The 57,025-nt window shown below is 63.9% G+C and carries 53 protein-coding genes and 2 pseudogenes (2 of these 55 cut by a window edge); 26 read left to right on the top strand and 29 right to left on the bottom strand.

The annotated features are described in order from the left end of the window. From QMK22_RS09160 to QMK22_RS09180, 5 genes are all read left to right on the top strand, one after another. Positions 1-223: the 3' end of a hypothetical protein gene (locus QMK22_RS09160; RefSeq protein WP_283497312.1), read on the top strand. 242 nt of this gene lie to the left of the window's left edge; only the last 223 of its 465 coding nucleotides appear in the window; its start codon lies off the left edge, out of view; the stop codon is at positions 221-223. Positions 224-1,047: 824 nt separating this feature from the next. Then, the gene (locus QMK22_RS09165) at positions 1,048-1,419 is read left to right on the top strand and encodes a GNAT family N-acetyltransferase (RefSeq protein ID WP_502857395.1); all 372 of its coding nucleotides are present in this window, start codon (positions 1,048-1,050) and stop codon (positions 1,417-1,419) included. Positions 1,420-1,460: 41 nt separating this feature from the next. Next, positions 1,461-1,808: a hypothetical protein gene (locus tag QMK22_RS09170; RefSeq protein WP_283497314.1), complete on the top strand. Its 348-nt coding sequence runs from the start codon at positions 1,461-1,463 to the stop codon at positions 1,806-1,808. A gap of 113 nt (positions 1,809-1,921) precedes the next feature. After that, positions 1,922-2,392: a prevent-host-death protein gene (locus QMK22_RS09175; protein ID WP_283497315.1), complete on the top strand. Its 471-nt coding sequence runs from the start codon at positions 1,922-1,924 to the stop codon at positions 2,390-2,392. Positions 2,393-2,734: 342 nt separating this feature from the next. After that, on the top strand, positions 2,735-3,049 hold the full coding sequence (locus QMK22_RS09180) for a transposase (RefSeq protein WP_283497316.1): 315 nt from the start codon (positions 2,735-2,737) through the stop codon (positions 3,047-3,049). Positions 3,050-3,539: 490 nt separating this feature from the next. Here QMK22_RS09180 and QMK22_RS09185 read toward each other — a convergent pair whose 3' ends face one another. The 5 genes from QMK22_RS09185 to QMK22_RS09205 all read right to left on the bottom strand — a co-directional run bounded on the left by QMK22_RS09185 (position 3,540) and on the right by QMK22_RS09205 (position 5,250). Beyond that, a complete protein-coding gene (locus QMK22_RS09185) occupies positions 3,540-3,917 on the bottom strand; it encodes a type II toxin-antitoxin system death-on-curing family toxin (protein ID WP_283497317.1) in 378 nt (125 codons plus the stop codon). After that, a complete protein-coding gene (locus tag QMK22_RS09190; RefSeq protein ID WP_283497318.1) occupies positions 3,914-4,117 on the bottom strand; it encodes a ribbon-helix-helix domain-containing protein in 204 nt (67 codons plus the stop codon). The genes QMK22_RS09185 and QMK22_RS09190 overlap by 4 nt, the downstream gene beginning before the upstream one ends. A gap of 71 nt (positions 4,118-4,188) precedes the next feature. Beyond that, positions 4,189-4,449 (bottom strand): Txe/YoeB family addiction module toxin, encoded by a 261-nt coding sequence (locus QMK22_RS09195; protein WP_283497319.1) that lies wholly within the window; start codon positions 4,447-4,449, stop codon positions 4,189-4,191. Continuing rightward, positions 4,446-4,688, bottom strand: a complete 243-nt coding sequence (locus tag QMK22_RS09200) for a type II toxin-antitoxin system Phd/YefM family antitoxin (RefSeq protein WP_502857399.1) — start codon at positions 4,686-4,688, stop codon at positions 4,446-4,448. The genes QMK22_RS09195 and QMK22_RS09200 overlap by 4 nt, the downstream gene beginning before the upstream one ends. Before the next feature lie 133 nt (positions 4,689-4,821). Then, complete coding sequence (locus QMK22_RS09205) at positions 4,822-5,250, bottom strand: GNAT family N-acetyltransferase (protein WP_283497321.1); 429 nt, start codon at positions 5,248-5,250, stop codon at positions 4,822-4,824. 275 nt (positions 5,251-5,525) lie between these two features. Here QMK22_RS09205 and QMK22_RS09210 point away from each other — a divergent pair, with 275 nt between their 5' ends. Together QMK22_RS09210 and QMK22_RS09215 are read left to right on the top strand one after the other, a co-directional pair. Continuing rightward, positions 5,526-5,945, top strand: a complete 420-nt coding sequence (locus QMK22_RS09210) for a hypothetical protein (RefSeq protein ID WP_283497322.1) — start codon at positions 5,526-5,528, stop codon at positions 5,943-5,945. Positions 5,946-6,129: 184 nt separating this feature from the next. After that, positions 6,130-6,387 carry a hypothetical protein gene (locus QMK22_RS09215; RefSeq protein WP_283497323.1) on the top strand — a complete coding sequence of 86 codons (258 nt, stop codon included), beginning with the start codon at positions 6,130-6,132 and terminating at the stop codon, positions 6,385-6,387. Between the two features lie 8 nt (positions 6,388-6,395). On the opposite strand, the pseudogene QMK22_RS17560 reads toward QMK22_RS09215, so the two are convergent. Both QMK22_RS17560 and QMK22_RS09225 read right to left on the bottom strand, forming a co-directional pair. Then, positions 6,396-6,578, bottom strand: a pseudogene (locus QMK22_RS17560) (site-specific integrase); the annotation flags it as partial. A 272-nt stretch (positions 6,579-6,850) separates the two neighbouring features. Next, a complete protein-coding gene (locus QMK22_RS09225; RefSeq protein ID WP_283497324.1) occupies positions 6,851-8,101 on the bottom strand; it encodes a PucR family transcriptional regulator in 1,251 nt (416 codons plus the stop codon). 168 nt (positions 8,102-8,269) lie between these two features. On the opposite strand from QMK22_RS09225, the gene QMK22_RS09230 reads away from it, so the two are divergent. The 4 genes from QMK22_RS09230 to QMK22_RS09245 all read left to right on the top strand — a co-directional run bounded on the left by QMK22_RS09230 (position 8,270) and on the right by QMK22_RS09245 (position 14,436). Then, the gene (locus tag QMK22_RS09230; RefSeq protein WP_283497325.1) at positions 8,270-10,021 is read left to right on the top strand and encodes an aldehyde dehydrogenase family protein; all 1,752 of its coding nucleotides are present in this window, start codon (positions 8,270-8,272) and stop codon (positions 10,019-10,021) included. A 59-nt stretch (positions 10,022-10,080) separates the two neighbouring features. Beyond that, a complete protein-coding gene (locus QMK22_RS09235) occupies positions 10,081-11,667 on the top strand; it encodes an AMP-binding protein (protein ID WP_283497326.1) in 1,587 nt (528 codons plus the stop codon). Beyond that, positions 11,664-13,292 carry a GMC family oxidoreductase gene (locus QMK22_RS09240; RefSeq protein ID WP_283497327.1) on the top strand — a complete coding sequence of 543 codons (1,629 nt, stop codon included), beginning with the start codon at positions 11,664-11,666 and terminating at the stop codon, positions 13,290-13,292. The genes QMK22_RS09235 and QMK22_RS09240 overlap by 4 nt, the downstream gene beginning before the upstream one ends. 133 nt (positions 13,293-13,425) lie before the next feature. Then, a complete protein-coding gene (locus QMK22_RS09245) occupies positions 13,426-14,436 on the top strand; it encodes an alpha/beta hydrolase (RefSeq protein ID WP_283497328.1) in 1,011 nt (336 codons plus the stop codon). 59 nt (positions 14,437-14,495) lie between these two features. Here the strand turns inward: QMK22_RS09245 and QMK22_RS09250 are convergent, their stop codons facing one another. Then, positions 14,496-15,905, bottom strand: a complete 1,410-nt coding sequence (locus QMK22_RS09250; protein WP_283497329.1) for an aminotransferase-like domain-containing protein — start codon at positions 15,903-15,905, stop codon at positions 14,496-14,498. Between QMK22_RS09250 and QMK22_RS09255 the strand changes: the two genes are divergently transcribed. Then, positions 15,904-16,857, top strand: a complete 954-nt coding sequence (locus tag QMK22_RS09255) for a DMT family transporter (RefSeq protein WP_283497330.1) — start codon at positions 15,904-15,906, stop codon at positions 16,855-16,857. The genes QMK22_RS09250 and QMK22_RS09255 overlap by 2 nt on opposite strands. Before the next feature lie 138 nt (positions 16,858-16,995). Further along, positions 16,996-18,012 carry an NYN domain-containing protein gene (locus tag QMK22_RS09260; RefSeq protein ID WP_283497331.1) on the top strand — a complete coding sequence of 339 codons (1,017 nt, stop codon included), beginning with the start codon at positions 16,996-16,998 and terminating at the stop codon, positions 18,010-18,012. Between the two features lie 135 nt (positions 18,013-18,147). Here the strand turns inward: QMK22_RS09260 and QMK22_RS09265 are convergent, their stop codons facing one another. Together QMK22_RS09265 and QMK22_RS09270 are read right to left on the bottom strand one after the other, a co-directional pair. Next, positions 18,148-19,764 (bottom strand): isocitrate lyase, encoded by a 1,617-nt coding sequence (locus QMK22_RS09265; RefSeq protein WP_283497332.1) that lies wholly within the window; start codon positions 19,762-19,764, stop codon positions 18,148-18,150. Between the two features lie 247 nt (positions 19,765-20,011). After that, positions 20,012-21,169, bottom strand: a complete 1,158-nt coding sequence (locus tag QMK22_RS09270; RefSeq protein ID WP_283497333.1) for a threonine synthase — start codon at positions 21,167-21,169, stop codon at positions 20,012-20,014. 257 nt (positions 21,170-21,426) lie between these two features. Between QMK22_RS09270 and QMK22_RS09275 the strand changes: the two genes are divergently transcribed. Both QMK22_RS09275 and QMK22_RS09280 read left to right on the top strand, forming a co-directional pair. Continuing rightward, positions 21,427-22,032 carry a gamma carbonic anhydrase family protein gene (locus QMK22_RS09275; RefSeq protein WP_283497334.1) on the top strand — a complete coding sequence of 202 codons (606 nt, stop codon included), beginning with the start codon at positions 21,427-21,429 and terminating at the stop codon, positions 22,030-22,032. A gap of 89 nt (positions 22,033-22,121) precedes the next feature. Beyond that, on the top strand, positions 22,122-22,589 hold the full coding sequence (locus QMK22_RS09280; RefSeq protein WP_283497335.1) for a hypothetical protein: 468 nt from the start codon (positions 22,122-22,124) through the stop codon (positions 22,587-22,589). A 36-nt stretch (positions 22,590-22,625) separates the two neighbouring features. On the opposite strand, the pseudogene QMK22_RS09285 reads toward QMK22_RS09280, so the two are convergent. After that, positions 22,626-22,810, bottom strand: a pseudogene (locus QMK22_RS09285) (DUF2277 domain-containing protein). An 86-nt stretch (positions 22,811-22,896) separates the two neighbouring features. Here QMK22_RS09285 and QMK22_RS09290 point away from each other — a divergent pair. From QMK22_RS09290 to QMK22_RS09300, 3 genes are all read left to right on the top strand, one after another. Continuing rightward, a complete protein-coding gene (locus QMK22_RS09290) occupies positions 22,897-23,715 on the top strand; it encodes a putative protein N(5)-glutamine methyltransferase (protein WP_283497336.1) in 819 nt (272 codons plus the stop codon). Between the two features lie 164 nt (positions 23,716-23,879). Then, a complete protein-coding gene (locus QMK22_RS09295; protein ID WP_283497337.1) occupies positions 23,880-26,024 on the top strand; it encodes a S9 family peptidase in 2,145 nt (714 codons plus the stop codon). Between the two features lie 4 nt (positions 26,025-26,028). Continuing rightward, positions 26,029-28,743: a DEAD/DEAH box helicase gene (locus QMK22_RS09300; RefSeq protein ID WP_283497338.1), complete on the top strand. Its 2,715-nt coding sequence runs from the start codon at positions 26,029-26,031 to the stop codon at positions 28,741-28,743. Here the strand turns inward: QMK22_RS09300 and mgrA are convergent. The 6 genes from mgrA to QMK22_RS09330 form a co-directional block, all read right to left on the bottom strand. After that, positions 28,740-29,765: an L-glyceraldehyde 3-phosphate reductase gene (gene mgrA, locus QMK22_RS09305; RefSeq protein ID WP_283497339.1), complete on the bottom strand. Its 1,026-nt coding sequence runs from the start codon at positions 29,763-29,765 to the stop codon at positions 28,740-28,742. The two genes, QMK22_RS09300 and mgrA, sit on opposite strands and share 4 nt — an antisense overlap. A 52-nt stretch (positions 29,766-29,817) precedes the next feature. Continuing rightward, positions 29,818-30,618: a glycosyltransferase family 2 protein gene (locus QMK22_RS09310; protein WP_283497340.1), complete on the bottom strand. Its 801-nt coding sequence runs from the start codon at positions 30,616-30,618 to the stop codon at positions 29,818-29,820. Then, on the bottom strand, positions 30,615-32,054 hold the full coding sequence (locus QMK22_RS09315) for a PIG-L family deacetylase (protein WP_283497341.1): 1,440 nt from the start codon (positions 32,052-32,054) through the stop codon (positions 30,615-30,617). The genes QMK22_RS09310 and QMK22_RS09315 overlap by 4 nt, the downstream gene beginning before the upstream one ends. Further along, a complete protein-coding gene (locus tag QMK22_RS09320) occupies positions 32,048-33,088 on the bottom strand; it encodes an acyl-CoA dehydrogenase family protein (protein WP_283497342.1) in 1,041 nt (346 codons plus the stop codon). Before QMK22_RS09320 ends, QMK22_RS09315 begins: the two co-directional genes overlap by 7 nt. A 43-nt stretch (positions 33,089-33,131) precedes the next feature. Further along, positions 33,132-33,620 (bottom strand): Dps family protein, encoded by a 489-nt coding sequence (locus QMK22_RS09325; protein ID WP_283497343.1) that lies wholly within the window; start codon positions 33,618-33,620, stop codon positions 33,132-33,134. Positions 33,621-33,802: 182 nt separating this feature from the next. Next, positions 33,803-34,081: a helix-turn-helix domain-containing protein gene (locus tag QMK22_RS09330; protein WP_283497344.1), complete on the bottom strand. Its 279-nt coding sequence runs from the start codon at positions 34,079-34,081 to the stop codon at positions 33,803-33,805. Positions 34,082-34,218: 137 nt separating this feature from the next. Here QMK22_RS09330 and QMK22_RS09335 point away from each other — a divergent pair, with 137 nt between their 5' ends. Beyond that, the gene (locus tag QMK22_RS09335; protein ID WP_283497345.1) at positions 34,219-34,776 is read left to right on the top strand and encodes an MOSC domain-containing protein; all 558 of its coding nucleotides are present in this window, start codon (positions 34,219-34,221) and stop codon (positions 34,774-34,776) included. Between the two features lie 155 nt (positions 34,777-34,931). Here the strand turns inward: QMK22_RS09335 and QMK22_RS09340 are convergent, their stop codons facing one another. After that, positions 34,932-35,762, bottom strand: coding sequence for a DarT ssDNA thymidine ADP-ribosyltransferase family protein (locus QMK22_RS09340; protein WP_283497347.1), 831 nt, complete (start codon positions 35,760-35,762; stop codon positions 34,932-34,934). A 343-nt stretch (positions 35,763-36,105) separates the two neighbouring features. Between QMK22_RS09340 and QMK22_RS09345 the strand changes: the two genes are divergently transcribed. Next, positions 36,106-36,849: a sulfite exporter TauE/SafE family protein gene (locus QMK22_RS09345; RefSeq protein WP_283497348.1), complete on the top strand. Its 744-nt coding sequence runs from the start codon at positions 36,106-36,108 to the stop codon at positions 36,847-36,849. 82 nt (positions 36,850-36,931) lie between these two features. Here the strand turns inward: QMK22_RS09345 and QMK22_RS09350 are convergent, their stop codons facing one another. After that, the gene (locus tag QMK22_RS09350; protein WP_283497349.1) at positions 36,932-37,693 is read right to left on the bottom strand and encodes an endonuclease/exonuclease/phosphatase family protein; all 762 of its coding nucleotides are present in this window, start codon (positions 37,691-37,693) and stop codon (positions 36,932-36,934) included. 132 nt (positions 37,694-37,825) lie between these two features. Further along, positions 37,826-39,193, bottom strand: a complete 1,368-nt coding sequence (locus QMK22_RS09355; protein ID WP_283497350.1) for a short-chain fatty acid transporter — start codon at positions 39,191-39,193, stop codon at positions 37,826-37,828. A 170-nt stretch (positions 39,194-39,363) separates the two neighbouring features. On the opposite strand from QMK22_RS09355, the gene QMK22_RS09360 reads away from it, so the two are divergent. Next, positions 39,364-39,963 carry a histidine phosphatase family protein gene (locus QMK22_RS09360; protein WP_283497351.1) on the top strand — a complete coding sequence of 200 codons (600 nt, stop codon included), beginning with the start codon at positions 39,364-39,366 and terminating at the stop codon, positions 39,961-39,963. Positions 39,964-40,020: 57 nt separating this feature from the next. On the opposite strand, the gene QMK22_RS09365 is transcribed toward QMK22_RS09360, so the two are convergent. Beyond that, the gene (locus tag QMK22_RS09365) at positions 40,021-40,311 is read right to left on the bottom strand and encodes a hypothetical protein (protein WP_283497352.1); all 291 of its coding nucleotides are present in this window, start codon (positions 40,309-40,311) and stop codon (positions 40,021-40,023) included. A gap of 62 nt (positions 40,312-40,373) precedes the next feature. Between QMK22_RS09365 and QMK22_RS09370 the strand changes: the two genes are divergently transcribed. The 3 genes from QMK22_RS09370 (at position 40,374) to QMK22_RS09380 (ending at position 41,387) form a co-directional block, all read left to right on the top strand. Then, on the top strand, positions 40,374-40,670 hold the full coding sequence (locus QMK22_RS09370; protein ID WP_283497353.1) for a hypothetical protein: 297 nt from the start codon (positions 40,374-40,376) through the stop codon (positions 40,668-40,670). A gap of 49 nt (positions 40,671-40,719) precedes the next feature. Beyond that, a complete protein-coding gene (locus QMK22_RS09375) occupies positions 40,720-40,992 on the top strand; it encodes a glutaredoxin family protein (RefSeq protein ID WP_283497354.1) in 273 nt (90 codons plus the stop codon). A 71-nt stretch (positions 40,993-41,063) separates the two neighbouring features. After that, positions 41,064-41,387, top strand: a complete 324-nt coding sequence (locus QMK22_RS09380) for a hypothetical protein (RefSeq protein ID WP_283497355.1) — start codon at positions 41,064-41,066, stop codon at positions 41,385-41,387. A gap of 8 nt (positions 41,388-41,395) precedes the next feature. Here QMK22_RS09380 and QMK22_RS09385 read toward each other — a convergent pair whose 3' ends face one another. From QMK22_RS09385 to QMK22_RS09395, 3 genes are all read right to left on the bottom strand, one after another. Next, on the bottom strand, positions 41,396-42,415 hold the full coding sequence (locus tag QMK22_RS09385) for an LLM class flavin-dependent oxidoreductase (protein WP_283497356.1): 1,020 nt from the start codon (positions 42,413-42,415) through the stop codon (positions 41,396-41,398). A gap of 143 nt (positions 42,416-42,558) precedes the next feature. Then, positions 42,559-47,400 carry an NAD-glutamate dehydrogenase gene (locus QMK22_RS09390; protein ID WP_283497357.1) on the bottom strand — a complete coding sequence of 1,614 codons (4,842 nt, stop codon included), beginning with the start codon at positions 47,398-47,400 and terminating at the stop codon, positions 42,559-42,561. Between the two features lie 340 nt (positions 47,401-47,740). Next, a complete protein-coding gene (locus QMK22_RS09395) occupies positions 47,741-48,547 on the bottom strand; it encodes an aggregation-promoting factor C-terminal-like domain-containing protein (RefSeq protein WP_283497358.1) in 807 nt (268 codons plus the stop codon). A 1,068-nt stretch (positions 48,548-49,615) separates the two neighbouring features. Between QMK22_RS09395 and QMK22_RS09400 the strand changes: the two genes are divergently transcribed. Both QMK22_RS09400 and QMK22_RS09405 read left to right on the top strand, forming a co-directional pair. Beyond that, a complete protein-coding gene (locus QMK22_RS09400) occupies positions 49,616-49,912 on the top strand; it encodes a DUF1905 domain-containing protein (RefSeq protein WP_283497359.1) in 297 nt (98 codons plus the stop codon). 133 nt (positions 49,913-50,045) lie between these two features. Next, positions 50,046-51,245, top strand: coding sequence for a GmrSD restriction endonuclease domain-containing protein (locus QMK22_RS09405; RefSeq protein WP_283497360.1), 1,200 nt, complete (start codon positions 50,046-50,048; stop codon positions 51,243-51,245). A gap of 35 nt (positions 51,246-51,280) precedes the next feature. On the opposite strand, the gene QMK22_RS09410 is transcribed toward QMK22_RS09405, so the two are convergent. The 5 genes from QMK22_RS09410 to QMK22_RS09430 all read right to left on the bottom strand — a co-directional run. After that, positions 51,281-52,987 carry an ABC1 kinase family protein gene (locus QMK22_RS09410; protein ID WP_283497361.1) on the bottom strand — a complete coding sequence of 569 codons (1,707 nt, stop codon included), beginning with the start codon at positions 52,985-52,987 and terminating at the stop codon, positions 51,281-51,283. Between the two features lie 3 nt (positions 52,988-52,990). Beyond that, the gene (locus QMK22_RS09415; protein ID WP_283497362.1) at positions 52,991-53,539 is read right to left on the bottom strand and encodes a PadR family transcriptional regulator; all 549 of its coding nucleotides are present in this window, start codon (positions 53,537-53,539) and stop codon (positions 52,991-52,993) included. Positions 53,540-53,686: 147 nt separating this feature from the next. Next, positions 53,687-54,388 carry a hemerythrin domain-containing protein gene (locus QMK22_RS09420; protein ID WP_283497363.1) on the bottom strand — a complete coding sequence of 234 codons (702 nt, stop codon included), beginning with the start codon at positions 54,386-54,388 and terminating at the stop codon, positions 53,687-53,689. Between the two features lie 320 nt (positions 54,389-54,708). Next, entirely contained in the window at positions 54,709-55,899 is a 1,191-nt protein-coding gene (locus QMK22_RS09425) for a Wadjet anti-phage system protein JetD domain-containing protein (protein ID WP_283497364.1), read from the bottom strand. After that, positions 55,899-57,025 carry the end of an ATP-binding protein gene (locus QMK22_RS09430; protein WP_283497365.1) on the bottom strand. Its footprint extends 2,221 nt past the window's final position, so 1,127 of the gene's 3,348 nt are visible here — the last part of the coding sequence; its start codon lies off the right edge, out of view; the stop codon is at positions 55,899-55,901. The genes QMK22_RS09425 and QMK22_RS09430 overlap by 1 nt, the downstream gene beginning before the upstream one ends.

A 57,025-nucleotide genomic window follows, 5' to 3' on the forward strand; every position in this document is an offset into this window, starting at 1 on the left:
CGCTGTAATGGTCGCCGTCGTAATTATTCTCCTAAACGTTACCGCTGAATGGATCAGCACCTCACTCGCCGACGTTAAGAATTACAGCGACCGCACTCCTGTCGTGATAGCACAGTGGCTCGGGAATCTGGGCGTCATTGTATGGTCGAGTGTCGCTGCTGCTGCTTTGGCCGGAATCGCGAACAATTCGAGCCGGGCATCTTCTCAGTCAGGATCCAAGTAAAAATGGTAGGTTCCGCCTCGGTCTCGACTCCTCTCTCACGCACATTGAGCGCATGAACACGAGGTAGTTCAGGGCGGTAGCGCCCGCACAGTCCGAGGTATTCCCGCGCCCTATCTCAACTCCTACCCTGAGTGCGAATCCGGCGTGTACGGAGTGGTGGGCGGCCAGTGGCACGACATGGCCAATCCGTCTTTCCAGGACGTCTCCCTTCAAGCGAGCCTGTTGAACCCCACCGAATGTTGTTGACGCCGACCAGAACGGGCGTCAGGCATCGGAAATTTTCACGCTTATGAATTTTGCTCCCGCCCGGGCTTGATGGGTATCTGACCATTGACCTCGCAGCACACTCAAACCCTTGGGTCTACGTCGTTGCTGTCGAGCCTACCGACCGCGTAGGTGAGGGCTGCGAATATGGTCACGTCCGCCGGGTGGTGACCGTAAAGCGCAGGATTCTCACATTGGCCGTGCCCACATTTTGCCCACAACCATAGAGAATTGATCCGCTCGAACGATGCTCGTCATGATTGAAATACCCCATTGATCAAGGGTTCCGCTAATTGAGGCAGGCAACACAAATTCGGTGGTTCGCCCTCCGGAGGCAGGGGCGGCAGTTCGAATCTGCCTGGGGGCACACTCTGGCGTGACAGTCCAGTTCGGACTATTGCCACCCACTTCGGACAATCCGGCTATCAAGTTCGTTGAAAGTCATGTCGTTTTCTTGAGCAGACGTAACCCGAACGCGGTCCTCAGCCTGTCGCAGTTGACGTGCCTTGGCAGGATTTCCTTACGCGACAGGTCAAACGGGACAAGTTCGCTCAGACGGCGTGCAGAGCTTCACCGCCAGTCAGCGGGCCAAGATGTGGACCCGGTTTCTGACAGGGAACTTCGGAGAGTTGTGGGTGGCGGAGCTTGAAGGGCGGATCGTCGGTTTCGCCTCTACTGGCCCTCCTCGCGAGCAGCCTCCGGTTAGCGATCTTGAGCTGGGCAGCATCTACCTGCTCGCCGCGCACCATGGGTCAGGGCTTGGCCAGGAGCTCCTCGATGTCGCCCTCGGCGACCGAGGGGCGTCGCTCTGGGTCTTGGACGACAATCCAAGAGCACACGCGTTCTATGCCCGCAATGGGTTTTCGCCGGACGGAGCCTACAAAATTGATGAGCACTTCGGCAATGTCCGTGAGATCAGAATGGTTCGTTGAAGGCCGCGGAGCAGAATGCGGTGCCGCGTAGGGTGTCAACAATGGACCCCGTGGAACTGATGGATCTCAACAACGACGTTCGAGAAGGCCGCGTCAGAATCTGGCATGGCGGAGCCCCCGACCTCGTTTACGTCACCACAGAGCGCGAACTCGCGCGGGCCATTGCCGCTCACTGGGCCAAGAGACGCAATAGCCAAGGTCGCGGCTGGCTATATCGCGTCTCGCTCGACGACGTCGATTTGGCACCAGACGACGACCTACCCCGCGGGCCCTTCATCAGCTTTCAGGCAGCCCGCGTACGAGTCGCGGCCGTTTTCGATCGCGGTGTCGACCCTGACAACCCGAGGCATGTGCGCGAACTCGAGAAGTTCGTCCGTTTGATCGGCTAAATGGAGCGCGATGACCGTTCGGCTCCGGGCGCTGGGACATGAACTCTGAGACGCACCCAGTCGTCCGACCGGCTGGCGTTGAATTCAGAACACATTCGGAATAGACTCGATTCATGGCGCCAATAACACTCACCCCTGCAGAGCGACGCGTTGTGCAATCGTCGGAACTGTCCCGTAATTCTGCAGCGGTCTTCGCTGCCGCTGAGGAAGCACCCGTCGAGGTCACTCGGCGCGATGGCGAAACGTTGGTTCTCACCACGAAACGTGAAACGGCTGCCCATGAACGGATCCTCGAGGTCGCCGCACAGCTGATCGCCGTGTCACTGGATGACAGAGGCACGCTAGAGGATCGCCTCGCACGACCGTTTCCCTGGATCAAGCTGCTCAGCGTTCAGGACCAGAGAACCTGCGCACAGGACATCATCGACACGGCTCGTGGCGCATTTGTTGTGAATCAGCCGGGGCGGATACTCACTGAGATCAAGGCGTGGCAGAACACCGCGGAGGCTGTTGCGGCCGGCTGGGGACAGGAAGAACCGGATTGGCTTCGTGAACCTGTGGCGGTCAAGAAGCCCCGCGCCTAATGGCACCGAAGAAGGGGATCGTCGCTCGCCCCCTCAAATCATCAGAATTCGCCATCGAGCATGTAACGAGTCAAGCCGTGACTGGATGGCGCGATATCGTCGCTACCCAGAAAAGCTCCGCCGCGGACGCCTGGGACCGGCTCACGAAGGCCCCGAACCAGTCGGACCCCAAATGCCACCAGCTCAAGGGCCAACTCGCAACTATTGTTCGTGACGGCGTCGAACACGATCAATGGCAGTACGAACTCGCTGGGGGCGCACGCATTTGGTTCTGCGTTGAGGGCAGAACAGTGAACCGTCCCTGATTTCCTGCCGCTTTCTTTCTGGTGAAAGGATTCGGTTATGCCCAAGAAATACCCAAATGAGGTTCGTGAGCGACCGGTTCGTATGACGCTTGATCGTGTGAAGGATTACCCTTCGATGCGGGTGGCGTGCCGCGACCTGGCCGCCAAGCTCAACTTCGGCGCTGAGACCCTGCGGAAGTGGGTCACGCAGGCGCAGGCCGATGCCGGCGAACGCACCGGCCCCACGAGCGAGGAACTCGAGGAGATCAAGCGGCTCAAGCGCGAAAACCGTGACCTGCGCGAGACGAATGACATCCTCAAAGCGGCAGCGTCTTTCTTCGCGAGGGAGCTCGACCCTCGCAGCCGTCCATAGTCGCTTTCGTCCTGGGGATGAAAGCGAACGGCCATGGAGTCGCGTTGACGTGTGACGTCCTGCGCGAGCAGGGCGTCGCTGTCAATTCACGGTCCTATCGTGCATGGAAGACGCGCGCCGCCGCCGCGCGAGTCCAGAGCGACGCGGTCCTCGTCGACCGGCTCCGGGCGTTGAAGGCTCGAGATTGCCAAGGCCGTTCGCGAGCCTCTGATTGTCCCTACATCCGAAAGGCCAACTCTTCCGCTACCAGACCCCGCACGCGCCTTAAGCGTCCATGCGGTTCTCGAGTGACACGGCATAGGTGCGCTCAGCTGGCGGTGGTCGGGCCCCAGATCCGTCGCGCTGGGGGTTCCTGTGCTGCACCCGGACGAGCCCGAGCCGCTCCCTTGTTTCGCCCCTGTCTCGCCCCTGGTGAGACTAATGGCCCGCAAGTCACGTGTCTTGCTCGTGAAGTCTTCACGACTCTCGAGCCGACCACGGCGCCTGCGCCTCAGCGCTCCTCGCTGCCTAGGTCAATGCGTTCCGCAATCTCGGAGACGTCGTCAAGGCGTCCGGAAGCAACGTCCATGATGAATTCATAGGCCTCATCATTGGACCAGCTCAGCCGTCTTCCATTCATACCGAGGAAAGCGATCAGCGCAGCGAGACTCAGCCTCTTGTTGCCGTCAATCAAGCCGTGGTTGCGGGCCAAGGAGTGCGTCAGCGCCGCGGCCTTCTCGTTGAGACTCCCGTAGGCATCCCTTCCAAATGCGCTCGCGCGCGGACGGGCCAGCGCCGACCCGAGCAACCCCTGGTCACGGACCGGCATGTCTCCTCCGAGGGCCCGCTGCCCGACGTAGAGGAGATCAGCGTAGGTGAGATAGATCACTTTCCCAGGCGTTCAAGCGCTTCAGCGTAGCGCGGGAGCTCCTCGTCAAGGACACTACTCAGAAGGTCCTGTCGGCTGTGGTTCTCGACGTATTCACGCACCGCCTGCTTGGCGATGTCCTGCATGGACCGCCTCTCGTACTCGGCACGGCGACGCAGGGCGTCCGCCTCATCATCGGTCAAGCGCAGGGTCATTGGCATGGACACACGGTATCACCAGTGACACCGTTCTCGATAGGGTTCCAATAGGGGGTTCCGCCTACGGGCCTGCGTTAGCGCCCGTAGTGGTATCGACATCCGGCGATACGGACTTCGTCGTTCTCGACCTTGTAGATCAGGCGATGTTCGTCTGTAATACGACGTGACCAATACCCGTGGAAGCCGTGCTTGAGGGGTTCGGGTTTTCCGATTCCTTCATTGCCGTTGCGCATAACGTCGGTCAGGAGCGTATTGATGCGTTTGAGGATCTTGCGGTCTTGCGTCTGCCACCAGCAGTAGTCGTCCCAGGCGTCCTCGTCCCAGAGCAACTTCATTCGTCAAGGTCGTGCTGCGTGCCCTGGCCCGCCTCGAGTCGCTCGATCGATCCGAGGAGGCGGCGCGCGTTCGCGGGGTTCTTCAGCAGATACGCGGTTTCCTTGAGCGACTCGTAGTCGTCGAGCGAGACGATGACCACGGGTTCGTGCCCTGCACGAGTGATAACGACTTCTTCTCGGTCATCCACCACTGCTGAGAGAGTCTCGGCGTACTTCGCCCGGGATTCTGAATATGTCATGGTTCGCATTGAGATCCTTTCACGTACAGAAAATTGTACATCTCCTTGGTTGCGACTACAAGATGCACCCACGGCTCCACCATCGTCGCGTAAGCCGTTCCACTTACGGGAACAGTCGGTAGTCGTCTCTCGGCTAAACGCCGGGGTTGACGATGCGCTCCATCCACGTCTCCGGGGCGATCAAGGTGGAGAACCCGAGATTGGAATACAGGCTGTGTGCATCGTTGGTCGAGAGGGCGATGCGCCTCAGTCCCAGGGGATCGCACTCCTCGAGAATCCCCGCGATGAGGGCTTTGCCAATGCCGTGACCGCGAACTGTGGGGTCGACGAAGACATCGCAGAGCCATGCAAACGTGACGCCGTCCGTGATGACGCGCGCGTAAGCGACCTGCCGATTAGAGACAGTGTCGTACATGCCGAAGTTGCGTGAGCCGTCAATGGCTGCGTCCTGCCGTGAGCGTGATCGCTCGGGCGCCCAATAGGACAGCTCGCTGATCCAGCGGTGCACCTGATCGCGGTCGATCTCAGCAAGGTCAGATGAGAACCGATAATTTGCATTCATCGTCCCATCTAATCGTGTTGACACAAGCCGTGCTGAGTTCGGTCAACTGGACCGACCGCCGAATCCATGTGCGATTGGCGAGGATCAAAACGAACGAGCGCCCCGTAGGGGGTTCGGCTTGCGGGCGTGAACAGCTATTGGGCCAATGCGCGCGGTGTGCACTTGACGTGAGTTCTTGGCCGAGGTGGCCATAGGAGGTGACACCGAGATATCATGTACATGACGTACTTAACGTACGTTTGCACGCGCGGGTTTACCAGCGCAGGAAGGTTGAAATGCCACTCGTCGCCGACTACAGCACCTTTACAGACGCGCGCTCACATCTCAAGGAAGTGTTCGATGCCACCGCGCGCGGGCGAACTGTAACCGTGCAGCGCGATGGTCAGCTCTCTGCGGTCATGCCGGTAGATCGGCTGCGTGCATACTTCTCTCGAACTGTATCGCCGCGCGTACGCGTCACTCGGGAAGACGACCACACTATTGCGTTGATGGATGGTCGCCCCTTCGTGTCTGAGGGTACGGATGTTGACGGCGCGCTCGCTGACCTCGCCCTTTCCCTTCGGGAGTACGCCGAAGACTGGAACGACCGGCTGGAGCATGCGCCGAATCACGCCGACAACTGGGCGCTTGTGCAGCTAATCAAACTTTCAACCGACGAGCAGCTCCTCGAATGGCTTGAGCGCGGCGGTGAGTAGGTACCCGGCCGCGACCCGCGAGGACCACGACGATTTCTGCGTCGCGGAGAAGTGGCAACTCGTACGCGGAGCATCAGGACAGCCTGTCCGGCATCACCGCACCTATGAGTTGGCGCTCTGGGACGGGCAAATCCTCCGAACTCGGATCTCCAGGCCGGTCGACAGGTCAACGTACTCTGCCGGGATGTGGACCCACATCCTGCGAACCCAGCTTGCCCTTGACGCTGAGGCGTTCTGGGCATGTGTTCGCGACAAGAAGTTGCCGGACCGCGGGGCCCCCGAAACTGTGACCCAGAAGGAGCCCTTGCCGCTGTATCTCGTTCGGGCGCTCAGCGAACTCGGCGTTGACGAAAGTGAGAGCCTGGCACTCACCGCGGCGGAAGCGGCGCAGCTGCTCAGCGAGAAGATGGCCGAGGTCTATGGTCATCAACGCGGTTCGTGAGCGATTCGTCATTTACTGGACCAACGATGCTTCCGGAATGGTCGCCGTGCCCGTGGCTCTATGGCCTGTTTGTGCTGCGCTGCAACGCTGTCAAGGCCAGCATGGAAGAGGTTACTGTACGTGTCGAGCGTCTCCTTGTCGGAGGCGTGTCCGAGCATCCGTTGAAGCGCTTTAACGTTGGCGCCGGCCGAGGCAAATCGAATCGCGTACTCGGTCTTCTTCGTGGGCCTGGCGACCAGGTCGTCTTTTACCACCGTCAGGACGCTCAACCAGTTCAGCGTCGTCGAGCCACTCGAGACTCTCGACCGGGTGGCTCGCCAGCCTAGCCGCGATCGCGGTTGCGGTCTCGCGCCAAGAGGTGAGCTCGGATCGAGCCCGTCCTGCTCCGATTTATCCTTTGGCGAATTCCTGAACAACGCTTTCGCTTCTGTTCTGTGGTTTGTACCGCGCGTGCTGAGTCCGCTCAAGCGCTCCGGGGAGCTGCCCGCAGGGGCGCCCGCACGGGGGTCGCCCACAAGCCGGCCAGTCGCACTGCTCGAAGTGCGGTGAAAAGTTCGGCCGCCTGCACGGGTTTGGCCACGGAACGCCCGGTCATCTCGCTTATCCGCCCCAGTCGGTGAAGCACCGTATTTCGGTGACAATGAAGCTGCTTGCCACACTCGGCAGTCGAACCGTCGGTGGCAAACCAGCATTCAAGCGTGTCCAGCAGTACGCGTGCATCATCTGGATCAAGGTCAGCCAGCCCGCCGAGAACGCCGTCGCGGAGTTCGACAGCGTATGCGGGTTGGGACACGAGCATGGTGTCGATCGGGGCCGCGCCGTAGGAATGCACTCCCACCGCGGCGGGGGCGATGCAACGCATGGCTAAAAGCGCTTGTCGCACCGCGGCAGGCGCGCGCTCGAGGCCCTGTAGCGGCAGGCTCGCCCCGATTCGTGAACTGACGGTTCCGGCCAGTGCGTGCGCGGCGGCGGAGGGGTGCGCACCCGCACCGCTTCCGAGCAGGCCCAGATACTCACCTTTCCACGGCGCCCAGGCGGAGCTGACCCCCATCCCTCGCAGCCGGTCGGTTATGGCGGGAATCGGGTCATCATCTGAGTGCCGCATTTCAACGGCAAGAACGACGAAGGTTGCCTGGTTGGGAAGGCCAAGAGCACGAACCGCTCGACCGGCATCGCCCGAGAACTCGCCTTCCAGAATCGAGAGCAGCATGACGTTTTTACTCTGCTGGTCTTTGCGTTCTCGTTCGTCGACGACCTCTCGGTACGTCTCCGCGGCGGCGTTCGAGTACCGGTCGATAATGCCCCATACTCCGGATGACGCGGTGAGCAGCGCGGTTGCGTGTTCCGGCGTCGTCGCCTTCGCCATCAACGCGTCCCACAGGTGTAGACCGGCAAGCCGGTATGCGTGCAGGAGGCTCGCCATGGGGATGCCGTGCTCCGCCTTCACCCGGCCGGCATGGCGGGGGGCAGCGAGCGAGTCATTGATGCCCAGCAGGCACTGCAGGATCGCCTCGAGGTTGTCATGCACGATGCCTTCGAGCACACCGGCACCGAGCACGCTCTCGGCGTAGTCGTGCTCGCCGTTGATGATCTGGGCAACGACGCTGTCTGACAGCTCGCCAACCGAGTCGATCATGCCCGAGAAGAGCTCGCGAGCGCCCTCCACTAATACATCCGGGGTCGGCATACTCTGCGGCGCTTCATTGCGTTCCATTCGCTCAGTGTAATCCGGTGCCTATTCCGTTTCGTTGTGCGGCCGCACAACGCACAGGACCAAAATAGCGGCGGCGGCCCATCGCTATCACCGACGGTGGAGTCGAGACTGGCCTGACACCGCGACCCGGAATTCGAGTCGCCGTCCGGTAACAATCAAGGGAGATTGATGACCACCACCGATCCGATGTCGAGGACACAGGCCATTCCGGCCCTCGACCAGCAGCAGCGCGATCAACTCGACGCCGCTATCATCGAGTTGGCCTCGGGTGCCGAGCGGTGGGCCAGCACCCCGCTTTCCGAACGCGCCGGACTATTGGGAGCTGTGCACGCAGCCATGACGGGGGCCGCCCAGGAATGGGCGGAGACCGCCGCTATGATCAAAGGACTGGCCCCGTCATCCCAGCTCGTGGGGGAAGAGTGGATCGCCGGCCCGTATGCCGGCCTTTCCGGCGCCGGCACCCTCGCTCAGTCCATCGCAGCCCTCGCTGCTGGGACGAGCCCGCTTGCCGGCAGCCGGTTCGGAACGGCGCCCGGCGGTCGCGTCACCATCCCGGTACTTCCGGCCAACGCGCACGAGTGGTTGCTGCTGCACGGATTCAGCGCTGAGATCTGGATGGCTCCTGGCCGCTCCCCCGAGGAGGTACGGGCAAGCGCTGGCCTCGGTGAGCTCACGCCCACAACGTCGGGCGGAGTGGGACTCGTGCTCGGTGCCGGCAATATCACGTCGATTCCGCCGCTCGATGTGCTGTACGAGATTGTCGCGAACAACCGGTCGGTGCTACTCAAGCTCAACCCGGTCATGGCCGGAATGAAATCGGTTTTCGACAGGGCCCTCGCCCCCCTGATCAACTTCGGAGTGCTGCGTATCGTGCAGGGCGCTGGCGACGTTGGTGCGTATCTCACGCAGCACGATGGCATCGCTCACGTGCATATCACCGGGAGTGCGGCAACGCACGATGCCATCGTCTGGGGAACGGGCGAGGAGGCGGCGAGCCGCAAAGCGACAGGCACCCCGCTACTGGCCAAACCGATCACGAGCGAACTCGGCGGAGTATCGCCCATCATTATCGTTCCGAGCGCATGGACGAAGCATGACCTGCGCTATCAGGCCGAGCACGTCGTTACTCAGCGCCTGCACAACGGCGGATACAACTGCATTGCCGGCCAAGTGGTTGTAGTCAGCAGCAACTGGCCTCAGAAGAAAGCGTTCCTCGCCGAACTCCGACGGGCACTGGCGGCAGCCCCGCAACGCCCAGCCTGGTACCCCGGCAGCGATGGGCGAATGCAAGCCGCCTCCGCCGCCTATCCGACCGCGGAGCGGATGGGCCAGAACGGCTGCCGCCTGCTGATCGATGTCAAAGCCGAAGACGACGCATCGAATGTGATCACCACCGAATATTTCTCCCCGGTGCTGGGTGTTGTCGAAGTACCGGGCACGGGGCAGGCCTTCCTCGACGCTGCCGTCACGCTCGCCAATGACGAGTTCGTCGGCACCCTCGGTGCGAATCTCATTGTCGAGCCGAAGGTCATCCGGCAGCTCGGAACCGGGTTCCTCGATTCCATTGCACGTCTGCGCTACGGCACGATCGCCATCAATGCTTGGACCGGCCTCGGATTTCTCACCGCAACCGCATCGTGGGGCGCTTATCCCGGTGCCACCATCGACAACGTGCAGAGCGGCATCGGAACCGTGCACAACGCGCTGCTCATCGATCGGCCCGAGCGCACAATCGTTCGCGGCCCGTTCCGGCCGTTTCCGCGATCGTTTGCACACGGAGAATTCGCTCTTTTCCCGAAGCCGCCGTGGTTCGTGCAGGCGCGTTCCGCCGCGACGACCGGACGTCGTCTAGCCGGTTTCGCGGCCAAACCGTCATGGCTGAAGATGCCCGCAATCTTCCTGGCGGCTTTCCGGGCCTGACCGTTTGGTCGTCCCGCACGCTCCCCCACCACTCATTCCCAGCCAGAAGGCGAGCCGCCGTGTTCACCAGTCCCTTTCCCGACGTCGAAATCCCCGATCTCAGCGTCTTCGACTATCTCTTCGGTTCGCTCGAACCCGCATCCGCCGACCGCATCGCCCTCACCGATGGGGCGACCCGTGAGACCACAACGTACGGCGAGCTAGTGCGCCAGATCGAAGCAGTTGCGGGGGCGCTCGCCGCTCGTGGCATCGGTGTGGGTAGCGTCGTGGCGCTGCACTCCCCGAACCGGCCCGCTTTCGCCGTGGCATTCCACGGCATTCTCCGCGCTGGTGCCACTGCGACGACGGTCAACGCGCTGTCGACGGCCGGTGAGATGGCAACGCAGCTGACCGACTCCAAAGCGGTAGCCATCATCGCAGCGGATGCGCTGTTCACCGTTTCTGCGCAAGCCGGCGATCTCGCCGGTGTGTCAGCTCACAACATCATGAGCATCGGGACGGTCGGCGGGAGCACCAGTCTTGCCGACCTGATCGGGGAGGCGCATCCCGCGCCCGAGGTGAGCTTCGATCCGGCAACGCACCTGGCCGTGCTGCCCTACAGTTCGGGCACGACAGGCAAGGCCAAGGGCGTCATGCTCACCCATCGCAATCTCGTGGCCAATGTTGCGCAGTCGGCACCCATCATCGGCGTGAGCGCCGATGATCGCGTTCTGGCTGTGCTGCCGTTCTTCCACATCTACGGCATGACGGTGTTGCTCAACATCTCTCTGGCACAACGAACCAACCTGGTGACCATGGCCAGATTCGATCTGACCGATTTCCTCAGTCTCATCCAGTCCGAACGCATCACCTACGTCTTCATCGCTCCTCCCATCGCGGTGGCGCTGGCGAAGCATCCGCTGGTTGGCGAATTTGACCTGTCGAGTCTGCGCACGGTGTTTTCGGGGGCGGCGCCCCTGGACGGCATCGTCGGCGGTGCTGTTGCCGAGCGGCTGAAGTGCGAGGTACTCCAGGGCTACGGAATGACCGAGATGAGTCCAGTCTCGCATGCCGCACCCCGAGGTCGAACCGATATTCCCCTGAACTCGGTCGGTCTCACCGTGCCCAACGTTCAGTGCCGCATCGTTAACCCGCTCACCGGCGATGACATCGAGATCCCGGCCGTGGGTGTGAGTGAGCCCGGCGAATTGCTGTGCCGCGGCCCGAACATCATGGTGGGTTACCTCGGAAACGATGAAGCAACCCGGGCGACTATTGACGCCGACGGTTTTCTGCACACCGGCGACATCGCGACGGTGAGCGCCGAGGGGTACGTGACTGTCGTTGACCGGCTCAAAGAGCTCATCAAATACAAGGGTTATCAGGTCGCGCCCGCGGAGCTTGAGGCGTTGTTACTGGGGCATCCCCAAATCGCCGACGCCGCGGTCATCGGCGTGATCGACGCGGATGGTGAAGAGGTGCCGAAAGCATTCCTGAGACTGCAGCCGGAGGCAACGCTCACCGGGGACGCCGTCATGATTTGGGTCGCCGATCGGGTAGCCCCGCATAAGAAGGTTCGACAGGTGGAAATGATCGACTTCATCCCGAAGTCGGCGTCAGGCAAGATCCTGCGCAAGGATCTGCGGTCAAAAGGAGCGCTCGTATGAGTAACAACACTGAAGAATTCGACTACATAGTCGTCGGTGCCGGATCGGCCGGAGCCGCTGTCGCAGCTCGACTCACCGAAGACGCGAGCATCTCCGTTCTGCTGCTCGAAGCCGGCGGCGTCGACGATATGCAGGAGATCGTGATCCCGGCAGCTTTCCCGAAACTGTTCAAATCCGACGCCGATTGGAATTACCAGACCGAGCCGCAGGATGAGCTGGAGGGGCGGTCGATCTACTGGCCCCGTGGCAAGGTACTCGGCGGCTCATCCTCCATGAACGCCATGATGTGGGTGCGCGGATTCGCTGCCGACTACGACAACTGGGCGAGGCTCGCCGGGGCCGACTGGTCGTACGAGGCGCTCCTGCCGTATTTCCGCAAAGCGGAGGCGGTGGAGGGCAACACCGATCCCGACCAGGGCACGGACGGCGCGAATTCGATCTCGCACCAACGCAGTCCACGATCGCACACCGCAACGTTTCTTGAGGCGGCCGTCGAAGCCGGAATGCCACGCGTAGCGCCGAACTCGGCAAACCCGGAAGGGGTCAGCCAGACAATGGTGAGCCAGCGCGGCGGCCTGCGGCACAGCACGTCGGCCGCCTACCTTGCGCCGGCAGCCGAGCGCTCCAACCTTGTCGTTCGCACCGGGGCACACGCCACTCGCGTGCTGTTCGAGGGAACCCGTGCTGTCGGTGTCGAGTACCTGAGCGCGGGCACCCCGGCCTCGGTCTTCGCGCGCCGGGAGATCGTGCTGAGTGGCGGAGCGGTGAATACACCGCAGTTGCTCATGCTGTCGGGCATCGGCGATGCGCCCCATCTCCGCTCCCTCGGAATCACCGTGCTCGTCGATGCTCCAGAGGTCGGCTCGAACATGCGCGACCACCTGTTCGCGGCGCTCGCGGTCGATACCGACGCTGACACCCTCTTCGGTGCCGAGACCGAGGAACAGCTCAACGATTTCGTCTCGCAGCAGCGCGGCATGCTCACCTCCAACGTTGCGGAGGCGTACGGTTTCGTCAAGACCGACCCGTCGCTCGCCTTCCCCGACATCGAGGTGCTCTTCGCCGCCGTGCCGTATATCGGTGAGGGACTCGTGGCCGCGCCGCGGCACGGCGTCAGTGTCGGTGCCATCCTGCTGCAGCCCAAGAGCCTCGGAACCGTGCGACTCGCCTCCGCCGATCCGCTCGCGAAACCGCTGATCGATCCGAATTATTTGGGCGATCCGAACGGAGAAGATCGTGACACACTGCTCGCGGGCCTCGGCGTGTGTGAGCGAATTCTTGCCGCCACGGCATTTGCTCCCACGCGAAGTGACGGCAAGTTCATCCAACCCGCCGGGTCGGATGCGCAGACCGTGGCCGAGCGTGATGCATTGGTGATCGATCAGTTCTCGCAGACCCTGTACCACCCGACGAGCACTGCTCGCATGGGATCGGATGCCGGATCGGTGGTGGACCCTGAGCTGCGTGTGCGCGGCGTGCAGGGGCTTCGCATCGCCGACGCGTCGATCATGCCGGAGATCATCCGGGGGCACACGAATGCTCCATCCATCATCATCGGCGAGAAGGCGGCTGATCTTCTGCGCGCATCGGTGTCGACCAGAGTGGAAGCGGCTTCGGTTCATTGAGGTGAGTCCGGCGGCGAGGATCACTCGGCAGCGCCGCCGGCCAATGTCCGGATGGTTGCCCCTGTAGCGATGTTCCCCGACGCGCTGGGCGCTTTCCCCGGGGAGGGGCGCCCCACGCCCGTAGTGTGGCCATGTGAACGAAACCGCGCCCCGGGCGCCGAAAAAGAATCGACCGCGGTACGCGGCGGGCCAGCCGTCGGCGCCAACAGCCTCGCCTCGGCTCGCCTGGATCGTGCGCGTGGTCGCTGCCGCCGGCGTTCTGGTCGTCGCTTGGGCGTGCCTGACCGGGTGGGGCGCGATCGTGCACGGCCACCCGCTCTACGCCGTGCTTCTCGTCGCGACGTTGCTCGCATCCGCTCTCGTCGGCTGGCGCACAGTTCGACCCCGGCCCGGGAGAACCACCTGGCGCCGCATTCTCCGCATCGCGCTGGTCGTCGTGTCGATCGCGTGGATCGCGCTGATGGCCTGGCTGCGCCCGTTCTCTGCGGACGAGCCGGCCGTGGCTGCGATGGACTCCGACACCAGCGTCACCGTCGCTGAGGACGCGACCCGGATCGTGCTGACCCCAACTGGAGTGGTCAGTACGACGGGGGTGTTCTTTCAGCCCGGCGCAAAGGTGGATGCCCGGGCATACGCCGCGGTCCTGCGCCCCCTGGCCGAATCCGGTTACACCGTCATCATCCCCAAGCAACCGCTCAGCATCGCCTTTCTGGCCATCACGACCTTCGACGCCGCCAGAAGCGACTTCCCCGGCATCACGCGGTGGGTCGTGGGCGGGCATTCCCTGGGTGGAACCGTTGCCGCAATTCAAGCGGATGCCGGCGACAGCAACCCTGTCGCACCCGTCGTGGGTCTGCTGCTCTATGCCTCGTATCCCGCGAACGACATCAGTACCTCGCTGACCACCCCCGTGCTGTCGATCTCGGCGACCAACGACGGGCTCGCCACACCGGAGAAGATCGAGGCGTCCAAACAGATTTTGCCCGCCGAATCCACGTTCACCGTGATCGACGGAGCCGTGCACGCCTTCTTCGGCGACTATGGACCGCAGCCCGGCGACGGAACCCCCGCGGTCAGTCATGACGACGCTCGCGGCCAGATTTCGCGCGACACCGTCGCCTTCGTCAGCAAACTCAGCGAGTGACAAATCTTCCGGGGGCCTAGTTCGCCGGCTCAGCACCGCCCGTACGTCTCGGATCGGATTTAGGTGTTGGAGGCGAGGGCCCGACCGATGATGCGGGCTCCGTCGGCAAAGGCTCCGGGGTTGGGCCCGGCATAGTTGAGCCGAATGAACGGGCCGGTCGGCTCGGCCGGAAACCAGTCAGTGCCCGCAGCGATCAAGACCCCCGCTGCTTCGCAGTCCGCGACCAAGCGGTCGAGATTGGTCCCGTGGGGCAGGCGCGCCCACAGGTTGAGCCCGCCAGCGGGAACATTGGCGATATGAGCATCGGGGGCGTGTTCGCGAAGGCTGGTGAGCAGGAGATCGCGGCGCGCGCCCAGTTGCTGACGCAGGTTTCGGAGGTGAGTCTGCCACCCGGGTTGCGTGACAACGTCGAGCGCTGCCGCCTGGAGTACGCCGCTGACGTACATCGATTCGGCGCCGCGATCGGCGAGGATACGTTCTCGGGCCGGCCCGCGAGCGATGAGGGCTGCGATGCGGATGGACGGCGAGACACTCTTGGTGAGCGAGCGAATATATACGACGTGACCAGCGTCATCCTGAGCTGCTACGGGGTGCGAAGTCGTGCTGATGCCGAAATCATGGGCCCAGTCATCTTCAACGAGGAAGGCTCCGTGCGCACGGACAACGTCGAGAACCTGGCTGCGGAGAGCGGCCGACCACTGGGTGCCGGTGGGATTGGCGTAGTTCGGTTGGGCGTAGAAGACGCGGGAACCGGTTTCCTGAAAGGCGCGGGCGAGTTCGTCGGGGTCGGGACCATCGGGCCCCGTGGCAATCGGAACGACCTCGACACCCGTCTGGGCTGCAGCCACGATCGCCCCCCAGTAGGTGGGCGACTCCATCAGCATCGGCTGCCCGGCGGTCACGAGGGCGCGAAAGATCGTGCTCAGGCCGCTCTGACTGCCCGGGAGCACGATGACGTCGCTCGCCAGGGGCAAAGTGACCCCGACGGGCGTCTCCGCTCCGAGCTCGTTGGCGAACCAGGCCTGTAATTCGGGTAGTCCGGCCACCGGGGAGCGGGTGAGCGCAGCCTCGCTCCGAGCCGAGCGGGCCAGCGCCGACCGGATCAGCCGCTCGGGCAGGAGCTCACGGTCGGGATAGCCCGTGTGGAGGGCGATCACGCCCTGCGGAGCCGTGCGCATAGCGGAAGCCCAGGAGGGGATGTGGCGGTGCGGCGATCGCAGCGCCGCCGTCTGCCAGCTGTAGTCCAGGGGCCGCGCGGTGCGCACAGCGCGAACAAAAGCGCCGGAACCCGGACGTGTTTCGATGAGACCCTGCGCAGTGAGCGTGCGCAGGGCCTTTTGTACCGTCACCGGGCTGGCCGCGTATTCCGCGACGAGCGCCCGGGTCGACGGAAGCCGCGCCCCCGGTACCGCCTGGGCAATCCAATCGCGGAGCGCGGCCACAATCCGAAAGCTGCTATCGTTATTCATGTTGGATCATAGTAGCGCTATCCAGAAAACGCGTACACCGCTATCGAGGTCGCGCGCGGGCCTTGCGTGGGGATTATTGGGTGTTGCCGCCTTCTCGTTCACCGTTCCCCTCACCCGCATTGCCGTCGAGGGCATGTCACCGCTGTTCATCGGGTCCGGGCGCGCCGTCATCGCCGCAGCGCTTGCGGCCATCGCCCTGATCATGACTCGGCAACGGTTTCCCCGCGGCACCCAGTGGCTTCGCCTAGCTGTCGTCGCGGGTGGTGTTGTCGTCGGCTTTCCACTTCTCACGTCATTCGCTCTCACCACCGCCACCGCCAGCCACGGCGCCGTCGTCATCGCAATATTGCCGGCCGCAACAGCCGTCATGGCGGTCATCAGGGGCAAAGAGCGCCCACCGCTGTTCTTCTGGATCATGGCCACCGTCGGCGCGCTGGCGGCCATCATCTTTGCGTCAGTGCAAGGCAGTGGACTCAGCCACCTTCGCTGGGCCGACCTGCTACTTTTTGGAGCCGTCATCGCGGCCGCCATTGGCTACACCGAGGGCGGCTTGCTCGCACGCGAGATCGGTTCGTGGCAGACGGTGTCGTGGGCGCTAATCATCGCTTCGCCTCTCATGATCTTATTGACCACAGTGGCGATACTCGATCAGCCGCCCACCGGAACGCCCGTGCAGTGGGCCGCGTTCGCCTACCTCGGAGCGGTGAGCGGGTTTCTCGGCTTCTTCGCCTGGTACCGCGGCCTCGCCATCGGGCCCATGACGAAAGTCAGCCAGGTGCAGCTCACCCAACCCGTTCTCAGCATTCTCTGGGCAGCGTTGCTGCTCCGCGAACAGCTCACCTGGCCGACCATCATCGGCGGCTCCGTGGTGATTCTTTGTGCCGGCCTCGCCGTGAGAATACGTATCGGGCGCAACGCACTCACCCCCAGAACGGATGCTCACAGGCCGTGACCCGAACGCGTCGTCGGCGCCGATTGCGCGCCGGGTGCCGCCGTCAATCACACGCGAGTTGCTCTTGCCGCATCGCTGCCCGCAGACTGGAAGTACCGGATCGCTATTGAGTCTTCCGCTGGCGGCTAAGGAGCTCACATGACCGAACCGAACGATGCACGCGTTGGCCTCTATATCGACTTCGACAACATTGTCATCTCGCGCTACCAACAGTTGCACGGCCGCAACGCCTTTCAGCGCGACGGTATCCGCGACTTTGACAAGTCGAGCCCGGATGCCGATCCCGAGGTCGCCGCACGGCTGGCCGCGGCGACGGTGGATTTCAACGCCATCATCGATTTCGCCGCGTCGTTCGGTGCTCTGGTCGTCAACCGGGCCTATGCGGACTGGTCAGTTCCGGTGAACGCGAACTACCAGCGCCAGCTCATGTCCCGCGCTGTTGACCTCACCCAGCTGTTCACTGCAACGACGCGGGGCACCAAAAACGGTGCCGACATCCGTCTCGCCGTTGACGTGGTTGAAGATCTCTTTCGTCTTCCCGACCTGACCCACGTGATCATCGTCGCCGGAGACTCGGATTACATTGCCCTGGCGCAGAAGTCGAAACGACTGGGTCGTTTCGTCGTGGGTATTGGCGTAGCCGGCTCGACCAGCACGTCGCTTGCAGCGGCCTGCGACGAATTCGAGGACTACGACTCGCTCCCCGGCATTGAGAAGGTCACCGCAACGCCTCCCCCGGCCACCACTACCACCACCGAGCGACGCCGGTCAGGCAGAAAGACAGCCGAGCCTGCCGAGTCCGTGGAGGCTGACGCCTCCTCAGCACCCGGAAAAACGCGCAAGCCAATGACGAACCCGATGTTTTCCCACACCGAGGACTCACAATTCGATGATTCGGAACCGGCTGAAGATACCGACCCGCAGACGGTTGCCACCGAGCTACTCGTGCGCGCCCTGCAAATCGGTCATTCCAAGGGCGACGCCGATGAGTGGCTCAACACCGGCACTGTGAAGAACCAGATGCGCCGGATGGACCCGTCCTTCAACGAGAAGCCGCTCGGCTACCGCTCATTCACCGACTTTCTCGCCTCGCGCAGCGACCTGGCCGAACTCCAAGAGGATGGCCCACACCGGCTGATTCGGTTGCGTCAGTAGCCAGTCAGGCTGCGGCGGTGGCCCCACCGTGCTGCACAGATCAAACCGGATGCCTGCACGGTCTCATCGCCGACAATGCAAAGAAGAAGCCTCGGTCAAGTGACCGAGGCTTCTTCTTTATTCACCCAGTTTGAGTTAGTGGCTGCTCAAAGCCGGTTCGTCAAACTGGTTGCTCGTGTTGTTCACGCCGCCAGCCTTGAGGGCTGCGGCACCGGCGAAGTACTCCTTGTGGTTATCACCGAGGTCAGATCCAGACATGTTCTGGTGCTTGACCGTGGCGATTCCCTCACGGATCTCGCGACGCTGCACGCCCTTGACGTAGGCGAGCATGCCCTGATCAGCGAAGTAGCCCTTGGCCAGGTCATCCGTTGAGAGTGCGGCCGTGTGGTACGTCGGCAGCGTGATGAGGTGGTGGAAGATACCCGCCTCTTTCGAACTGTCGCGCTGGAAGGTACGGATCTTCTCGTCGGCGTTCAAGGCCAATTCGGTCTCGTCGTAGTCAACGCTCATGAGCTTGGCGCGGTCGTAAGCCGACACGTCCTTACCCTCGGCAAGGAGTGCGTCGTAGGCCTGCTGACGGAAGTTCAGGGTCCAGTTGAACGACGGGCTGTTGTTGTAGACCAGCTTGGCGTTCGGGATGGCCTTACGAACCTCGTTCATCATGCCGGCGATCTGGCCGATGTGCGGCTTTTCGGTCTCGATCCACAGCAGGTCTGCACCGTTCTGCAGCGACGTGATGCTGTCGAGCACGCAGCGCGCCTCGCCGGTTCCGGCACGGAACTGGAACAGGTTGCTGGCCAGACGCTTCGGGCGAAGCAGCTTGCCGTCGCGCTTAATGACGACGTCGCCGTTGCCGAGGTCGGCTTCGGTGATCTCGTCGACGTCGAGGAAGGAGTTGTACTGGTCGCCGAGGTCTCCGGGCTGGTAGGTCACCGCGAGCTTCTGCGTGAGGCCGGCACCGAGCGAGTCGGTGCGCGAGACGATGATGCCGTTCTCTATCCCCAGTTCGAGGAACGCGTAGCGCACGGCGTTCAGCTTGGCAATGAAGTCTTCGTGAGGAACCGTAACCTTGCCGTCTTGGTGGCCACACTGCTTCTCGTCCGAGACCTGATTTTCGATCTGGATGGCGCAGGCGCCAGCCTCGATCATCTTCTTGGCGAGCAGGTACGTCGCCTCCGGGTTACCGAAACCGGCATCGATGTCGGCGATGATCGGCACAACGTGGGTCTCAAAGTTGTCGATCTGCGTCTGAATCGCGGCTGCCTTGGCGTCGTCGCCAACGATGCGAGCGTTGTCAAGACCGGTGAAAAGCAGGTCGAGCTCGCGAGCGTCGGCCTGGCGAAGGAAGGTGTAGATCTCCTCGACAAGGGCAGGAACCGTCGTCTTCTCGTGCATGGACTGGTCGGGGAGCGGGCCGAACTCGCTGCGCAGCGCCGCAACCATCCAACCGGAGAGGTACAGGTACCGCTTGTTCGTGGTCTTGAGGTGCTTCTTGATCGAGATCATCTTCTGCTGACCGATGAAACCGTGCCAGACACCCAGCGACTGGGTGTAAACGGAGGAATCGGCGTCGTACTCCCCCATGTCCTTGCGCATGATGTCGGCGGTGTACTGCGCGATCTCCAGGCCGGTCTTGAACCGGTTCTGGGCGCGCATGCGGGCGACGGACTCGGGATTGATGGCGTCCCAGCTGCTGCCAACCTGCTGCTTGAGAGCCTCAATGCTCTCGATGTCTTTCTGGTAGCCAGTCATATTCTTTCCTTCGACGTGTGAGTTGGGCTGAGCCGGGACTACTGACTCAACGTGCCGCTATCGGCTGCTAAATCAAGGTTGCCGCAAGAACAACCGGTCTTCTCAGGAAAGTTGCGCAGAAGAAGCACGATTCTTCTGCAATTGAAAAGAAATTCGTCAGAATGGGTCGATATCGGTCACGATGAACCCGCACGGAACAGCGCCCGCGAACGGTAGTGACCGGCGGTTTCAGAGCGCATCCAGCGGTTCAGAGCCCGCCCGGCGACTTCAGGCCGGCACCGCACAGCGGAACGACGACAGTTTCTGCCGTGAGCAGGGCGGCAGCCACCGCCCAGGTAGTGCTTGCGGCGTCGTACGTTTGGTCGACGGCGGCGCGCACCGCGGCGAAACACACCGCCGAGGTCGGCTCCACGAAGAGCCCCTCGTTGGCGAGTTCCTGGCGTGCGGTTGCGGTTTGCTGGTCGGTCACCGAAACGATGGTGCCGCCGGTAGCGCGTACGGCCCGCAGAATTTGCCGGCCTCGCGGCGGCGCCACAATGGCGATCCCCTCGGCGATGGTGGCGGCAGTGGGAACGACCGGTGGCACCTCGAGCCCCCGCGCCATCGCCTGTTCAAGCGGGGAACATGCCGCTGCCTGCACGGCGACGATCCGTGGCATCCGCTCGGCCAGCCCCGCGGCAACCAGTTCGGTGAAGGCGAGATAACAACCCAGCACCATGGTTCCGTTGCCGACCGGAACGACGACGGTTTGCGGCAGTGTGCGACCGTACTGTTCCCAGATCTCATAGCCGTAGGTTTTGACGCCGTGCAGAAAATATGGATGGTAAACGTGGCTGGCATACAGCACACCGTTCTGTCCCGCCGCTTGCAGGGCCGCCGCCGAGGTATCCGACCGCGAGCCTGGCACCAACTCAACAGTGGCACCGTGAGCGCGCATCTGCGCGAGCTTTCCGGGTGACGTGGATTCGGGAACGTACACAGTGCAGTGGATGCCGGCTCGCCCAAAATAGGCGGCCATCGCCGTGCCGGCGTTTCCGCTGCTATCGACCATGGCTTCGTCAACGCCCAGCCGCTTGGCCAGGGTCGCGAGCACGACGGCGCCGCGATCCTTGAAGGAAAGCGTCGGAAGCAGAAAATCGAGTTTGAGTTGCACCTGGCCAAGCGCCCGCGAGGGTACGAGCGGCGACAGTCCCTCGCCCAGCGTGACGGTGGTGTCGGCCGCAATCGGCAGGACCTCGGCATAGCGCCACAGCGACGCGGAACGCGCGGTCAAGGCTGCGAGATCGAGTGTGCCGACGAACGGCACCACATCCAGGACACCACCACAGGTGCACTGCCAGGCCAGGCTCTGCACCGGGTAGAGTGTCGCACATTCGGAACAGACAAGATCGGGAAGTTCAGTCACGCAGCACCTCGGCTTCCCGGTTTCCCGGCTGTTCAGATCAGACAACCGCTCCAGACTATCGGCCGAGCGCGGGTTCCGGCCGGGCGGGCTCGTGCGGGCCAGCGCGTGCCGTCGGCCACCCGATGCACGCAGCGCCGCAAAACCTCTCGATGCGTGTACGAAAACCAGGCGATCGGCATAGGACTACCGATGGGCGAGGTCGATGAATATTGTCGAAACGATGTCCGCCCGGCGCATACCGTCGGTATTGTGTGTGCATGCTGATCGAACATCGAGGTAGCTGCCCGACCGTGCACGAGTCCGCTTACATTGCGCCAACCGCTGTGGTCAGCGGCGACGTGACGGTTGGGGCTGGGGTACGCATCCTGCACGGCGCCGTGGTGACGGCCGAAGACGGTCCGGTCGTGCTGGGTGACAACGTGGTGGTGATGGAGAATGCTGTCATTCGGGGTCGCGCGGGGCATCCGTCGATCGTGGGCAACTCCGTCATGATCGGACCGCACGCGCACGTGAACGGGTCGACCATAGGAGCGGATGCCTTCATCGCGACGGGGGCCGCGTTGTTTCCCGGCTCGGTGATCGGCAAACGCGCCGAGATTCGCGTAAATGGTGTCGTGCAGATTCGGACCAGGCTGCACGATGGAGCGGTCGTGCCGATCGGCTGGGTGGCTGTCGGCGACCCCGCGCAAATTCTGTCGCCAGATCGTCACGACGAAATCTGGACAATTCAGCGTGGGCTCAATTTCTTGAGCACCGTTTACGGCGTGGGCCGGGACGAGTCGATGCGTGAGGTCATGTCTCAACAGTCCGACTTCTACGGTGCGCATCTGGACGATCGGGTAATCGGCCCTGACACCGACTGAGTCAGCATCGCCTTCAGTGTGGCCCTGATCCTGCGGGGGAATTCGGTGCAGCGGCAGCACGTCGCATCCGCACCACGTATGGTGGGCACATGATTATTCGGCGCTACTGGCGCATCGCGGTGTTCGCACCGATTGTAGGATTTCTCATCGCGGCGGTCGTGGCTATCGCCATGACCAATGCGGGCAGCGGGGAGAACGAATATCGATTCTGGTTTGTCGTGCGCTCCATGGCGAACTACGGCGTGATTGGACTCGTCATCGGGGCAGTCGCGTTGCTCGGCGGCCTCGCCGCCGTGGTCGTGTTCGATCGACAGCTCACGAGAACAACGCGCGTTCGCACGGCTCTGGCCGCTCTCGGGGCAACACTCGGCGTGGTGCTGCTTTCTGTCGTCATCGCGATCGTTCTCACGATGATGGATGCCGGGGCGTATTCCGGCATAACCATCGCCTTTGGCGTGGTATTCGGTGTGGCAGCAAGCGTCGTGGCTGCCGTCATGGTGTTGTATGCGGAACGGCAGAGCCGCCCGGCGAAGCCCGTCAGCTCAAGCAAGCACTAGGCACTTACAGACTTGCCGTTGCCGCCGGTAAGCCGCCTAGGCGGCAGCGAACCGTTTCGCCGAGCGCGCTTTAGCCTTGTCGGCCTCGACTTCACGGTTCTTCGGCGGTGCCGGGTCACGAGATCTTCCAGCAGGTGCCGCGAAATATGCGCGATCTCGTGCACCTCATCGTCCGTCGCTGCGGGCTCAAAATTATGCAGGACATGAATGTTTCGGCACATGCATTCAGGGTAGCCAGCCCTGTGGCCGGCTTCAAGACCCGGGCGTAGGATGCCCCTGTTCAGCCGGTTCGGACAGGAGGTGCGCTATGCCCGCGCCCAGATCAGACGTCACTCCGGCCGGCATCGCCGTGCGGCTGCGCGCTGCCGGCTGTGTCTTCGCCGAGGAAGAGGCCGACCTGCTGTTAACGGTCGATCAATCCCCGGCCGAGCTGAACGCCATGATCGACCGCCGCGTCGCGGGCCTGCCACTCGAGCAAATTCTCGGCTGGGCCGAATTCTGCGGCCTGCATATCGTGATCGATCCCGGCGTTTTTGTGCCGCGTCGGCGCACCGAATTTCTGGTGGCAGAGGCTCTGACGCTCTGTTCCCAAGACGCCGTCATCGTGGATCTCTGCTGCGGATCCGGCGCGGTCGCCACCGCACTGGCCACCACACTGGACACCACACTGGACACCACCCGGCCGGGACTACGACTGTTCGCCACCGACATCGATCCGGTGGCGGTGGCCTGTGCCAGGCGCAATCTGGCCGGACGCGGAGAAGTTTTCGAGGGAGATCTGTTCGCCCCGCTGCCTCCGTGGCTCGAGGGTCACGTAAACATCATCGTGGCCAACGCGCCCTATGTACCGACCGACGAAATCGCGCTCATGCCGGTCGAAGCCCGCAACTACGAGCCACGCGCCTCGGCCGATGGCGGCAACGACGGGCTTGACGTTCAGCGACGCATCGTTGCGAGCGCATCACACTGGCTCGCTCCGAGCGGATGTCTGCTCATCGAGACCGGGCAGCGTCAAGCGGCGCAGACGGCCGAGATCTTCGCCCGCCAGGGGCTGCTCCCCCACATCGCCAGGAACGATGATCTGGACTCAACTGTCGTTAGCGGCCGGGCTCCTGCCACCCAATAACCTTGCCGCGAACGATGTCGGGGCCAGTCTGCGTCGCGGCCACCTCCTGAGATATCTATACCAGGTGAAGGCCTCCGGTTCAACACGTGAGAAGTGACCGAATTTGCGCGCCCGCACAACGTGACGACCCAGTGAAATGCGGTACCACAAACTACGCTGGTGCAATGACTTCTGGCCCGATCACTCCCCCCATCGCCGCTCCCCTCGCCGCGCGAAGGCCGCACCGCCGCGTTCACCACGACGATGTCTATATCGATGACTATGAGTGGCTGCGCGACAAGGACAGCCCCGAGGTTATCGCGCACCTCGAGGCCGAAAATAGCTACACGGACGCCCGCACGGCCAACCAAGAGCCGCTGCGGAAGCAGATTTTCGACGAGATCAAGAACCGCACGCAGGAGACCGATCTCAGCGTGCCCGTTCGTCGTGGGGCGTACTGGTATTACACCCGCACGGTCGAGGGTCAGGAGTACGGCATCCACTGTCGCGCACCCATTAGCGGTCCCGACGACTGGTCCGCTCCCCTACTCGGTGATGCCGACCCCGCCAGTCCCGGTCTACCGGGCGAACAGGTGCTGCTCGATGACAATGCTGAAGCCGCAGGCCACGAATTCTTTTCACTGGGCAGCTTTGATCTAAGCGAAGACGGCACCCAGCTGCTCTACGCCGTCGACGTGGAGGGCGATGAGCGCTACACGATCCGGGTGCGCACCATCGCGACCGGTGAGAACCTGCCCGACGTCATTACGAACACCAGCGCCGGTGCCCTGTTCGATCCGAGCGGTCGCTACGTCTTTTACACCACCGTCGACGATGCCTGGCGGCCCGACACCGTGTGGCGGCATGAAATCGGCACCGCGCGCGACGCCGATACCAGCATTTTTCGTGAATCCGACGAGCGGTTCTGGGTGGGCGTGGGCATCACGCGCAGCCGCAAATTCCTCATGATCGAGGCCGGCTCGAGCGTCACAACCGAGTCCTGGGTGCTCAATGCAAGCGACCCGACCGGCGAGTTCGAAGTGGTCTGGCCCCGGCAGGACAACACCGAATATGACGTCGAACATGCCGTGATCGACAACGAAGACCGGCTGCTGATCGTGCACAACGGTGGTGGCGCCGTCAATTTTGAACTCGTCAGCGTGGCAGCACAAAACCCGCAGGGCGAACAGCGGATGCTTCTGCCGCACGACCCGAAGATCCGTCTCGAAGGCGTCGATGCCTTCGCCGATTTTCTCGTTGTGGAGTACCGCCGCGATGGGCTCACCCGCCTTGCCATCGACCGGCACGACGCGAGCGGCCTGACCGAACTCGACTTTGACGAGCCGTTGTTCGCTGTGGGTTCGGCCGGTAATCCGGAGTGGACGCAGCCGACCCTGCGGTTCGGCTTCACGAGCTTTGTCACGCCGTCAACCGTGTTCGACCTTGTCGTGGCGACGGGCGAGCGGCGCCTGCTCAAACAGCAGCCCGTACTCGGCGGCTACGACGCCGGGCGCTACGAGCAGCGCCGCGAGTGGGCCACCGCCGACGACGGCACCAGGGTGCCGATCTCGCTGGTCTATCGCCGCGACCTCGTCACGCCAGGCACGCCGGCCCCGACCTTGCTCTACGGCTATGGCTCCTACGAGCACAGCATCGACCCTGGATTCGGCATCGCTCGGCTCAGCCTGCTGGACCGCGGCATGGTCTTCGCTATTGCCCACGTGCGCGGCGGCGGTGAACTCGGCCGTACCTGGTATGAAAACGGCAAGACGACGACCAAGCGCAATACCTTCACCGACTTCGTGGCCTGCGCCCAACACCTCATCGACGCCGGATTCACCACCCCGGCGCAACTGGTCGCCGAGGGTGGCAGCGCCGGTGGCCTGCTCATGGGCGCCGTCGCCAATCTCGCACCCGAGCTCTTCGCCGGCATCCTCGCCGAGGTGCCGTTCGTTGATGCCCTCACCTCGATGCTCGATCCCGCCCTGCCGTTGACCGTGATCGAGTGGGACGAATGGGGCAACCCACTGCACGACGCCGAGGTGTACGCCTACATGAAGTCGTACTCCCCCGTCGAGAACGTACGCGCCGTCAGCTACCCGCCGATTATGGCCGTGACCAGCCTGAATGACACCCGCGTGCTCTACGTTGAACCGGCCAAATGGGTTGCCAAGTTGCGTGAAGTGGGCGCGGATGCCCTACTCAAGACCGAAATGTCCGCCGGCCACGGCGGCGTTTCCGGTCGGTACAGCGCCTGGCACGAACGTGCGTTCAACTACGCCTGGATACTCGGCGCCGCCGGCCTGAATCCGTCCGAGAGCGACAGTTAGGGGAATGTCGGATTCTGCGGGTACCCCGGCGAACGGGTCCGATCAGACACCGGCCTGGAAGCGCCTGGTACTGCCGCCGGAGCAGCCGCGCGGGGCATCCGCTCTGCCTAGAATCGGCAACTTCGGGCAGCCGCGGCCGGTGGCGACCGGGCCCAAGGTGCCGATGGGGCTGCAGTTCGAGCTGCGCGAGCAGACCCCGCGCACGAACGACCGGTGGCGCGGGCCGACAGCCAAGCCGGTGAAAGCGCTCCTGGCCGGGCACGGCGAGTTTCGGCTCGGCGTGCGTCCGGTCATTCAGAACGCCAACGGCAACTGGGTACGCAGCAACGTCACCTGGAGCCACCTCGCCTTTCAACTGAACCGGTTCAACCTCGACCCCGAACACCACCGCTGGATCTCACAGTTCGCCGCGCTCTACAAGGCCGTGCGTGAGGTCTACACCAGCCAGGAAACCGATTGGATCTACCTCGACAATTTCACCAGCCCGCTGCTCTGGCCACTGCTGCGCGAAGCCGAGCAGCTGGGCATCGGCTTCGTCGGCAACAAGAAAGACGTCGTCGTGCGGGTCGCCTCGCTCGCCGAGGTCAGTCTCGACGCCTCCCAAACGGATGCGGCCGGCCCGCTGACCCTGCAAGCCCGGCTGCACATCGACGGGGTCGGGCACGCGCTCGAGGCCGCCGGGATCATCGCCGGCCACGGGGTCTACAGCGTGCGCTTTGGCACGCCAACGGTGTTCACGCTGGCACCGACGTCGGGTCCGCTGAGCGGTGAACAGCGTCACCTGATCGCGCAGGTTGCAGCGGCCACGGTTCCCGCGGGCGATACCGCCGAGTTTCTCGACGAGGTCTACCCCGCCTTGCAGCGCCGGGTCGCCGTAACCAGCACGGATTCCACGGTGCGTTTTCCCGAGGTTATGCCCGAGAATTTTGAGCGCACCGAGGTTCCTCACCTCGTGATCACGACGGTGGAGACCGACCAGCGGGACTGGTTCGACCTGGGCGTCGTCGTGACGGTCGGTGCCATCACCGTGCCGTTCGGTCCGCTGTTCAAGGCGCTGGCGAAGGGCCAAACCCGGTTGAAACTCGTCGACAACAGCTATCTCTCGCTCGAACAGCCCGAGTTTGAGCAGCTGCACGAGCTGATCGACGAAGCCCGCGCCCTGCGGGAATGGGAGACCGGCCTGCGCATCAGCCGCTACCAGGCCAGCCTGTGGAGCGATTTTGAGGATCTCGCCGACGAGACCGTGCCTGCAGTGTCCTGGCGCGCCGCTGCCGCGGGCCTCACCGACCTCAGCGGGGTCGACGCGATTGCGCTGCCCGACGGTGTGCACGCGACCCTTCGTGCGTACCAGCAGGAGGGGTTCGCCTGGCTCGCTTTTCTCTGGAAGCACCAGCTTGGCGGGGTGCTCGCCGACGATATGGGGCTCGGCAAAACCTTGCAGACCCTGGCCATGCTGGTGCACGCGAGCGCCTCGGGGGCTGGGCCGTTTTTGGTCGTGGCACCGACATCCGTTGTGGCGAACTGGCTGAACGAGGCGACCCGGTTCACGCCGGGGCTGCGCGTGCGCACCCTCACCGCCACCGAATCCAAGAGCCGCCTCCCCTTAGCGGATGCCGCGGCCGACGTCGACGTGATCGTCACCTCGTATGCGCTGTTCCGTCTCGATTTCGAGGCGTATCAGGCGGTGCACTGGGCCGGCCTCATTCTCGACGAGGCACAGTTCGTGAAAAACCGCACGAGTCGGGCGTATGCCTGCGCCAAGGAGCTGAACACGCCATTCAAGGTGGCCATCACCGGCACCCCGCTGGAGAACAACCTGATGGATCTCTGGTCGTTGTTCAGCATCGTCGCGCCGGGATTGTTCGCGTCATCGCGCAAGTTCATTGAAGATTACGTGCGGCCCGTGACCCGCGGCGAGAGCCCGGAACGGCTCGCGAAGTTACGTCGCCGCATCCGCCCGCTGCTGCTGCGCCGTACCAAGGAGGTCGTGGCGCGCGACCTGCCGCCCAAACAGGAGCAGGAGCTGCAGATCGCGCTGAATCCCGCGCACCAAAAGCTCTATGACACGTTTTTGCAGCGTGAACGGCAGAAATTATACGGACTCATCGACGAACTCGATAAGAACCGGTTCATCATCTTTCGCTCACTCACCCTGCTGCGACTGCTGAGTCTGGATGCTTCCCTCGTCGACCCGAAGTATGCCGGCATGCGCTCGAGCAAGCTGGACGCCCTGTTCGAACAGCTCGACGATGTCATCACCGAGGGACACAAGGCCCTCATCTTCAGCCAGTTCACGTCGTTTTTGAAGCTCGCAGCCGCCCGGCTCGACGCGCAGGGCGTGCCGTATTGCTACCTCGACGGGTCCACACTGCGGCGGAGCGAAGTGATCGACCGCTTCAAAAGCGGGGCGGCCCCGGTGTTTCTGATCAGCCTGAAAGCCGGCGGCTTCGGCCTCAACCTCACCGAGGCCGACTACGTTTTTCTACTCGACCCGTGGTGGAATCCGGCGACGGAGGCGCAGGCCGTCGACCGCACCCACCGCATCGGCCAAACCCGCAATGTGATGGTTTACCGGCTGGTTGCCACCGGCACCATCGAGGAGAAGGTCATGGCGTTAAAGGCACAGAAGGCGCAGTTGTTCACCGCGGTACTCGACGACGACGCTATGTTCAGCACCGCACTCACCGCCGACGATATTCGCGGCCTGATCGAGCCCTAAACGGCGCTCGAAGCCGCCCACAGGTTGATGCCGTTGTCGACGGCGTGCACGTCGATGGCCGCCAACTCCTCCGCACTGAATTCGAGATTCTGCAGTGCCCCCACGTTCGACTCCAGCTGGGCCACCGATGAGGCCCCGACGAGCGCGCTGGTCACCTCGGAGTTGCGCAACACCCAGGCCAGGGCCAGCTGCGCGAGCGACTGACCGCGCGCGGACGCGATCTCCGTAAGGGCGCGAATGTGGGTCAGCGCTTCCTCGCTCACCATGGCTTTGTTCGCCGATCCGTCTCGGGCAACCCGGGAGTCCGCCGGGATACCGGCGAGGTAGCGGTCAGTGAGCAGCCCCTGAGCGAGCGGCGAGAACGCGATGCAACCGGCGCCGATATCTTCGAGGGTGTCGAGCAGGTCGTCTTCGACCCACCTGTTGAACATTGAATATGAGGGCTGGTGAATCAGCAACGGCGTGCCCAGATCAGCCAAAATGGCCGCTGCTTCCCTGGTGCGTTCGGGCGAGTAAGACGAGATTCCGGCGTACAGCGCGCGGCCACTCGTAACCGCAGTGTGCAGCGCCCCCATGGTTTCCTCGAGCGGGGTATCCGGGTCGGCACGGTGAGAGTAGAAGATGTCGACGTAGTCCACTCCCATCCGCGACAGCGACTGGTCCAGGCTCGACAAGAGGTATTTGCGGCTGCCGAAGTTGCCGTACGGGCCCGGCCACATGTCGTAGCCGGCCTTGGTCGAAAGCACGAGCTCATCGCGGTGACTCTTAAAGTCCTCGCGATACAGCTGGCCGAAGTTTGTTTCGGCTGCCCCGTAGGGCGGACCGTAGTTGTTCGCGAGGTCGAAGTGAGTGATGCCGAGGTCGAAAGCCCGACGCAGGATGGCTCGCTGCGTTGCGAGCGGCTTGTCGTCGCCGAAGTTCTGCCACAGGCCAAGCGAAATAGCGGGAAGTTTGAGGCCACTGCGCCCGATGCGACGGTATGGCAGGGAATCGTAGCGTGATTCGTTCGGAAGATACGTCATCCGATTATCATTCCATTCTTTGCGCGAAGATCGAGTAGCGGTGTGTCATCGGCTAGACCACCCCTGCAACGTCGAGCGCTTCGCCGCCAGGCGCGGGACCGCGCCGGTCGGCATCGACATGATCGCGCAGGTAGCCGGCGAATCCCGCCGGAGTTCGTCCCACCCGTCGCCCCGACGTTAAGACCGGAATCAGTGCTGTTTGCACCTCGGTAACGCCATTGTCGCGCAGGGCGGCCACCAGACGCACGTCTTCATCGCGGTCGACCGGGGCAAACCCTCCGGCGGCCAAATACCGATCCGCGCGCACACCCAGGTTGGCGCCGTGAACGTGCGGATGCCCCTCACCAATCGCGTGCAGTACCTCCCAGCGGGCCAGCTCGTGCGCGGCCAGATCATCGTCGGGCTGCACCGTTCCCAGTACGAGCTCGGCACCGTTTCGGGCGAGGGCCAGCTGGGTGACAAGCCAGTTCGGCGGCACGGCCGAGTCCGCGTCGGTGTTGGCGATCCAGATGCCTTCTGCCGCTGGCGCGGCTCCCGGCCCGCGCAGGGCGCGTGCAATCCCATCGCGACGGGCTATGCCCACGGCGCCGGCATCAATCTCAATGCGCACGAAGTCAGACCAGTGTGCGGCCACACGGGCCGACAAGTCGGTGCACCGGTCGAGGACGAGCAGGACCGACACGGCTGGACGGTCCGGTTGGGGGGCCTCCTTGAGTGCATCGATCGCCACCGTCAGAGCGGACAGGCAGCGTGGCAGCAGTACCTCTTCGTCGCGCACCGGCACCACAATCGTGACGAAATCAATGCTCGGCGGGTGCCGTGGCACCGAGCCTGCGCCCGCGTTGTTGTTCACGGAACGAGGCCGTCGCGCTGGGCCACCGACAGGGCCGGCCGCGGTTCATAAACTTCAAGAATGAAGTCCCGCTCGAGGTGATGCACGGTGCGCTGGAGCCCGACGACATGGGTGAGCTGGGCGTGCACGGCGTCGCCGGTCAGCGGATACTCCGTCACCGGATGCCGCCAGTGACAAGCCACGAGCGCCCCACCGGGGGCGAGACTGGCTCGGCACCGTTCAAGCAGGCGGCGTAGGTCAGTGGTTGAGCAGTAGTAGCCCACCTCAGACAGCACGATCAGGTCGAAGGACCCAGCCGGCCAGTCCCCCGGCACCGTGCGGCGCTCGAATGTCACACCGGGTTGCCCGGCCAACCGTTCTCTGGCCCGAACAAGCGGCTGTTCAACCAGATCGATTCCCAACACCGTGTCGCACCGCGTGGCGAGCTCGGCGGTCAGCACTCCGATCGAGCAGCCGAGTTCGAGCGCCGCAGCGAAACGCTGCCGCGGCAGTGCCGCCATCAACGCGGATCTCTTGCGTCGCTCGTACCACCGGGATTCAAACCCCCACGGGTCTACTCCGGAGGCGTAGATGTCGTCGAAGAATCCGGCAGTGAGAGTCTGATTCGATTCGGCCGTGGCCGGCACACCGCTCCGCCCTGTTCGAGCATTCCCGGGCAGCGCCTTCGCAACGAACGCGCTCAGTCTGATCTCGAGCAGCGTTTCGTAGTCCCGCGCGAAGTGCGCCCGAAAGCCGGCCGGCACGATGGCCTCATCGCCCGGTGCATCCGATAGGGCGCCCACTTGGCTGCGGTGCAACGCGAGAGCCCGAGCTTTGGCCTTGCGTTCGGCGGCCACCAGCTCGAACAGGCGCACGGTCTCGCCGGACCAGACCACAGCGTCCGGGGTCGACCAGTGCCACGCCCAGATGGGATATTCGAATAGCCGCGCGCTGCTCGTGCGGGCGGCTCGTTCAGCGGCAGCACTCGCCGCGGCGTGATCCGGATGCCCATCGGCCCGCCACGGCGCCACGACCCAGGTTGAGTCGCCCGCATCGCCGATCGCTTCCACGATGGCCGTCGCTGCGGTATCGACGTGGTCCGCGAGGCTGCCGTCGGGAAGCTCCAAAAGGTGAACGTGGGCGTTCGGGGCCAGCTGAGCGAGAGCATCCGTCACTTCAATGCGACGGATCTGCGCGAGTCGAGCCGCATCATGGGTGGGTGATTGCGGATGCGACGCCTCACCATTACTGAGCACGACGACCTCGATCGGCAGTCCGAGCCCGGCCACATGGGCGATGAGCCCACCCACACCGAGGCTCTCGTCGTCGGGATGAGCCGACACGACGACCAGGCGTGCCAGTCCGTCCAGACCCAATGAGCTGAAACGATCGGGCCAGCGAGCTGCCTCCCACATCTTCTCGGGTGTTCCGCTGTCGGAGTGACTGAACGTCACCATGGTGCACTCCCCCTCGTGGTAAGAATCCGGCCGAGTGCGGCGTCATCGCGTTCGGCATGGTGCTGGCGCACGTACAGCTGCAAATCGGCCACCCGCTGAGCGTGCCGCGCGTCGAGAGCCAACGGCGCCGGTCCGAGCGCATGCCCGATGTGGAATATAACCTCGTCGACCGTTCGGGCGACGATTCCCCGCACGCGCGCCGCGAGCAGGGATCCGGCCGGCCCATCCGCTTCACCGGCATCGATAGCCGTTGCCGCCGTCGCGAGCGAAGCCTGGGACGCGCTAATGGCCACGTCAACGGCGCCGAGGTGGGCGAGGGCAATCTGGTCGGGGGTTCGGTCTTGCGTGGAGGCGTAAAGCGTGCGAGCCATCCCGACGGCACCACCCCACCACACGGCGGCGACACCGATACCACCCCACGCGAATCCCGAACGTTGCAGATACCAGCCGTCGCCACCGATCGGGTCGGCGACGACGTTGGAGAAGTCAACTGGACCGCTAGCCACCTGGGCCAGGCCGCGCGCTACCCACGACTCGTCATGCACGCTGATCCCGATTTGGCGCAAGTCAACGGCGAACAACCGACGGCGTGCCTCACCGTCTGATGGCGTCACGTGGGCCGTTACGAGCGCGTGCGACAGCAGCCCGGCAAGCGAACACCACGGTTTGGTGCCGTTGAGCCGCCAACCGCCACCGCTAACCCGGGTCGCGGTGAGGGCAGTGCCGGAACTCTCAGCAGCGAACACGCCCCAGGTCTGGTCTGGCCGGGCGCCGTCGCCGGCTTGCTCCAGGATGGCCAGAGCATCGAGGTGTGCCTCAGCCACTCGTGCCGCTGTAAGGTCCGCGGCCGCGAGCGTCGACAGGGTGTCAAAGAGCTGCGTCGTGCGCCCTTCCCCCGGGCGGGGAACGAAAGCGAGCCTGCTCGTGAGCGCCACAGCACGCCGTGCGTCACCATTGACGGCGCCCGCTGCCGCGGCAAGATCGTTGCGATCGCGAAGCGGATCGGCGTTGCGCAGGTTCGATTCAAGCTTCATGACACCCTCCTCGCCCACCCGCCCGCGTCCGGATCAGCGCGCGTCAGGATGCTTTGGAGGCGGACTTCAGCGCGGCCCGCTTGCGCGGCTTGCGATTCTCCGCGCTGACCATCCAGGAGTACTGCTCAAGTTTTTCGATGAAGGCGTGCAGAATGTCGGCGCTCGTCGGGTCCTCCTCATCGACTTCATCGTGCACCTTGCGCATATTGTCGACCGCGGCATCGAGCCTTTCGGTGATGAGAGTCACCGTTTCAGCCGTATCTACCTCGCCGTCGGGGAACTTCGGCAGGTGGGTTGTTTTCGTGACCGTCTCACTGCGGCCGTCCGGCATCGCATCGAGGGCACGCATCCGCTCGGCAACTTCGTCGGAGAATTCGCGAGCGTCAAGGATGATTTCGTCGAGCTGCAGGTGCAGATCACGAAAGTTCTTGCCGACCACGCTCCAGTGCGCTTGCTTGCCCTGAACGTGCAACTCGATCAGGTCGACCAGAACGGACTGGAGGTTGTTGCTGAGGGTTTCGGAGGCGTGCATGGGTGCCCTTTCAGGTCAGAAATTATCAGTAGCTGGGGAACATCGTCGCGACCATATCACCGCCCGACGATGTGGGCCACACTGTCGAGGCCACCGCGGACCACACACCCGACGTGGGGTCCGTGGCAGGCGGAGTCGGCCCACCGTCAATTCACAGCATGTGCCCTTGCCCCACCCAGCTATCAGGTTTCGCGTGGCGGCCGAGGCTTGCTGTACTTCTTGTGTGCGGTCTGCGGGGCAGTGCCGAGGATGCGCGCGATGTCGGCCCACGAGCATCCGCCGTCGCGCATCGCGTTGACCGCCGCCGTGACGCGCAGATTGATCTCCGCCCGGTCACGCACTGCGCGTTCCAGTTCACGTTCGAGGGCACGGTAGGGACGCGGGATGTGCGGGACCGGTTCTTCTTCTGCGGGAACAGCGGAGGCGAATTCGTTCGCCTGGTCCGGGGCACTACTAGTCATCGGCAACCTTTCCATACTGCAATGTAGGCCCGGGGAATGACTGCGTCAACGGGTCATCGCAAACATGTTGACGCACCCGTCTAAAATCGCGGTGGCATCCCTTCGAACGTGCGTGCGCGTATGGCAGAATCGTCTGCATGACTCTCCAGCGGCATCCCGGCACCGTCATTTCCGTCAGCCGCGACCACGAACACCGCTTCAGCAAGCCGGCGGTCGAGAGCATCCGCTTATTGGCCGGAATTGGCGTGGAGGGCGACTCGCACGCGGGCGCAACGGTGCAGCATCGCTACGCGAAGCAGCGCACCCCATCGGCGCCAAACCTCTGTCAGGTGCATTTCATGGCCGCTGAGCTGTTCGATGACCTGGCGGCGACCGGATACCCGGTGCTGCCGGGCGAACTCGGCGAGAATGTGACGACCGCCGGGATCGATCTGATGACCCTTCCGCTCGGTACCCGCCTCGAGCTGGGTGCCGAAGCTGTCGTTGTCATCACCGGTATGCGCAGCCCCTGCTCGCTGATCAACGGCTACCAACAGGGTTTAATGAAGCAGCTCATCAGCACGGATGCCGCTGGCACCGTTCAGCGTCGCGGCGGCATCATGGGCGTTGTTGTTACCGGCGGCGTCGTGCACCCGGGTGACGCCATCCGGATCGAGCTGCCCGTCGGCGAGCAGCTGCCCCTCGGCGTGGTCTAGGCCCGCCCATCCCCCGCGGGCCCCCGCCTACGAGCGGCCCAACTCAAGCCGGGCCCACCTTACGCAACTGGGCCCACGATAGATCATGGGCCCAGTTTCCGGGCCCGGGCCCGGGCAGAAGTGCAGGTGCGGGAGAAGTGCAGGTGCGGACGGGGCTACTGGGCTTCGGCGGAGGTGTGGAACCAGGGCGGGTAGACCGCTACCTTGGGCTTGAACGAGCTGGCCTTCAAGATTCCGCGAACGGTTTCGCGGACATTGTCGTTGCAGACGCCGATGAGCGTGATCAGTTCGATCGGCACGGCGTCGGGCACGAGCAGTTCGGCTTCGACAAGCATCGCGCCGTCGGCTTCCGCGCGCAGGGTCTGCAGCATGCGCTCGGCGGTGGCCGGAGTGGCCCCGAAGCGGGTCAGCGTTCCGGCGGCGTCGCCGTTGGTGACGGCGACCATGCTCGGCACGAGCGGGGTCTCGTCGTCGGTGGCGGCGGCATCCGTCGCGGCGAGAGCCTGAACGCCCTCGTTGATCTTTTTGACCGTGCTGACCAGCATGACGAAGTCGAAGGCTTCGGAGCCGTGGGCGTCGAGGGCGAGGCGCAGATCTGCTGCCTCAGCGCGAACGCTTTCCCAAACGGTGGCATTCGGCGACAGGAAGAACGGCACGTATTCAGCAACGCTCCGGCCATCGCCGGCGACACGGGCGTCGCGGCGCAGCTCGCGTGTTGCCGGAGTCGAAATATCAACGGTGGGACGCGTCGTGAGAGCCGCGTTGGCGAGCAGACGCCCGCCTTGCAGGATGGCGGCCAGGTTGCTGATGTGGGTGAGGTGATAAACGCGCTGTTCATCAACGTTGTCGGTCGAGACCTTTTCGGCACGCACCGGTCGGGGCGCACCGGGCACCCGAACCGCGCGAACCGCGCGGGCGGGCGGCGTGACCGCTGTTGGCAGTGGATCCCGCAGCGAGGACAGCTTCGGTGCGCGGGTCTTCTTCACCGGCGTAGCGGGCTCAGTTACAATTTTCGGAAAGCACAGGGCGCACAAATCGCCCTCGAGTCCGTGGATGCATTCGTCGTCCAAGGGGTAAAACCTTTCGTTTCGCGGCTCGCGCCACTCGGAAAGGCCGAACGCGCATACCGCCTATCAACGTTACGTTCATTTGGGGCCGAACGGTGACCGATCCTTCGATTTTCGGCGAAACGAGTTGAACTCGGCGGCCGTTGACCGTGACTGCGAGGCCTACGCGTCAGGCCGGGGAACGATGAGTCCAGTGTCGAGTCAGCGAAAATATGAGCGGCCGGTATTCTGAGTAGCGACAACCAAGCTGGGAGACCGTACCGTGTGGACGACCGCTCTGCTGATTGCGGCCGTGCTGATCGGATCCAGCATGCAGCGCATCACCGGGATGGGGTTCGCCCTCGTCGCGTCGCCCTTTTTGGTTCTGTTGCTCGGGCCGAGCGACGGTGTCATCGTGGTCAACGTGTGCGGGGTACTGACCGCCGCTGTGGTTCTACTCCGCGTGTTTCGCCACATCGACTGGCGGCGTTACGGCGTTTTAGCATTCTGGGCCGTACTCGGTATCATTCCCGGCTCCTACGTTGTGCAGTTCGTTCCGGGGGCCTGGCTCGAAATTTCGATCGGCGTGCTCGTGGCCGCCGGCCTCACCGTCTCGGTGAGTCTTGGGCGCGTGAACGTGCGCGACCGACGGAGCTATCGGGTGCTCGCCGGCATGAGCAGCGGGTTCATGAACACGACCGCGGGAGTCGGCGGTCCAGCGGTGAGCATTTACGCCATTGCCACCGGCTGGCCGCAACGTTCCTTCGCCGCGACGATGCAGCCCTACTTTCTCACAATCGGCCTGGTTTCCCTGGCCTCGAAATTCGCCCTGGGTTCGGCCGATGTGCCGCAGCTGTCCGTTCTGGTCTGGGCGCTGATCGGGAGCGCCTGCCTCATCGGGCTCCTCATCGGCGACCTCCTCTCCGAGGTGGTCAAGCCGCACGTAGCACGCCGAATGCTGGTAGTCGTGGCCTACCTTGGGTCGTTCACAACCATTCTGCGCGGAGTCGTCGAACTGCTCGCCTAGCCGGCGGAACCCGTCCCAGCCCCACGCGCTTGCGCCCGCACCGACTTCGCGGAGACTGCACTGACGCTGGCGCGGCGCCGTTCTAAATGGTGAAGTCGACGCCGTCGGCCGACATCGACGCGGACTCCCCGGGGTGGGGAACGTGGTGCGCGACATCCGCTTGCATCAATTGTTCATCGGGATAGGTAGCTGTCACGAGAATGGGCATGTGGTCGGAGGTGCCCTGCGGCAGTGTCTCCACGTTCGTTATGGCCAGCCCCATTGACGTGGCGAGGTCGAAATGTCCGCGGAAGAACTTGTAGCGCGTGTAGGTGCGCGTGTCGCTGAGCGTGAGGTCGTAGCCGGACTGGTTCACCTTGTTGCCGAGCTTGCGCTGAAAGATCGGATAGTTGTAATCGCCGACCATGAGGGTTGGCAGACCGGGGCCGAGGATACTGAGCTCTTCGTGGGCCGTGCGGATCTGATTGCGGCGCAGGGAATTAAGCGCGGTCAACGGCGCTGCGTGAAACGATGCGACGACAAATTCCCGCTTCGCGACGTTGTCAACGAGTCGGGTGGCGATCAGTCGTTCGTGTGCGGGCGCGGCGACACGGTCGTGCATGGACTTCTTCAGCGCGAAGGTCTGCGTGGTGAGCGCCGTGAAACGGTCCTTGCGGTAGTAAATGGCCAGGCCGAGCCGATTGCGGTGGGTCGAGTCTGCCAGATGCAGATTGCCGACCTCGGCCGGCAGGTCAATCGTGTTGCACTCCTGCAGGCAGAGAATATTGGGACTATAACGATCGGCCAAGGCGGCGAGTTCGCCGCTGGCACGATTCTTGCGGAGGTTGTAACTTATGACCCTCATGACACCCGTCTCAGACTTGATGGCTATGCCCCAAGCCTACGACTCTCGTCGCTGTCGAAATTGAACATCCGGGGTCAGTTCGCACATGCGCAGGTGGCATCCAGTCTGCCGATACCCCCGATCCGGGGCTAGCTACCCCGCGCTGACGATCAGCAAGGTCACGGCGAAGACCAAACCCGCGGCCACGAAGGTGATGGTCGTGTAGCCGAGAATATCGCGCATCTTCAACCCGGCGATGGCGAGCAGCGGCAGGGCCCAGAACGGCTGGATCATGTTCGTCCATTGATCGCCATAGGAGACGGCCATGATGGCAACCGAGGGATCGACGCCCAGGCGGTCAGCGGCGTCGAGCATGATCGGACCCTGCACCGCGAACTGACCTCCACCGGAGGGAACGAAGAAGTTGACCAGACCGGCCGCCAGTAGCGCCATCACGCCGAAGGTCGCCGGGGTCGATACGTTCACGAAGAAGTCGGAGAAGACCTCGATGAGTCCCGACCCCACCATCATGCCCAGGATGCCCGCGTAGAGCGGAAACTGCAGCAGAATATCGCCGACGTTCGACGCCGCGTCTTTGGTGAGCCGAATCAGCTCGAACGGGTTACGCACGAGCAGAAAGATCAGCGCGAGGAACGACCAGTTGACAATGTCGAGCGTGATGGTGCCGCCCTCGACGAAGTGAATGGCGAGATAGGCCACCAGGGCGAGACCCACGATCAGCGTTAGGACACGACTGGCATCAAGGCGGTCGGCTGGAGTGACCACCGACTCCTCGGCGACAGCCTTCTCCCGCGCATCGACCTGTAGAACGAATACCGGGGCATCGCGCCGCGGCGCGACGAGGGCCAGAGCAAGTGCCACAATCGCGATCGTGGCGATAGCCGCCGTTATATTCCACACAGAGAATGTGGTGTCGCTGAGCGAAATCGTGCGGCCGAGCTGTTCGGCTAGAAAGGAACCCTCCGTGGCGGCGGTGAGCGGTCCCGATCCGGAATAACCCATGTGCCAGATCACAAAGCCGGAGTATCCGGCGGCGACCAACAGCGGGAAGTGCACCGGAATGCCCTTGGCGCGCAGCTGAAAAGCCACCTCCTTGGCGAGCAGCCCACCGACTACGAGGCCCAAACCCCACGTGATCAGGCACGCCACCGCGGCGACCACGAACACGAAGACGTAGGCCTGCAGGGCTGTGCGGGGCACCCCGCCCAAGCGCACGAGCAGTCGGTGCACCGGAGTAGTGTTGGCCAGAACGTGACCGAGCAACAGCACGAGCGCCATTTGCGTCATGAATGCGAGCAGCCCGGCCAGGCCGTCTCCCCAGCTGCGCACGACATCGATCGGTGCGGAATCGGTGAGTATTAGGGCGAGGATGGCTACGATCACGCTCAGTGCGATCACGAATACCAGTGCGCTCGGAATGAACCGTTCGACGAGCGAATTGATTGGGCGCATGAAGGCGGCGGCCGGCCCCGTGGCGCGTTTGTCGGTGGCAGTTGACATGAATGTCTCCCTGAGTTGCTACTGCGTTGTGGCTCAGGGCGTCCGCACTGACCTGTCCAACGTAACAGGCGCAGCGTCGCTGATCCGAACGGGCCGGGCGGGCGCCGCGTTCACACGAAACGTAGACTTGAGGGGTCGAAGCGTGACTTCGGCGATCGTAAGGGAGCCGAATGACCCAGAACGACATCGTTCTTATTCGCCACGGACAGACCGAGTGGAGCATCTCCGGTCAGCACACCGGCCGCACGGACGTTCCTTTGACCGACTTCGGTCGTCAGCAAGCGGATGCCCTCGGCGAGATGCTCGACGGCGCACACTTCGACCGCGTCTATTCCAGCCCGCTCGTGCGTGCCTGGGAGACCATGGAACGAGCCGGCTACGGAGCCCAAGGCATTCCCAGCAACAACGTTCTGGAGTGGGACTACGGGGTCTACGAAGGCCGCCGCACCGAGGACATCCGCTCGAAAATTCCCGGCTGGACCGTGTGGGGCAGCCCGATCCTGGACGGCGAGACCGTGGACGAGGTCGGTGCACGCGCCGACCTTGCCATTGAGGCTTGCCTCGCCGCCGAGGGCCGCGTGGCCGTGTTCGCGCACGGGCATTTTCTACGCATCATGACCGCGCGTTGGATGGGATTGCCGGCCGTTGCCGGCAAGAGCCTGAGCTTGGGCACCGCAACGGTCTCCACCCTCGGCTGGGAGCGCGAGAACCGCGTGCTGCAGATGTGGAACGACGCCTGCCACCTGAGCTCGATGGACCCGATCGTCTAGTCCGACCCGAATGTGACCATCCACTGCGATGCTGCGAGCAGCCAGCAGGCCCCGAGGCTAGCGCACGGGCACCCAGGTGCCTTTGACTCGCTCGGTCACCAGGGACGCCCGCAACTCAGCTACGACCCGCAAGTCGGCCACGACATGCGCACCGATCTGCAGTGCCGTCGCGGCGTCATCCGCTGTGAAACGCACGGTGACCCGCGCTGCCCCGGCGACGATCGAGAGGTCGGATGCCTCCACCGTCGTGAATTCGGCGGCCGCGGCCGCTGCCCGCGGCACCACCGAAGCTGGCGCAATATTCGGGTGCAGGGACTCGATACTCATGGTGACGCGATAAGAAGGCATGGTGTCAGGCTACGGGTACTGCTTTACTGAACGGGTCCCTCATCCCCACAAATCGGAGACCCATGACTTTCACGGCCACGATCGTTGCCCAGGTTCAGTCCACCAAACCGGATGCCCTCTGGGCGATCGCCACGACGCTCAGCACGCAGGTCCAGAATCCAGCCGGTGCGAATGCGTTCATCGCGCTCCCCGACAACGGCCGCATCGAGGTGGAAATCGCCAAGTTTGGTGAGAGCCTGCCGCTGACCATCGACGTGGTCGATACGCGCGGTCAGGCCGAGGCTCGGGCCAGCGCTCAAGACGTTCTGGATCTGCTGGAGCAGTCCGCCGGCTGGCAGGTCGACCACCTGCACGACTAAAGCGGATGCACACCCGCGGCACACAGGCACGCCGCCTAGGATCGCTGTCATGACTGAAACGACTGCCACCGCACCGCGCATCACTATGTATGGAGCGGAGTGGTGCGGCGACTGCCGTCGTTCCAAGTCGCTTCTCGACCGCCTCGAGGTGGACTACGACTATGTCGACCTGCTCCTGGTCGAAGATGGCGCCGACCGTGCCCGCGCCATCAGCGGTCGCACCAACATTCCCGTGATCGTGTTTCCCGACGACAGCCACATGGTCGAGCCCAGCGATGCCGAGGTGCGCACCAAGCTGACCCAGCTCGGCCGCATCAGCTGACGCTGGGCCGCTGGGGGCCCGCGGCCGTCGTGCTACTGTCGGAAATCGTAGCTACCAACGGGGGTCCCACCATGCACGCAACAGCCACGCCGTCGACGCGACGTATTCCTATTTCGCTATGGATCAGTGCGGTGCTGTTTGCGCTCTACAGCGTGCTCGGCGTTTTCGTGTGCATCGAAGTACGCAATGACGCACTCAATATTCTTGCTCTATTGACGGTGTCTCCGCTGATGTTCGTGGGCATGGTCATTTCTGTGGTCGACATCGTGCGCACGCGCAAGCGCGGTGACGCCGAACACGGCTATGCCCGACTGCAATGGCTGGGCCTGGCGCTCATGGTCGGCGCGATGCCGCTCTGGATGGCCATCGCCATCGCCATCGCGTCGCTGCCCTAACCTCGCCGTCAGCGCCAGCCGAGGCCGGGAGCGATCTGCTGCACGATGGTCTCCAGCAGATGCGCGTTGTACTCGACACCCAGCTGATTCGGGATGGTGACCAGCACGGTGTCCGCTTCGTGCACTGCCGCATCCGTTTTCAGCTGGTCGACGATCACGGAAGGCTCACCGACATAGCTCTTGCCGAAGCGGGCCAGTCCGCCGTCGAGATGACCGACCTGGTCGTGACTGCCGGCTGCGGCTTCCCGACCGAAGTAGGCGCGATCCAGATCGTTGACGATCGGCAGGATGCTGCGGCTCACCGACACGCGCGGTGTTCCCTCGTGCCCGGCATACTTCCAGGCCTGCCGGTAGACGGCGATCTGCTCGGCCTGCAGATCGCCGAACGGCACGCCGGTGTCTTCGGTGAGCAGGGTGGAGCTCATGAGGTTCATGCCCTGCTCCCCCACCCACTTAGCGGTTTTGCGCGTTCCGGCACCCCACCAAATGCGTTCGTTGAGCCCGGGCGACTGCGGTTCAATCGCCAGGAGCCCGGTGCGTCCGGTCATCTGCGGGTTCGCCGGGGCCAGGCCGGCGCCGCTGATGGCGGCCCGGAAGATGGCGGTGCGCGCACGCGCGTCATCGGCGTCGGAACTGCCCTCGGCCGGAACATAGCCGAACGTCTCGTAGCCGCGCAGCGCGGTTTCGGGCGAGCCGCGGCTGATGCCCAGCTGCAGTCGGCCGTTGCTGATCAGATCGGTGATCGCGGCTTCTTCCGCCATGTAGAACGGGTTTTCATAGCGCATGTCGATGACGCCGGTGCCGAGCTCGATTCGGCTGGTGCGGGCGGCCATCGCGGCGAGCAGCGGAAACGGCGATGCGAACTGCGGGGCGAAGTGGTGCACGCGCAGATAGGCGCCATCGATCCCAAGCTCCTCGGCGGCCTGGGACAGGTCGATCGTCTGCAGCAGGGCCTCGCCCGCGGTGCGGGCCTGTGATCCCGGTACCTCTTGGTAGTGCCCGAAGGAGAGAAATCCGATGCGCTTCATAGTCGGTGTAGCGTTCGCGGCCGGTGAGCTATTCCCCCAGCGGGCTCGCCGTCCCGATCTCGAGCTGAGAGCAGCCGGGCGTGCGGGGCGCTCCGTCTCCGGAGCACCCCGTTACCGTCTCACGAGCGGTCAGGCACGAACTGTCAGCGGCGCACGATGGAACGCAGCAGCCGTACGGCAACCGACAGCGACGCCATGTCGTCTTGCGCGAGCGAGTTGACCTCCTCGAACACGCTGCGCGCGCGGCCGAGCTGTTCGGCATTCAACTCTTCCCAAAGGAGGAGGCGTTCCTCGGGAGAACCGGCATCCGTTTCGTCGAGTACGGACCGCGCCATATCGGCGACGGTCGAATACAGGTCGTCGCGCAGCGCGGCGCGAGCGAGCGCCTGCCAGCGGTCCTTTCGTGGCAGCTTCGTGATGCGCTCGAGCAGGTTGTCGACGCCAAACCGGTTGTACACCGTGTAGTAGACCGCGGCGACTTCGGCCACCGGCAGGTTGGCCCGCGCGGCCAACTTGGCCACATCGAGCAGCGCGTACGCCTCAAACAGCTCCGACCAGCGGCGACCCAGGTCGTCGGGAATGCCCCACTCGCGGGCTTTCTCTTCCTGGATTTCGAGGCGCTTGAGGTCGGAACCCTGCAGGTAGTCTCCGAGGTGCTCACGCATCAGCGCGATCTGCGGCTTGTACTTGGCAATCACCGCGCCGACGGGCATGGAACCGCCGTGGTTGACCTGCCAACGCACCGCGCGGTCGAGCAGACGGCGAATATCCAGGTGGATCGCCGTCCACTTCTCGGTGGGGAACGACGAGGGCAGCGCGTTGAGCTCGTTGATCATGGTGTCAAGGTCAAAGACCTCACGCAGGGCGACGAAGGCGCGTGCGATCGTCGCCTGGTTCGCCGACGTCTCTTCCATCGTGCGGAAGGCGAAGGTGATGCCGCCGAGGTTGATCATGTCGTTCGCGACGACCGTCGCAATGATCTCGCGACGAAGCGGATGCGTGTCGAGTTCGGCATCGAAGCGCTCCGACAGCTGGGTCGGGAAGTATCGGCGCAGCGTGCTGCCGAACCACGGGTCGTCGGCGAGATCGCTGTCACGCAGCGCGGTGGCCAGCTCGATCTTGGCGTAGGCGGCGAGCACACTCAGCTCGGGGCTGGTCAGCCCCTGGCCGCGGTCGAGACGCTCGCGCAACGTAGCGGTTGTCGGGAGCGCTTCCAGCTCTCGCTGGAGTTCACCCGATTCCTCCAGCCAGTTCATGAGGCGCTCGTAACTCGGGCTCCAGTTGTTGACGAGCACCCGGTCGTTGAGCAGCAGAATGTTCTGGTCGACGTTGTCGACGAGAACGAGACGCCCCACTTCGTCGGTCATCTCGGCGAGGAATTCGGCGCGCTCGGCCGGGTCCAGCTTGCCGGCGGCGACCATGCGATCCACGAAGATTTTGATATTGACCTCGTGGTCGGAGCAGTCAACGCCCGCCGAGTTGTCAATGGCGTCGGTGTTGAGAATAACGCCGGCCAACGCGGCTTCGATACGGCCGAGCTGGGTGAAGCCGAGGTTACCGCCCTCGCCCACGACCTTGACCCGCAGGTCTTTGCCGTCGACCCGGATGGTGTCGTTGGCTTTGTCGCCGACCTGAGCGGCGGTTTCGCTGCTCGCCTTGACATAGGTACCGATGCCACCGTTGTAGAGCAGGTCGGTGGGCGCCAGCAGGATCGCTCGCAGCAGCTCCGGTGGGCTCAGCTGGGTGGTTCCCTCCGGCAGCCCGAGCACAATGCGAACCTCGGCCGAGATGGGAACGACCTTCGCCTGGCGGGGAAAGACGCCGCCGCCGGTACTGATCAGGTCGGTCTCGTAGTCGGCCCAGGAGGAACGCGGTAGTTCAAACAACCGGGCCCGCTCGGCAAAGGAGCTCGCCGGGTTGGGGTTGGGATCGAGAAAGATGTGCCGATGGTCGAAGGCCGCAACGAGTTTGGTGTGTTCCGACAGCAGCATGCCGTTGCCGAACACGTCGCCCGACATATCGCCGACACCGACGACGGTGAAGTCTTCGGTCTGGGTGTCAACACCGAGCTCGCTGAAGTGACGTTTGACCGATTCCCAGGCACCCCGGGCGGTGATGCCCATCTCCTTGTGGTCGTAGCCCACCGACCCGCCGGAAGCGAAAGCGTCACCGAGCCAGAATCCATACTCGGCGGCCAGAGAGTTGGCGATGTCTGAGAACGAGGCCGTGCCCTTATCGGCGGCGACCACGAGGTAGCTGTCGTCATCGTCGTGCCGCACCACGCGGTGCGGTACCACGACGTGTTCGCCGTCAGCATCGGCGACCAGATTGTCGGTGAGGTCGAGCAGCCCGCGAATGAAGGTCTTGTAGCTCTCAATACCCTCCGCCATCCACGCCGCGCGGTCCGCAGCGGGGTCGGGGAGTTTCTTGGCGAAGAATCCGCCCTTGGCGCCGGTGGGAACGATGACGGCGTTCTTGACCGTCTGCGCCTTGACCAGGCCAAGCACCTCGGTGCGAAAGTCCTCGCGTCGGTCCGACCAGCGCAGCCCGCCGCGGGCTACCTTACCAAACCGCAGGTGCACGCCCTCAACGCGGGGCGAATACACCCAAATCTCATACTTGGGCTTGGGTGACGGCATCTGCTCGATCTGAGACGGGTCAAGTTTGATGCTCAGGTACGGCTTGTACTGAAAGAAGTTCGTGCGCAACGACGCTTCGATGAGGGTGATCAGCGTGCGCAGCACCCGGTCGGCGTCGAGGGTGGGCACCTGTTCCATCGCTACCCGGAGCGTTTCGCGCACGTCGGTGAGGCGCAGCATCCGCTCATCCTCGGCGAGGTCGGGGTCGAATCGGGCTTCGAACAGCGCCACCAGCCCGCTCGTGACGGCCGGGTTGGCCAGCAGCGCGTTGGCGACGAAGCCATACGAGTTGGTGTTGCCGATCTGGCGCAGGTACTTGGCGTAACTGCGCAAAATGACCACGCGGTGCCAGGGCATACCGTCTTGCAGCACCAGGCGGTCCAGGCTGTCGGACTCGATGGCGCCGCTGATGGCAGCACCGAACGAGTCGGCCAGCAGCGTGCCGGTCGCGACCGGGTCAACGCCGCTCGGGTAGTGCAAGCCGAGGTCGTACAGGTAAAAACGACGCCCATCAACGGTCTGGATTTCGAACGGCACCTCATCGAGCACCTCGATGCCCAGATTCTGCAGAAACGGCAGAATCTGGCTGAGGCTCTTCGGTTCGGTCATGTAGAGCTTGATGCGTGCGTCTTCGCGCGGGTCGCCCGCCGTTTTCGGCAGATACACGTGCAGCCCCGGACGCGTGTGAGCATCGTTTGCTGCGCCGACCTGTGCGGCGCAGGCTTCGAATCGTTCGATGTCTTCGAGAGCGTCGGTGACCGCGTAGTCCACCCGGTAGCTGTCGGGAAAGGCGTTCGCCCAGACGTTGGACAGCCGCTCGGCCTCTTCGACCGAGTGCGTCTCGCGCAGCTCGTCGCTGATCCCCTCCGGCCAGGAACGAACGGCCATAGCCAGCCGGCGTTCCAGCGCGACGATGTCGACGGAATCAGCCGCTACGTCTTGCGGCAAACGGATGCGATAAAACAGTCGCGCCAACGCCGATTCGGTCATACGTGCCTCAAAGTCGAGCGACTCCGAGTTGAAGGTCTCTTGCAGTTCTTTCTCAATACGCAACCGCACGGCGGTGTTGTAGCGGTCACGCGGCAGGTACACCAGTGCCGACATGAACCGGCCGTAGATGTCGGGCCGCAGGAACAAGCGGGTGCGACGACGTTCCTGCAGGCGTTGAATGGCGAGCGACACGGTAACCAGGGCGGGGACTTCGATCTGGAACAACTCGTCACGGGGATAGGTTTCCATGATACCGAGCAGGTCTTTACCACTATGCGACTCGGGCGGAAATCCGACCTCGGTCATGACGGCCTTGACCTTTTCGCGCAACACCGGAACGGCCGTGACGGAGCTCGTGTAGGCACTCGCGGCGAACAATCCGATGAAGCGCTGCTCGCCGCTGACCTGGCCGGCGGCATCGAAACTCTTGATCCCGATGTAGTCAAAGTAGGCGGGGCGGTGCACGGTCGACCGAGAATTCGCCTTGGTGATTACCAGTGCGGTGCGTTCGCGGGCCTTCTGGCGGCCGGCATCCGTGAGGTGTTGAATCTGGTGGCGATCGTCGGCGGACCGCAGCAGGCCAAGGCCACTGCCCTCAATGAGCGTGAGCACGTCTTCACCGTCGAGGGTCTCGAGGTTGTATTCGCGGTAGCCCAGAAAAGTGAAGTTTCCCTCGTCGAGCCAGTGCAGGAGCTGCTGAGTTTGGCGGAGGTCTTTGATCTGCGCACCGTCAACGACCAAGTCGAGCGCATCGGCGATCTGCATGGCCTTGGAGCGCATGTGCGGCCAGTCTCCAACCGCGGCGCGAACATCGCCCAGAACGGCCCGGAGTCCGGCCAGGAGGCTGGCCTGTTCGTCATCGCTTGCACTGTCGATTTCAATGGCGATCCAGGATTCCAGGTGCGAGGCATCGTCACCGGTCGCGATGAGGTGGGCGATGTTCGGCATGGCCGAGGTATCCCCGCTGGAAACGCCGGCGGTGGCCGGGATGCGGTTGATGTCGACGAGGTCGTTGCTGGCCTTGCTGCGGGCCACGATGAGCAGCGGGTGCACGACCAGGTGAATGGCTGAATGCTGGCGCACGAGTTCGGCGGTGACCGAGTCCACCAGAAAAGGCATGTCGTCGGTGACGATATAAACGACACTGCGCCCGGATTCATTACGGATCTCGATGGTCGCCGTCTTCGGCACCCGGTGCTGCGCGACCTGCCAGTGCGCGCGCGCCCGGGCCTCGAGAATCTCCGGGGTGTAATTCGACGCATCTTCGTCTGTTAGATGCTCGTAGTAGTCAACAATGAACGTTTCGAGCTCGGGATCTAACGGGGACAGACCCGTTGGGGTGAAACCAGACGACATTGAAAAAACGCCTCCATCAAATTCGTCGTCGTGTGAGAGCGGCTCATAACCTACCGGCCACCGCCGACATCCCGGGTGGGATTCGAACACGGCGATAACCGCACAGCCAACGAACAGCAAACACAGACAAAACAGGTGTGCGGGCTCCTGCGCCGGGCACGTCGGTGTGCCTCGCCGAACTCAATCATGGAGATCCCTTGCTAGCCCATCGTAGTCGCCGAGCCCTGAACCCCAGCTGGTGGCCGCAGAACCTGCGGCCACCAGCTTTGAATACACCCTTCCCGCGTCGATTCGGTCGTGACCGGGGCATAAACCGCCGATAACGACCAAATCGTGCTCCCTAGTACCAGCCGACAGCCTGCGAGTGCGACCAGGCGGCGCACGGCGTTCCGTAGGAGGAAGCCTTGATGTAGCCGAGGCCCCAACTGATCTGCGTGGTGGCGTTGGTGGCCCAGTCGTTTCCGGCCGATGCCATCTTGCTGCCCGGCAAGGCCTGCGGAATGCCGGTGGCTCCACTGCTGGAGTTCATGGCAGCGTAGTTCCAGCCGGACTCTTTCTGCCACAGCTGGTCGAGGCAGCTGAACTGGCCTTCGCCCCAGCCGTATTGCGAGGCGGCCATCGAACGTGCCGTGGCGCGAGCGCCTTCGACGCTATTTCCTCCAGCGAGAGACTGCACACGAGCGGCTTCGGCAGCTTGGGCGGCTGCCTCCTGAGCGGCCTGGGCTGCGGCGGCAGCTGCAGCAGCGGCAGCGGCGGCCTCAGCGGCAACGCGATCGACTTCGGCCGTCGCCGCAGCGACCGACGCGGTCTCGGCCTTGGTCGCGGCCGTGAGCGACTCCACCCTTTCGATGGGCAGAATTTGGTAGCTGGCGAGCGAGCTGGCGACCGACGCGAGGGTCGTGGCATCCACTTTGGTCTGGCTCGCGGCGATGACCACGTTGGCCTCGTTCAGTGCAGCGGATGCGTTGTCGCGGCTGATCGAATCGCCGCGCTCAGCGTAGATATCGAGTTGGTCACTCTGGAGGCCGGTGCTTTCGGCGAGGGCGGCCGTTGCTGCGATGCTGTCTTGCTTGGCGTCAGCCGACTGGGCAGCGAAACCGCTTCCGGCGACGAGGCCGGCGATGACGAGCAGGGTACCGGAGGCCATGGCAATTTCATGTCGGCGAGTGCGCGGCTTACGCGGCTTGGGGGATTTTCCAAGTTCTCGGGGGGCGAGGTGGGCACGAGGCGTTTCAGTGTGTTTGGGGCGCATATCCTTTATTTGGCGCGAATGAAAGGCGCTAGGTACGCCCGTTCGCTGGTGTTCGGGCCCGGGCACTTCGGGGTGGCGCGGGACGAGTTCGCCAGCTTGCACGGCCTGATTGAACAAAACCTCACTGTTTTCTCCGAAAGCCCTGACTTTCGGTCACACGGGCGCTTCCATGGCATACTTTGCGACTTTTACGGGTGCGTTTATGCAGCTGATTTATTAATTATGCTGGTCACGGTCATATTCTCGAACGGAGAGGGCCGGTGCGCGGGGGGCACGGAACCGGTCCAAAAAATTTGTGTCAATTTTTGTGCTAAGCCTGCGCGCCCTGCCCTAGCACTGCGCCCGAGCACTGCGCCCGACCATAGGTCGCCCCGATACGACCCCAATATATTCACCCAGTTCACGGGGCGCCGAGCGACGGGGGTGCGTGCTTAGCTCACCCAGTCGCACAATTGGGGAGCACTAAATTCAACGTTTCACGCACGAGAGCGATACCAACACCGCCGTCAACGCTGACCCGGCGCGCAGTACTGCCGTCGATCCACTCTGCCGTCGTAGCGGGCCGACGCTATGACCGTGCTCGGCTGTATCTCTCCGTCAACGGATGCCTGTTCCCCGATTCCGAACCCGACCCCGCGTGGGGCGATGTGGCGCAGGCATCCATTTTGATCAACCGCGGACCGACGCGCCCCGGCGTCGCTGGCAGCGCGCGTACCGGCGAGTCGTCGGGACTCTGGAAGTGCCAGCGCAACGAAGAAGATCAAGGCATGCCGGCCCCCTATACTCACTCCGGCCTACTCCGCAGTCGGCATCACGGTTGACGATCTTGCCCTGATGCGCTCCTGGCTCGAGCACCTGGCCTGACCGGTTCCGTGCCGTGCCGAGCCGTGCCGAGCCGAGTTGGGCCGGGCAGCGGATGCCGCTACTGTTTCTCAGCAGGGCGCGCCACGGTACGATCCCCAGATGGTGACATTTCGTTTTGAGGCCGAGCTGTGGGAATGGTCATCGAGCACCTCCTGGGTATTCGTGAGCCTGCCGACCGACGTGACCGACGAGATTCGGGAACGGTCCACCCTGCCGCGCCGCGGATTCGGCTCAATCCCCGTGTCGGTGTCGATCGGGGGCACGCAGTGGACCACGTCTGTTTTTCCCGACAGCCAGCGCGACACCTATGTGCTCCCTCTGAAAAAAGCAGTGCGCACCAAGGAGCAGCTCGATGTGGGCGACACGGCCGCGGTCGTTGTGGACATTGATTTGTGAGCATTGAGCTGTGAGCATCGAGCCGTGAACGAACCCAGCTGACCGGAGGGGTTGGACCCCGAAGGTGGCGCGGCGGACACCGCGCCGTACCGATAGGTTCATATAGTCGTGGCTATGCGGCCGAAGGAGCCTCATGTCCGCACGTCCTCGTTTGCACGTTCCGCAGTTCTCCCCGCTCGCCTGGATTGTGGGCGGCATCTCCCTGCTTCTGCTGCTGATCGCCACTGCCACCGGAGGGCCCTCTAGCCTGCTCGTGATGGCGGGCTTTATTGCAGCGCTCACGGCCGGTTACGCCCTCGTCACCGGCCGGCGGTCCTGGGCGGGCATCCGCAGCAGAAAGATCGCCGGAGTCGCACTGGCCGGGGCCGTCGTTGCGATGATCGTGGGCACGTCTCTGGCACCGGCATCCGTTGATACCGATCTGGCGAGCACGAGTTCTCGACCCACCGCAACGGCTGTCCCGTCCGCTTCGGCGACGCCGACCCCGACTCCCCTGGCCTTCACCGATGAGGCGCCGGCGGATCCGACCAGCAGCCAGCCGGCCCCGGAAGCGGCGAGCATCGTTCTCGCCGACAGTGCGGCGACCGACACCACGGCCATCGCTTTGCTGGCAACCCTGCCGGTCAAGGGCCGCGCCCCCAAAACCGGATACGACCGCACGGCCAACTTCGGCACGGCGTGGCTCGATGTTGACCACAACGGATGCGACACCCGCAACGACGTGTTGGCTCGCGACCTGACCGGTATTGTGAAATCGGGCAGCTGCCGGGTGATGACCGGCACGCTGGTGGGCCAGTACACCGGAAAGACGATCAGTTTTGTGCGCGGAACTTCGACATCGTCGCTCGTGCAAATCGATCACGTGGTTGCCCTGTCGAATGCCTGGCAGACCGGAGCACAGCAGCTCAGCAACGCCCAGCGTGTTTCGCTGGCGAACGACCCGCTGAACCTGTTGGCCGTAGACGGACGCACCAATTCCAGCAAGGGCGATGGCGACACGGCCACCTGGCTGCCGCCACTGAAATCGTTCCGCTGCGCTTACGTGGCACGACAGATTTCGGTGAAGGCCACCTACGGATTATGGGTGACGCCGGCCGAGCACGACGCGATGACGCGGATTCTGACGGCGTGCCCCGACGAGCGCGCGAGCACATCTGCGTTCGCCCCGGCACCGGTTGTTGTCGAACCCGCCCCGGTCGCACCGCCGACCAGCGCCTACTACAAGAACTGTGACGCAGCTCGGGCGGCGGGCGCGGCTCCCGTACATGTGGGCGATGCCGGCTATGGCAAGCACCTCGACCGGGACGGCGACGGGGTCGGCTGCGAAAGCTAACCGGAGCGCGTTGAACCGCCACGCCGGGCCGGTGTTTAGAGACCGCGGCGACCGGTCAACAACGCGTGCAGCAGCGGGGCGACTGACGCGACCATCAGTACGGTGCCGAGCACCGCGTCATCCGCTTTCAACAGAACACCGGCGATGAGGAGTGCACCGAACATAAGCGCCGACACCGCTTGCCGAACGCTGCGCTCGAGGCGGGCCACCCGCTTTTCCAAGCCCGGGTTTGCGACCGCCACGGAGCCGTCCTCAATGCGGGTGATGAGCGCATCGAGCCGCTTCGGCAGGCGAAGGGCAATGCCGGCGGTCTCCATGGCTTGTTTGGCGAAATCCTGCACGAGGTTGCCGCCCTCGTCCCGCAACAGCTGGGCCGCATACGGCTCGACCGAGTCCCAGAGATTGAACGCCGGGTTGAGCGCGCTGCATACCCCGGAGGTGAGGGACATCGCCCGAATGATGAGCAGAAAGTTCTCGGGCAATTGGAACGGCAGCGAGCGCACCACATCGCCGAACTGCACGGCGAAATCGCGGAACTCGCGGGGGTCAACCTCGCGCAGCTCGGCGAATCCCATACCGCCGAACCGAGCGAACAGCTGCGTCATTGCCTGCTCAAGCTCCGTCGTCTCCGCCGAGGGAAGAAGCACGCCCACGTCCCGCATCGCATTGACCAGACCGCGCCCGTCACGCCCGGCGGCGGCGATCAGCAGTTTGCGCAGGCCGCTTCTCGTGCTGGTGGGCACCTCGCCCATCATGCCGAAGTCGATAAATGTCAGGTTCCAGGCGCGGGGCCCCTCGGCAAGCGGGGTGACGAAGATATTGCCGGGATGCGGGTCGGCGTGGAAGAACCCCTTCGTGAACAACTGGTCGAACATGACCGCCGCGAAGACGGGGGCGACCTCTGCCGGGTCGATACCCGCCGCGACGAGGGCCGCGACATCGGTGATCTTGATGGCGGTCACGTCTTCCAGGGTGAGAACGCGGCGGGTAGTGCGTTCCCAGACCACACCGGGCACACTCACCCGGTCATCATCAGCAAAGGCCTCCGCGAAGCGCGTGGCGCTGGCCGCCTCGTGCAGATAGTCGATCTCTTCGAGGCTGGTCTGCGCGAATTCCTCCACCAGAGCGGGCATGTCCACCCGCCTGGAGACGAGTTTCACATGGCTGAGCCACCCACCGACCTTGCGCAGGGCGGCCAGGTCGACGTCGATGATCTCATCGATGCCCGGCCGCTGAATCTTGATGACGACCTGCTCGAGCCCGGTATCGGCAGCATCGAGCGGGGACAGCCGCGCTCGGTGGGCCTGCCCGAGGGATGCCGCTGCGACCGGCGTCTCATCGACCATTGCAAATGCTCGCTCCAGCGACATCCCCAGCTCCGCCTCAGCGGCCGCACGAATCGACGCGAACGGCACCGGGGCCACCTCGTCTTGCAGCCCCTCAAGCTCCTTGGTGATCTCGGGTGGCAGTACGTCCAGGCGTGACGACATGAACTGCCCGACCTTGATCATCAGGCCACCGAGGTCTGCGGCCAGAACGTGAAAACTCTTCGCGAAGCGTCGCATCCGCTTGGATCTGGTGCGCTCGGCGATTCTCACCAGCCCGATGCGCGGAAGAAACAGTTCGAACCACCACGTGATGGCGAGATTGAAGCCGGCGAAACGCAGGATGCGACGGTAGCGGGCGCGGGTGTTGCCCGCGCCCGCCGGGGAATCGGTTCGACCGCGACGAGCCGATGGCACCCGTCAGTCCTGGGCGAGGATCGAGTACAGCCGACGACGCGCGTCGTTGAGCACCGTGACGGCCTCGGTGATTTGCTCCGGCGTGCCGGTGCGCCCCACCTGGGCCGCCGCCTGAGCGAGTTCGATACCCGCCTTGGGCAAAGCACCATGGCCGTGGCCGGCAGTGGATCCCGTTGAGTCCCACGGCGCACTGGTGTCGGCGTCGGCGACAGCCGCGCGACCCTCATCGGTCAGTGAGTAGATTTTGCGGCCGTTGGACTCCTCGGCGCTGATCAGCCCCTCGTCGGCGAGCAACTGCAGGGTGGGGTATACCGAGCCGGCACTGGGCTTCCAGCTACCGCCGCTGCGCTCTTCGATTTCGTGAATGATCTGGTAGCCGTGCATCGGCTGCTCGGCGAGCAGCGCCAGAACCGCCGTGCGCACCTCGCCACGACCGGCACGGGTGCCCGCTCCGGCTTGCTTCTCGAACCGCGATCGAAACTGGTCCATCGCCTGCCAAATGCCGTCGATGCTGCCGGCGTTGAACCCGCCTGTGGGAAATGAACTGCCCATGATTGCCTCCTCCGTCTGAAGTACTAACGATACTCAACGATACTCGGCGATATGGTCGAGCGATAGTGTGCGTTGGCTGGGAGAACTCCTGGGTGGGTAGATTCACGCCGTGAGCTAAGCGCCCGCGGTACGGGAGCGCAGTCACAATCAGAGGGTCCCAGTGAGCACAGCACGGTGCCGCTCGTACCGCGCCTTGCCCACAATTCGCCAGAGTATCCGCGCCGGCGCGGGCAGGTTCTTGTGCAGCCATTCCCGGCCACCATCCGGTTGCGCGGCGAGAATAGCCCCCAGCTGAATGAACATTTTGCCCTTCGGCGTGGCCTTGCGACCATGGTCGGCCAGGGCGTCGACATCCGCGGGCGTGAGCGAGGACTCCATCACGGGCACGATGTTTGCCTCCTCGTCGGGCAGGTGCACGGCGAGCGCCGCGTTGATGCCGGAGAGTGCAGCGGCAACGGATGCGGCATCGACTGTCCGGCCGTTGGTCCGCCATCTCGGCAGGGTCGCGTCGAGTTCTTGCAGGTGCACGAGCATCTCGGCGTGCTGCTGCTTCATCCGCGTGACGTGGGCCGCGCAGGAGGGGGCACGACTTTCGAGCCGACCCCACAGCATCCTGTCTTCGCCTTCGTGGTGACCGTGCAGCCCGGTCGAGAGCATAGCCAGGTGGTCGCCGACGATCTCGGCATGGGCCGCATCATTGTTGCTGACGCCGGCGACAAGCGCGGGGGCCTCGCCGAACCCGGCTCGGAAAAACCGATGAATCTCGGCCATTCCACTCGCATCGCAGGTTTTCGCAACACCTCCGCCAGCGGGGGTGTCGCCACTCGCGGGCAGCGCGGTTGCAGGCATGAGGGCTCCGATCTCGAGGTACGAATCGTCACGCGGCGAATCGGCACGCCCGAATCGTCACGTACAAGTGACCACTGGGCAGGCACTGGAACTGTATTCCGGTTGGCGGCTTCCTGACAAGGGCCCGCTTGGCGGCCTGCCCCCCACTGGATGAACCCTGACGCCGGAACAGAATTGTCAATTCGTCGAGCACGGCTTGCTCGTCGCAGTGCCGAGGCCGGCCGACGGTTGTGGTGTTGGAGGAAGCCGCCATGTAGCCAGCGTGGATCGTTTCAGCGACTTTGGAACCCACAGGTAGCAAAGTAGGAGACATCTGAAACTCAGTTCGGAATGCGGTCGGGTACGGGGTGAGCGGCAATGAGCTGCGGGAGCGCGTACTCCCACGCAATCCGCTCCTGCTCGAGCCGGACGTTTCCTTCCGAACGGATGCGCTCCAGCACCCGTTGCTCCCCCGCTGTCAGCGTCGGATACACTCCCGCAGCTGGTTTGGGCTCGGGCACCCACAGGTCGCGGTGCGCCAACAGCGTCTCCTCATCCATCAGAACGCTCGTCACGTTGGTGCAATTCACGCGCAGCGCGTGCAGGATGGCAAAGCCGTCCGAATCGAGATCACCCCAATAGATGACGCGGCCACCGTGAACCCACGGGATTCCCCGCAGCCTTGGCGCCGCATACCCCCCGCCGTGCACCACGACGGCACCGGTCAGGTCGGGCATCGCGAACATCGTTTCCAGGTTCTCGAAAACGAACACGAGGCTCGGCGCAATGTCGAGAGCGGCGAGCTCCTCCACCGGTGCAATAACGTCGCAGAGCCCTCCGGGCCGCAATGCCGGGTCGAGAAACCGCACGCGCACCAGATTGGGTGCCTCACGCAGCCCAAGCGAGAGGCGCCCGCTCACAGCGGCGTGTAATCCCTCGACGACTGCCCGGTGGCCTTCGAGCCATTTAGTGTCGATCCCACGAATAGGCAACTGCCGAATCCGCCAGCCGGATGCCGGATGATCAACCAGCCACGCCACAACCGACAGCAGCGTCACGAAGTCGGTCTCCGCCAGTTGCTGCAGCGCGCGACCGTGGGTACGAATGGCCGCAGCGAGGGCATCGGCCGACGCCGCGCGAGCGGCGAACGCACCCCGAACCAGCGCGGAACGGTCACGGAGCACGCGCCAGTCTCGCCCGGGCGTGCTGCCGGCGAACGCCGCGATAGCATCCGCTCCCCGGAGCAGGCACCGCTCCGGCACGGTTTGGGCGCCGACGCGCGACCACTGGCGTGCGCCCCAGGTCACCTCCAGCGGGGCCCCGCCGGCATCCGCGCTCTGCCAGGCGTGCACCCAGGCGATGGCCGCCCCCTGGTCGTCGAGAGCTACCCGCTCAGTGGGCGGGTGCAGAACGATCTCGAGTCGAGCATCCTCACCGCCGAAGGCCGCCCAGTCGCGCTGGTCGGCTAGGAGTTTCTTCAGCGCTCGTGCCCGTGCATCAGCAACGGTCACCATGCCGCGCGCGGAGGCCATCAGGATTTCTCGTCGTCGCGGTAGATGACGGCGGCCGCGCGCGAATCCCGCCGGGAGGCGTTCGTGATCGACGTGATGCCACCCACGTACGGCTCGATAGTCTGCAGCAGTTTTTCCGGTGTGGCCAGGATCATGTGGAAGCCGAATTCCACGAACACGTCCATGGCCATGCGGGTGTAGCGGCTGTCGGCCTTGTCGAAGGCCTCATCGAGAATGATCGTGGCGTAGGAGGGCAGCTCGTCTTCGTCGGCGGCAAGCTGGTAGCGCAGCGCGGCTGCGAGACAAAAGATCACGAGTTTCTGCCGCTGGCCGCCGGAGAGCCCGGCGCTCGAGTCGTGAACATTCACCGTGCGCCCGGCGAGGTCCACCTCGTGTGCCATGAACGTGACGTGCTCGCGGGTGTCGAGGCAACGCCGCTTCCAGGCCAGGTCGGCGTTGTCGCTCGACGCCAGGCGGTGCATGATCTGGCTGAGCACGGCAAAACGCGCCTCGGCGGCGGCGAGGCCGTCGTCGCTCCACGCGCCGTCGACCACGGTCTTCAGGTCGGCCATGAATTGCAGCACCTCGGGCGCGCGCCGGGTCTTCACCTCGATGCGCAGGTACCGTTCCACATCAAAGCGGGAGCGACCCAGAGATGCGTTGACCGGCTCGATGCGATCCACCACAAGCTTGGGGGCATCACGGATGTCCGAGGCCAGGTGACCGATCAGGTCTCGTGATTTGTCGCGTAACAGTTTGAGAAAATTGGCCTCGTGCTCGGGCAGACCGCGCGCCACGATGCCCGACAGCAGCACCCGGTAGCCGGCGCGGTCGTCAATGGACGTGGTGAGGTCGCCGGCAGCCGCGACCCAGCGGGCCTTGAACGCGACGGCGCCTTCGGTGAACGTTGCAACGGAATCGTTGAGCAGGCGCTGCGCCACCCGCGCCTCGCCGTTCAGCGTCTCGCTCACCTTGCGGCCGACGTCGCCGATGCTTTTGCGGTCGAGCTTGCGCTGAATTTTTCGGTAGCGGGCCTCGAGGTCGGTCGCATCAGCCTCAGTGACTTCACGTGCGTCGACCGCGCTCTCAAGGGCGGTGACGAGTGCGTCAACCTCGGCTAGTTGCGCTTCGATCAGGCGCGATACCA

The sequence above is a fragment of the Cryobacterium sp. PH29-G1 genome (genome assembly GCF_030063365.1).
Classification (GTDB): Bacteria; Actinomycetota; Actinomycetes; order Actinomycetales; family Microbacteriaceae; genus Cryobacterium.

Coding starts and splice junctions, on each gene's coding strand:
- QMK22_RS09170 (WP_283497314.1), top strand. CDS start 1,461: ATGGACCCCGTGGAACTGATGGATCTCAACAACGACGTTCGAGAAGGC.
- QMK22_RS09175 (WP_283497315.1), top strand. CDS start 1,922: ATGGCGCCAATAACACTCACCCCTGCAGAGCGACGCGTTGTGCAATCG.
- QMK22_RS09180 (WP_283497316.1), top strand. CDS start 2,735: ATGCCCAAGAAATACCCAAATGAGGTTCGTGAGCGACCGGTTCGTATG.
- QMK22_RS09190 (WP_283497318.1), bottom strand. CDS start 4,117: ATGCCAATGACCCTGCGCTTGACCGATGATGAGGCGGACGCCCTGCGT.
- QMK22_RS09195 (WP_283497319.1), bottom strand. CDS start 4,449: ATGAAGTTGCTCTGGGACGAGGACGCCTGGGACGACTACTGCTGGTGG.
- QMK22_RS09200 (WP_502857399.1), bottom strand. CDS start 4,688: ATGACATATTCAGAATCCCGGGCGAAGTACGCCGAGACTCTCTCAGCA.
- QMK22_RS09205 (WP_283497321.1), bottom strand. CDS start 5,250: ATGAATGCAAATTATCGGTTCTCATCTGACCTTGCTGAGATCGACCGC.
- QMK22_RS09210 (WP_283497322.1), top strand. CDS start 5,526: ATGCCACTCGTCGCCGACTACAGCACCTTTACAGACGCGCGCTCACAT.
- QMK22_RS09215 (WP_283497323.1), top strand. CDS start 6,130: ATGTGGACCCACATCCTGCGAACCCAGCTTGCCCTTGACGCTGAGGCG.
- QMK22_RS09225 (WP_283497324.1), bottom strand. CDS start 8,101: ATGGAACGCAATGAAGCGCCGCAGAGTATGCCGACCCCGGATGTATTA.
- QMK22_RS09230 (WP_283497325.1), top strand. CDS start 8,270: ATGACCACCACCGATCCGATGTCGAGGACACAGGCCATTCCGGCCCTC.
- QMK22_RS09240 (WP_283497327.1), top strand. CDS start 11,664: ATGAGTAACAACACTGAAGAATTCGACTACATAGTCGTCGGTGCCGGA.
- QMK22_RS09255 (WP_283497330.1), top strand. CDS start 15,904: ATGTTGGATCATAGTAGCGCTATCCAGAAAACGCGTACACCGCTATCG.
- QMK22_RS09250 (WP_283497329.1), bottom strand. CDS start 15,905: ATGAATAACGATAGCAGCTTTCGGATTGTGGCCGCGCTCCGCGATTGG.
- QMK22_RS09260 (WP_283497331.1), top strand. CDS start 16,996: ATGACCGAACCGAACGATGCACGCGTTGGCCTCTATATCGACTTCGAC.
- QMK22_RS09265 (WP_283497332.1), bottom strand. CDS start 19,764: ATGACTGGCTACCAGAAAGACATCGAGAGCATTGAGGCTCTCAAGCAG.
- QMK22_RS09275 (WP_283497334.1), top strand. CDS start 21,427: ATGCTGATCGAACATCGAGGTAGCTGCCCGACCGTGCACGAGTCCGCT.
- QMK22_RS09280 (WP_283497335.1), top strand. CDS start 22,122: ATGATTATTCGGCGCTACTGGCGCATCGCGGTGTTCGCACCGATTGTA.
- QMK22_RS09290 (WP_283497336.1), top strand. CDS start 22,897: ATGCCCGCGCCCAGATCAGACGTCACTCCGGCCGGCATCGCCGTGCGG.
- QMK22_RS09295 (WP_283497337.1), top strand. CDS start 23,880: ATGACTTCTGGCCCGATCACTCCCCCCATCGCCGCTCCCCTCGCCGCG.
- QMK22_RS09300 (WP_283497338.1), top strand. CDS start 26,029: ATGTCGGATTCTGCGGGTACCCCGGCGAACGGGTCCGATCAGACACCG.
- mgrA (WP_283497339.1), bottom strand. CDS start 29,765: ATGACGTATCTTCCGAACGAATCACGCTACGATTCCCTGCCATACCGT.
- QMK22_RS09315 (WP_283497341.1), bottom strand. CDS start 32,054: ATGGTGACGTTCAGTCACTCCGACAGCGGAACACCCGAGAAGATGTGG.
- QMK22_RS09320 (WP_283497342.1), bottom strand. CDS start 33,088: ATGAAGCTTGAATCGAACCTGCGCAACGCCGATCCGCTTCGCGATCGC.
- QMK22_RS09325 (WP_283497343.1), bottom strand. CDS start 33,620: ATGCACGCCTCCGAAACCCTCAGCAACAACCTCCAGTCCGTTCTGGTC.
- QMK22_RS09330 (WP_283497344.1), bottom strand. CDS start 34,081: ATGACTAGTAGTGCCCCGGACCAGGCGAACGAATTCGCCTCCGCTGTT.
- QMK22_RS09335 (WP_283497345.1), top strand. CDS start 34,219: ATGACTCTCCAGCGGCATCCCGGCACCGTCATTTCCGTCAGCCGCGAC.
- QMK22_RS09350 (WP_283497349.1), bottom strand. CDS start 37,693: ATGAGGGTCATAAGTTACAACCTCCGCAAGAATCGTGCCAGCGGCGAA.
- QMK22_RS09355 (WP_283497350.1), bottom strand. CDS start 39,193: ATGTCAACTGCCACCGACAAACGCGCCACGGGGCCGGCCGCCGCCTTC.
- QMK22_RS09360 (WP_283497351.1), top strand. CDS start 39,364: ATGACCCAGAACGACATCGTTCTTATTCGCCACGGACAGACCGAGTGG.
- QMK22_RS09365 (WP_283497352.1), bottom strand. CDS start 40,311: ATGCCTTCTTATCGCGTCACCATGAGTATCGAGTCCCTGCACCCGAAT.
- QMK22_RS09370 (WP_283497353.1), top strand. CDS start 40,374: ATGACTTTCACGGCCACGATCGTTGCCCAGGTTCAGTCCACCAAACCG.
- QMK22_RS09375 (WP_283497354.1), top strand. CDS start 40,720: ATGACTGAAACGACTGCCACCGCACCGCGCATCACTATGTATGGAGCG.
- QMK22_RS09380 (WP_283497355.1), top strand. CDS start 41,064: ATGCACGCAACAGCCACGCCGTCGACGCGACGTATTCCTATTTCGCTA.
- QMK22_RS09385 (WP_283497356.1), bottom strand. CDS start 42,415: ATGAAGCGCATCGGATTTCTCTCCTTCGGGCACTACCAAGAGGTACCG.
- QMK22_RS09390 (WP_283497357.1), bottom strand. CDS start 47,400: ATGTCGTCTGGTTTCACCCCAACGGGTCTGTCCCCGTTAGATCCCGAG.
- QMK22_RS09395 (WP_283497358.1), bottom strand. CDS start 48,547: ATGGCCTCCGGTACCCTGCTCGTCATCGCCGGCCTCGTCGCCGGAAGC.
- QMK22_RS09400 (WP_283497359.1), top strand. CDS start 49,616: ATGGTGACATTTCGTTTTGAGGCCGAGCTGTGGGAATGGTCATCGAGC.
- QMK22_RS09405 (WP_283497360.1), top strand. CDS start 50,046: ATGTCCGCACGTCCTCGTTTGCACGTTCCGCAGTTCTCCCCGCTCGCC.
- QMK22_RS09415 (WP_283497362.1), bottom strand. CDS start 53,539: ATGGGCAGTTCATTTCCCACAGGCGGGTTCAACGCCGGCAGCATCGAC.
- QMK22_RS09420 (WP_283497363.1), bottom strand. CDS start 54,388: ATGCCTGCAACCGCGCTGCCCGCGAGTGGCGACACCCCCGCTGGCGGA.
- QMK22_RS09425 (WP_283497364.1), bottom strand. CDS start 55,899: ATGGCCTCCGCGCGCGGCATGGTGACCGTTGCTGATGCACGGGCACGA.